38 protein-coding genes are annotated in these 46827 nt (G+C 60.3%); 25 read left to right on the top strand and 13 right to left on the bottom strand.

Annotation, left to right across the window (positions count from 1 at the left end):
• Positions 1-808 precede the first annotated feature (808 nt).
• The 6 genes from etfB to AC07SU_RS13600 form a co-directional block, all read right to left on the bottom strand.
• Positions 809-1579 (bottom strand): electron transfer flavoprotein subunit beta, encoded by a 771-nt coding sequence (gene etfB / locus AC07SU_RS13625; RefSeq protein WP_176996675.1) that lies wholly within the window; start codon positions 1577-1579, stop codon positions 809-811.
• Between the two features lie 10 nt (positions 1580-1589).
• Positions 1590-2810 carry an electron transfer flavoprotein subunit alpha gene (gene etfA, locus AC07SU_RS13620; RefSeq protein WP_494997303.1) on the bottom strand — a complete coding sequence of 407 codons (1221 nt, stop codon included), beginning with the start codon at positions 2808-2810 and terminating at the stop codon, positions 1590-1592.
• Positions 2810-4753 (bottom strand): dimethylglycine demethylation protein DgcB, encoded by a 1944-nt coding sequence (gene dgcB, locus AC07SU_RS13615; RefSeq protein ID WP_494997302.1) that lies wholly within the window; start codon positions 4751-4753, stop codon positions 2810-2812. The genes etfA and dgcB overlap by 1 nt, the downstream gene beginning before the upstream one ends.
• 163 nt (positions 4754-4916) lie before the next feature.
• Complete coding sequence (gene dgcA / locus AC07SU_RS13610) at positions 4917-6977, bottom strand: dimethylglycine demethylation protein DgcA (protein WP_494997301.1); 2061 nt, start codon at positions 6975-6977, stop codon at positions 4917-4919.
• A gap of 15 nt (positions 6978-6992) precedes the next feature.
• Positions 6993-7523, bottom strand: coding sequence for a DUF5943 domain-containing protein (locus tag AC07SU_RS13605; protein ID WP_016977793.1), 531 nt, complete (start codon positions 7521-7523; stop codon positions 6993-6995).
• 78 nt (positions 7524-7601) lie between these two features.
• Entirely contained in the window at positions 7602-8579 is a 978-nt protein-coding gene (locus AC07SU_RS13600; RefSeq protein ID WP_176996679.1) for a dipeptidase, read from the bottom strand.
• A 265-nt stretch (positions 8580-8844) separates the two neighbouring features.
• Here AC07SU_RS13600 and AC07SU_RS13595 point away from each other — a divergent pair, with 265 nt between their 5' ends.
• From AC07SU_RS13595 to AC07SU_RS13575, 5 genes are all read left to right on the top strand, one after another.
• On the top strand, positions 8845-10356 hold the full coding sequence (locus AC07SU_RS13595; RefSeq protein ID WP_494997300.1) for an AAA family ATPase: 1512 nt from the start codon (positions 8845-8847) through the stop codon (positions 10354-10356).
• Positions 10353-11327 carry a hypothetical protein gene (locus AC07SU_RS13590; protein ID WP_494997299.1) on the top strand — a complete coding sequence of 325 codons (975 nt, stop codon included), beginning with the start codon at positions 10353-10355 and terminating at the stop codon, positions 11325-11327. Before AC07SU_RS13595 ends, AC07SU_RS13590 begins: the two co-directional genes overlap by 4 nt.
• 142 nt (positions 11328-11469) lie before the next feature.
• The gene (locus AC07SU_RS13585; protein WP_176996680.1) at positions 11470-11871 is read left to right on the top strand and encodes a lysozyme inhibitor LprI family protein; all 402 of its coding nucleotides are present in this window, start codon (positions 11470-11472) and stop codon (positions 11869-11871) included.
• Between the two features lie 39 nt (positions 11872-11910).
• Positions 11911-12393: a hypothetical protein gene (locus AC07SU_RS13580; RefSeq protein WP_494997298.1), complete on the top strand. Its 483-nt coding sequence runs from the start codon at positions 11911-11913 to the stop codon at positions 12391-12393.
• A 26-nt stretch (positions 12394-12419) separates the two neighbouring features.
• Positions 12420-12836 carry a DUF3010 family protein gene (locus AC07SU_RS13575; protein ID WP_494997297.1) on the top strand — a complete coding sequence of 139 codons (417 nt, stop codon included), beginning with the start codon at positions 12420-12422 and terminating at the stop codon, positions 12834-12836.
• Positions 12837-12961: 125 nt separating this feature from the next.
• Here the strand turns inward: AC07SU_RS13575 and AC07SU_RS13570 are convergent, their stop codons facing one another.
• On the bottom strand, positions 12962-14140 hold the full coding sequence (locus AC07SU_RS13570) for an AAA family ATPase (RefSeq protein WP_494997296.1): 1179 nt from the start codon (positions 14138-14140) through the stop codon (positions 12962-12964).
• Positions 14141-14208: 68 nt separating this feature from the next.
• Entirely contained in the window at positions 14209-15153 is a 945-nt protein-coding gene (locus tag AC07SU_RS13565) for a GlxA family transcriptional regulator (protein WP_494997362.1), read from the bottom strand.
• 193 nt (positions 15154-15346) lie between these two features.
• Between AC07SU_RS13565 and AC07SU_RS13560 the strand changes: the two genes are divergently transcribed.
• The 6 genes from AC07SU_RS13560 to AC07SU_RS13535 all read left to right on the top strand — a co-directional run bounded on the left by AC07SU_RS13560 (position 15347) and on the right by AC07SU_RS13535 (position 20756).
• Entirely contained in the window at positions 15347-16291 is a 945-nt protein-coding gene (locus tag AC07SU_RS13560; RefSeq protein ID WP_176996684.1) for a choline ABC transporter substrate-binding protein, read from the top strand.
• 77 nt (positions 16292-16368) lie between these two features.
• A complete protein-coding gene (gene cdhC / locus AC07SU_RS13555) occupies positions 16369-17256 on the top strand; it encodes a 3-dehydrocarnitine:acetyl-CoA trimethylamine transferase CdhC (protein WP_176996685.1) in 888 nt (295 codons plus the stop codon).
• A gap of 129 nt (positions 17257-17385) precedes the next feature.
• Positions 17386-18351 (top strand): L-carnitine dehydrogenase, encoded by a 966-nt coding sequence (locus tag AC07SU_RS13550; RefSeq protein WP_017476440.1) that lies wholly within the window; start codon positions 17386-17388, stop codon positions 18349-18351.
• 111 nt (positions 18352-18462) lie between these two features.
• The gene (locus AC07SU_RS13545; protein WP_176996687.1) at positions 18463-18939 is read left to right on the top strand and encodes a thioesterase family protein; all 477 of its coding nucleotides are present in this window, start codon (positions 18463-18465) and stop codon (positions 18937-18939) included.
• A 15-nt stretch (positions 18940-18954) separates the two neighbouring features.
• Positions 18955-20115, top strand: a complete 1161-nt coding sequence (locus AC07SU_RS13540) for a gamma-butyrobetaine dioxygenase (protein WP_494997295.1) — start codon at positions 18955-18957, stop codon at positions 20113-20115.
• Between the two features lie 377 nt (positions 20116-20492).
• Positions 20493-20756: a hypothetical protein gene (locus tag AC07SU_RS13535; protein WP_176996689.1), complete on the top strand. Its 264-nt coding sequence runs from the start codon at positions 20493-20495 to the stop codon at positions 20754-20756.
• Positions 20757-20844: 88 nt separating this feature from the next.
• Here AC07SU_RS13535 and gbdR read toward each other — a convergent pair whose 3' ends face one another.
• Together gbdR and AC07SU_RS13525 are read right to left on the bottom strand one after the other, a co-directional pair.
• The gene (gene gbdR / locus AC07SU_RS13530) at positions 20845-21948 is read right to left on the bottom strand and encodes a choline metabolism transcriptional regulator GbdR (RefSeq protein WP_005792167.1); all 1104 of its coding nucleotides are present in this window, start codon (positions 21946-21948) and stop codon (positions 20845-20847) included.
• 502 nt (positions 21949-22450) lie between these two features.
• Positions 22451-23827 (bottom strand): L-serine ammonia-lyase, encoded by a 1377-nt coding sequence (locus AC07SU_RS13525; protein WP_176996690.1) that lies wholly within the window; start codon positions 23825-23827, stop codon positions 22451-22453.
• A gap of 415 nt (positions 23828-24242) precedes the next feature.
• On the opposite strand from AC07SU_RS13525, the gene AC07SU_RS13520 reads away from it, so the two are divergent.
• From AC07SU_RS13520 to choV, 3 genes are all read left to right on the top strand, one after another.
• The gene (locus tag AC07SU_RS13520) at positions 24243-25190 is read left to right on the top strand and encodes a choline ABC transporter substrate-binding protein (protein WP_176996691.1); all 948 of its coding nucleotides are present in this window, start codon (positions 24243-24245) and stop codon (positions 25188-25190) included.
• Positions 25191-25256: 66 nt separating this feature from the next.
• Positions 25257-26102 (top strand): choline ABC transporter permease subunit, encoded by an 846-nt coding sequence (gene choW / locus AC07SU_RS13515; protein ID WP_010565949.1) that lies wholly within the window; start codon positions 25257-25259, stop codon positions 26100-26102.
• Positions 26099-27277, top strand: a complete 1179-nt coding sequence (choV, locus tag AC07SU_RS13510) for a choline ABC transporter ATP-binding protein (protein WP_176996692.1) — start codon at positions 26099-26101, stop codon at positions 27275-27277. Before choW ends, choV begins: the two co-directional genes overlap by 4 nt.
• A gap of 169 nt (positions 27278-27446) precedes the next feature.
• Here the strand turns inward: choV and AC07SU_RS13505 are convergent, their stop codons facing one another.
• Positions 27447-29381, bottom strand: a complete 1935-nt coding sequence (locus AC07SU_RS13505) for a BCCT family transporter (RefSeq protein ID WP_494997361.1) — start codon at positions 29379-29381, stop codon at positions 27447-27449.
• Between the two features lie 391 nt (positions 29382-29772).
• Here AC07SU_RS13505 and betI point away from each other — a divergent pair, with 391 nt between their 5' ends.
• From betI to yccS, 10 genes are all read left to right on the top strand, one after another.
• On the top strand, positions 29773-30366 hold the full coding sequence (betI, locus tag AC07SU_RS13500; RefSeq protein ID WP_176996694.1) for a transcriptional regulator BetI: 594 nt from the start codon (positions 29773-29775) through the stop codon (positions 30364-30366).
• 110 nt (positions 30367-30476) lie between these two features.
• A complete protein-coding gene (betB, locus tag AC07SU_RS13495) occupies positions 30477-31949 on the top strand; it encodes a betaine-aldehyde dehydrogenase (RefSeq protein ID WP_494997294.1) in 1473 nt (490 codons plus the stop codon).
• Positions 31950-32086: 137 nt separating this feature from the next.
• Positions 32087-33781 carry a choline dehydrogenase gene (gene betA, locus AC07SU_RS13490; protein WP_176996696.1) on the top strand — a complete coding sequence of 565 codons (1695 nt, stop codon included), beginning with the start codon at positions 32087-32089 and terminating at the stop codon, positions 33779-33781.
• Positions 33782-33995: 214 nt separating this feature from the next.
• On the top strand, positions 33996-35438 hold the full coding sequence (locus AC07SU_RS13485; protein WP_494997293.1) for a TldD/PmbA family protein: 1443 nt from the start codon (positions 33996-33998) through the stop codon (positions 35436-35438).
• The gene (locus AC07SU_RS13480; protein WP_494997292.1) at positions 35438-36754 is read left to right on the top strand and encodes a TldD/PmbA family protein; all 1317 of its coding nucleotides are present in this window, start codon (positions 35438-35440) and stop codon (positions 36752-36754) included. Before AC07SU_RS13485 ends, AC07SU_RS13480 begins: the two co-directional genes overlap by 1 nt.
• A gap of 401 nt (positions 36755-37155) precedes the next feature.
• On the top strand, positions 37156-38046 hold the full coding sequence (locus tag AC07SU_RS13475) for an alpha/beta fold hydrolase (RefSeq protein WP_494997291.1): 891 nt from the start codon (positions 37156-37158) through the stop codon (positions 38044-38046).
• A 36-nt stretch (positions 38047-38082) separates the two neighbouring features.
• A complete protein-coding gene (gene mdtD, locus AC07SU_RS13470) occupies positions 38083-39510 on the top strand; it encodes a multidrug transporter subunit MdtD (RefSeq protein ID WP_176996700.1) in 1428 nt (475 codons plus the stop codon).
• 130 nt (positions 39511-39640) lie between these two features.
• Complete coding sequence (gene dbpA, locus AC07SU_RS13465; RefSeq protein ID WP_256349848.1) at positions 39641-40978, top strand: ATP-dependent RNA helicase DbpA; 1338 nt, start codon at positions 39641-39643, stop codon at positions 40976-40978.
• Positions 40979-41173: 195 nt separating this feature from the next.
• Positions 41174-42352, top strand: coding sequence for a BaiN/RdsA family NAD(P)/FAD-dependent oxidoreductase (locus AC07SU_RS13460; RefSeq protein WP_494997290.1), 1179 nt, complete (start codon positions 41174-41176; stop codon positions 42350-42352).
• Positions 42353-42563: 211 nt separating this feature from the next.
• Positions 42564-44747 (top strand): YccS family putative transporter, encoded by a 2184-nt coding sequence (gene yccS, locus AC07SU_RS13455; RefSeq protein WP_494997289.1) that lies wholly within the window; start codon positions 42564-42566, stop codon positions 44745-44747.
• Positions 44748-44841: 94 nt separating this feature from the next.
• Here the strand turns inward: yccS and AC07SU_RS13450 are convergent, their stop codons facing one another.
• Positions 44842-45579 (bottom strand): substrate-binding periplasmic protein, encoded by a 738-nt coding sequence (locus AC07SU_RS13450; RefSeq protein ID WP_176996704.1) that lies wholly within the window; start codon positions 45577-45579, stop codon positions 44842-44844.
• A gap of 220 nt (positions 45580-45799) precedes the next feature.
• On the opposite strand from AC07SU_RS13450, the gene AC07SU_RS13445 reads away from it, so the two are divergent.
• Positions 45800-46252, top strand: a complete 453-nt coding sequence (locus AC07SU_RS13445; protein WP_494997288.1) for a GNAT family N-acetyltransferase — start codon at positions 45800-45802, stop codon at positions 46250-46252.
• A 56-nt stretch (positions 46253-46308) separates the two neighbouring features.
• Here the strand turns inward: AC07SU_RS13445 and AC07SU_RS13440 are convergent.
• Positions 46309-46827: IS3 family transposase (locus AC07SU_RS13440; protein WP_494997287.1), on the bottom strand; the 519-nt coding region annotated here is incomplete at its 5' end.

Genomic DNA, 46827 nt, shown 5'->3' with positions numbered 1-46827 from the left:
TGGGGTGTGTCTGCCTTGAGCGGACGGAGTCGATTCCACTAAAGCCATCGCAGGCAAGCCAGCTCCCACATTTGCATCTGCACAGTGTTCAAAATTTGATCAAACCTCTTGAAACCCTTTAACGCCCTGCCCTCCAGCCGTTACCCAACAACTTATCCACAAAGCCACCCACAGCAATTGTGGGCAACTGCGCTATTCACCTGAATTTAATTGAAGAAAATCCGTGACTTATTCAAGTCGTGGGGTTTCGGCATGTATTGCTCACTTATTGATCAAACACCTACAAGCCCCGTAGATAGAGGCCTGTAGCGGTACGCAAACACCTTATCCACAGAGCCACCAACAGAGATTGGGTGTAACTTCAAAAACGTTGTGGAAAACCCTATCAAACCGTCATGAACCGGGGGTTTTCACGGTTTCACAGTAAAATTGGTCATCTTTTACCCAAGTCTGTGTAAGCCACGTTTTATAAGGCTCTCAGCCGATAGCGAACATCTTATCCACAGAAGCGCCAACAGACTTTGGGGGCAAGTCTGTGTGTAAGCGCGGTTTTGCACGGGGAAAAAATCCAGGAAAAACCGCCAGTTAGCCTGGTTGTTTTTCGTACAGCGAGCTGGAGGGCTTGATTTGCAAGGGGTGTGGACAGCCGCGAACAGGTTATCCACAGACGGGTCAACAGGGATTGTGGGTAAGCCCATTGTGGGAGCCGGCTTGCCGGCGATGACGGTATGTCAGTCGAGACATCAGTCGGCTGAACGACCGCTATCGCCGGCAAGCCGGCTCCTACAAGGTTTGGGGGGGTTTTGGGTTAGCGTACGACGCCTTCTTCAACCAGCAGCTTGAGGATGGCTTCGGCACCCGCCTCCGGGCTGAGGCCCTTAAGCACTTGCCCGCCGCCGCCACTGGCCTTGGCCGTTGCGGCTTTCATCCGATCGGCACCGCTCTTGGCCTTGATCACCTTGAGGCGCTTGGGCCGAGGCTTGGCCGGTTGCAGCACGGCGCCTGTGAATAACTCGTCCTCTTCCACCTCAACCTCATGGGCAGCCAACTCGCCGCGTTGCGCGGGGCCGTAGGCACTTTGCCGGGGCTTGGGCGCGGCGTTGTCCACCGTTGCCAGGAAGGGCAAGCGCACCTTCAAGCGGCGGCGCTGGCCACGGGGCAAGGCTTGCAGCACATGGGCCACGCCGCCGTCGATGGACTCCACTTGCGCCAGCCCGACGATCAACGGCCAGCCCAATTGTTCGGCGAGCAGGAACGGCAGCATGCCCGAGCCTTCGCCGGTTTCCGCCTGGCTGCCAGCGAGCACCACCTGGGCACCTGCCTCGCGCAGGTAGTCGCTGAGCACCGGCAAGGCATCGCTGCCTGCGGGCTGTTCCAGCACCTGCAGTTGCGGCAACCCCATGCCCAGGTAGCTGCGCAGGGTCGGCTCGTTGATGTTGCCGGCATGCAGCACCTGCAACTTATCCCCAGCCATTTGCAGGCCCAGTTCGACGGCGCGCGCGTCCTGCTCGGCACGGCGCGGGCGCCCTGAAGTGGGGTGGGCGCCGATGGACACCAGGCTGATTACATTCGTGGTCATGGCCAACTCCTTAAGCTGCATCGCGCTTGGCGCCGTTGCGGTAAGCCTCGACCGCCGCGATCAAGGCGTGCAGGATCGCGGCGCTTTCGCCAATCACCGACAGGTCGGCACGCTTGATCATGTCGCAGCCAGGGTCCAGGTTGATCGCCACCACCTTGTCGCAGGCACCGATGCCCTGCAGGTGCTGGATCGCGCCGGAAATGCCCACCGCCACATACACCCGTGCCGTGACCCAAGTGCCACTGGCGCCGACCTGGCGATCACGCGCCATGAAGCCGTCGTCCACCGCCACCCGCGAAGCGCCTTCGGTGGCGCCCAGCGCAGCGGCGGTCTGGTGGAACAGCGCCCAGTCCTTCACACCGTTGCCGCCAGAGAAAATGAATTCCGCCTCGGCCATGGGAATCGCCGCCGGGTCCACCGCCACTGCGCCGAGGTCTTCGATACGCGGCAGGCTGCGGGCCAGGGGTGTGGATAACTCCACGGGCAAGGCTTCGTGACGGGTTTCGCTGACCGGATCGGCGCATTCGGCCGCCACCAGGATCAGGCGCGGCAGAGGGCGGGCCAAGTCTTCCTGGCCAGCACCGGCACGGCCGATGCACTCGTTGCCCTTGATCTGCCAGACACGTGTGGCCGGGCGTTCCTTGAGGCTGGCGGCAAAACGTCGACCCAATTCGCCCCCGCCACTGCGGCTGTCGGGCAGCAGCCAGTGACGCGGGTTGAATTGGTTATCCACAGCCCGCAAGCCCTGGACACGTTGCTCCGGAGAATAACCGTCGAATGCGTGACCTTCCAACACCAGCAGGCGGTCGACGCCGGCTGTGGCAAACGCGCTTTCCTTGTGCTCGCCAAACACCACCGCCAGCACGGCGCCGTCGCTGCCGGCCAACTGCCGCGCCAGGCCGAGCAAGTCGCGGTCGTGGCTGCTCAGGCGGCCGCCGACCATGTCCGGCACCACGTTGATGTAGAACGCAGGCGCTGGCACCTGGTGCAACGGCAACTGCACTTCCACCGCCGCCGTGCGCTTGGCCGCGCCGCCCTGTTGGGCGCCGCTGCGGTCGATGCGCTTGATACCGTTGGGGCCGATAAAACCGACGCCATGCACATTCTTGCGGATGACGCCGTTGGGCCCCATCCAGCTGTGTTGCACCGGCTGCATCGCCGCATGGAGCGGGTGCAGGCGGTTACGGGCGATCCATTCGGCCCGGGGGTCGCGGCGGATAATGTCGCTCATCAGTGCACCTCCGCAGGTTCACGCTTTAAAGGAGCTTTTGCCGGTGCGGCGTCTTCGAGCAATGCATCAGCAACAAGCTCGGCAATATCTTTGATCAGTGGGCGCGGTTCGACCACACCCTCAAGCATCGCCGTGCACTGTGGACAACCCACGGCCACCAGCTCGGCACCGGTTTCGCGGATGTCTTCCATGCGCATGTCCGGGATACGTTGCTTGCCGGGAATATCAGTGATCGGCGCCCCGCCACCGCCGCCGCAGCAGCGTGAACGGAAGCCCGAGCGTTGCATTTCCTTGACCTCGATACCCAGCGCTCGCAGCACTTGGCGCGGCGCTTCGTATTCACCGTTGTAACGGCCCAGGTAGCACGGGTCGTGGTAGGTCACGCTGTTGCCTTTGTGCTGGCCCAGGTTCAACGCGCCCTCGCCGATCAGCTCGGCCATGAAGGTGCTGTGGTGCTGCACGAGGTAATTGCCGTTGAAGGCGCCGTATTCGTTTTTCAGCACGTGGAAACTGTGGGGGTCGCAGGTGACGATGCGTTTGAAGCTGTATTTGGCCAGGGTCTGGATGTTGCGCGAGGCCAGCAGCTGGAAGGTCGCTTCATCGCCCAGGCGGCGGGCCACGTCACCGCTGTCGCGCTCTTCCAGGCCGAGTACCGCGAAGTCCACATTGGCGGCCTTGAGCACTTTGACGAACGCACGCAAGGTGCGTTGGTTGCGCATGTCGAAGGCGCCGTCGCCGACCCAGAACAGCACGTCAGTGGTGCCTTTTTCGCTGAGCAGCGGCAGGTTCAAATCCGCCGCCCAGTTCAACCGGCCACCCGGTGCAAAACCGCCGGGGTTGTCGGTGGCGATCAGGTTTTCCAGGACTTCGGCGCCCTTGTTCGGGGTCGCACCCTTTTCCAGGGTGAGGTGGCGGCGCATGTCGACGATGGCGTCCACGTGCTCGATCATCATCGGGCACTCTTCCACGCACGCGCGGCAGGTGGTGCAGGACCACAGGGTCTCGGCGTCCACCAGGCCATTGACGATCGGCTGGTGCGGGTTGCCGCCATGTTCGCCAATGGCTTTGCCTGGATACGGGCTGCCGGCGAACTTGGCATCGGTGCCACCGGCCAGGCCGACCACCATGTCCTGGATGAGTTTTTTCGGGTTCAGCGGTTGGCCGGCAGCGAACGCCGGGCACGCGGCTTCGCATTTGCCGCACTGCACGCAGGCGTCAAAACCGAGCAGTTGGTTCCAGGTGAAATCCTTGGGCTTTTCCACGCCCAGGGGCGCGGTTTTATCGCTGAGGTCCAGCGGCTTCAAACCGGTGGACCGGCCACCGCCGAAGCGTTCGGCACGGCGGTGCCAGGCCAGGTGCAGCGCACCGGCGAAGGCGTGCTTCATCGGGCCGCCCCAGGTCATGCCGAAGAACATTTCGGACACACCCCACAGCACACCCACGCTCAGCAAGGCGGCGAGCAGCCAGCCGCCGAAGTCAGCCGGCAGAATCCCGGCCACCGGCAAGGTGACCAGGAAGAAGCTCACCGAGAACGCCATGAGGCTCTTCGGCAGGCGCATCCACGGGCCTTTGGACAGGCGTGACGGCGGGTTGCGACGACGCAGGTACACGAAGGTAGCGCCGACAAACATCAGCACCGAGGCCAACAGCAGGGCATAACCGAGGATGCGGTTATGCAGGCCGAAACCGTGCACCAGAATGGCGAGCAGCGCCGATAGCACAAACCCGAGCGCCGTGGCGACGTGGGTGTTGGCGATGTATTTGTCGCGGGCGACCACGTGGTGCAGGTCGACCATGTAGCGCTTGGGCATGGCCAGCAGGCCGCCCAGCAAGTCGACCTTGGACGCACGGCCACGGCGCCACATGTTCACCCGGCGCAGGGCGCCGAGGACGGCGAGGCCCAGGGCGGCGAACAGCAGGATGGGAAGAAGGGTGTTCAGCATGGTGAAGCTCCCAAAGACCTCGGGGTCTTGCAGGTCGAGATGCCTTGCTCAATTCCTGTGGGAGCGGGCTTGCCCGCGATTGCAGTGTGTCAGTCAACAAAGATGTCTACTGAACCACCGCTATCGCGGGCAAGCCCGCTCCCACAGGGTTCTCCACAAGCCGTCAGAAATCCTTGCACAGGCGCAGGGCGTCATAGATCGCAGCGTGGGTATTGCGCTGCGCCACACAGTCACCGATGCGGAACAGCAAGTACCCGTCACCCGCTTCGCTCAAGCACGGTTGCGGCTTGATCGCGAACAGGGCTTCGACGTCGATCTGGCCCTTGTTGCGCGAGCCTTCCTTGAGTGCGTAGTAGATGGCTTCGTCCGGGCGCACGCCGTTCTCGACGACCACCTGGTCCACCACCCGCTCCTCTTTGGCGCCGGTGTATTCGTTCTCCAGCACCGCCACCAGCTTGTCGCCTTCGCGGTAGACCTTTTCCAGCATCATGTCGCCGGTCATGATCACTTCTTTGGGGTACATGCTGCGGTAGTAGGTGGGGAACGACGTACCGCCGATGGCCACGCCCGGCTTGATGTCATCGGTGACGATCTCGACCTGGCTGCCTTTGTCGGCCAGGAAGTCGGCCACCGACATGCCGGTGAATTCGCAGATGGTGTCGTACACCAGTACGTTCTTGCCCGGCGCGACTTTGCTGTCGAGCACGTCCCAACTGCTGACGACCAAGCCTTCGGCCGCGCCCCAGTGTTCGTTCTGTTCGACGTTCGGGGTGCCGCCGACCGCCAGTACCACCACGTCCGGACGCAAGTCCAGGATGGTGTCGGCATCGGCCGCCACGCCCAGGCGCAGGTCAACTTTCAAGCGTGCCAGCTCCAGCTGGAACCAGCGGGTGATACCGGCGATCTGGTCACGCTGCGGCGCCTTGGACGCCGTGGTGATCTGCCCACCGATAAATTCTTTTTTCTCGAACAAGGTCACGTCGTGGCCACGCTCGGCAGCGACGCGCGCAGCTTCCATCCCGGCAGGGCCGGCACCGACCACCACGACTTTGCGTTTTGGCCCGGTGGATTTTTCGATGATGTGCGGCACGCCCATGTATTCGCGGGAGGTCGCGGCGTTCTGGATGCACAGCACATCCAGCCCTTGGTACTGGCGGTCGATGCAGTAGTTGGCGCCGACGCACTGCTTGATCTGGTCGATCTGGCCCATCTTGATCTTGGCGATCAGGTGCGGGTCGGCAATATGCGCACGGGTCATACCGACCATGTCCACATAACCGCCTTCCAGAATCCGCGTGGCCTGGTTCGGGTCCTTGATGTTCTGCGCATGCAGCACCGGCACCTTGACCACTTCCTTGATACCGGCCGCCAAATGCAAGAATGGCTCCGGTGGATAACTCATGTTCGGGATCACGTTGGCCAGGGTGTTGTGCGTGTCACACCCTGAGCCGACCACACCGATGAAATCGAGCATGCCGGTGTCGTCGTAGTACTTGGCGATCTGCTTCATGTCCTCGTGGGACAAGCCGTCCGGGTGGAATTCGTCTCCGCACAGGCGCATGCCCACGCAGAAGTCATCGCCCACTTCGGCGCGTACAGCCTTCAGCACTTCCAGGCCGAACTTCATGCGGCCTTCAAAGGTGCCGCCCCATTCGTCGGTACGCTTGTTGACCCGCGGGCTCCAGAACTGGTCGATCATGTGCTGGTGCACAGCGGACAGTTCCACGCCATCCAGGCCACCGGCCTTGGCACGGCGTGCAGCCTGGGCGTAGTTGCCGATCACGCGCCAGATTTCTTCCGGCTCGATGGTCTTGCACGTGGCACGGTGCACCGGCTCACGCACGCCGGACGGCGACATCAGGGTTGGCCAGTTAAAACCATCCCACCGCGAGCGACGACCCATGTGGGTAATCTGGATCATGATCTTGGCGCCATGCTTGTGCATGGCGTCGGCGAGGTTCTGGAAGTGCGGGATGATGCGGTCGGTGGACAGGTTGACCGAGCTCCACCATTCCTGCGGGCTGTCGATGGCCACCACCGAGGAGCCGCCACAGATCGCCAGGCCGATGCCGCCCTTGGCTTTCTCTTCGTAGTACTTCACATAGCGGTCAGTGGTCATGCCGCCGTCGGTGGCATACACCTCGGCGTGGGCAGTGCTGAGTACGCGGTTGCGAATGGTCAGTTTGCCGATCTGGATCGGCTGGAACATTGCTTCGAAAGCCATGGCACGGTCCTCGGCTTACAACGGCTTGACGGTGAACAGGCCGTCATCGTGGCCCTCTTCGGAGCCTCCGTAGACTTGCTCTGCGACAGTGCGGATCTGGCTCCCGCGCGCTTGAAGAATCTGGTCCATGGCGCCGGCAAACCAGCCGGTGAACATGTAGTCGACCTTGCGCCCGACCTTGCCGTACACATAGACGAACGCCGAGTGTTCCAGCTTGACGCTGGCGGTGCCTTTGTCCAGGTCGATGTCCTGGATCTTGAACAGGCCCCAGCCGCGTTGCGACAGGCGCTTCATGTAGTGCTCGAACACCGCAACGCCTTCCAGGCCGTGGCATTCAGCTTCTTTTTCGCACCAGTGCCAGGCGGACTTGTAGCCGGCTTTGTAGAGGATTTCGGCATAGGCATCGGCGCCCAGCACTTCTTCAATACCGATGTGGTTGTTGACGAAGAAATGGCGCGGCACGTACAGCATCGGCAGGGCGTCGGAAGTCCAGACACCGGTTTCGCTGTCGACTTCGATAGGCAATTGCGGGGCGATCTTGGCCATGGAAACTTAACTCCAGAAAATTCGTTTGGATGCCCGCTGCGCGAAGGGCAGCGGGTTAAGGATTAGGAGAGCGGTGGCTTATTCGCCCCAGACGTCTTTCAAGACGTTGACCCAGTTCTCGCCCATGATCTTGCGCACCACGCGCTCGCTGTGGCCGCGCTTGAGCAGGGTCTCGGTGAGGTTGGGGAACTCGCCCACGGTGCGGATGCCCAGCGGGTTAATGATCTTGCCGAAGCTGGTCAGGCGGCGGGCGTAGCCCTTGTCATGGGTCAGCATTTCGAAGAAATCCTGGCCATGGCCCTGGGTGAAGTCGGTGCCGATGCCGATGGCGTCTTCGCCGACAATGTTCATGGTGTATTCGATGGCTTCGGCGTAGTCGTCGATGGTCGAATCGATGCCCTTGGCCAGGAACGGCGCGAACATGGTCACGCCGACAAAACCGCCGTGGTCGGCGATGAACTTGAGCTCTTCATCGGACTTGTTGCGCGGGTGCTCTTTCAGCCCGGACGGCAGGCAGTGGGAGTAGCACACCGGTTTCTTGGATTCGAGGATGACTTCTTCCGAAGTTTTGGAGCCCACGTGGGACAGGTCGCACATGATGCCGACGCGGTTCATCTCGCCCACCACCTCACGGCCAAAGCCCGACAAACCGCCGTCACGCTCGTAGCAGCCGGTGCCGACCAGGTTCTGGGTGTTGTAGCACATCTGCACCACCCCCACGCCGAGCTGCTTGAAGATCTCGACATAACCCAGTTGGTCTTCAAAAGCATGGGCGTTCTGGAAGCCGAAGATGATGCCGGTCTTGCCCAGTTCCTTGGCGCGGCGGATGTCGGCGGTGGTTTTCACCGGGATCACCAGGTCGCTGTTCTCACGGATCAGGGTCTGGCTGGCCACGATGTTATTGATGGTGGCCTGGAACCCTTCCCACACCGACACGGTGCAGTTGGCGGCGGTGAGACCACCTTTGCGCATGTCCTCGAACAGGTCGCGGTTCCACTTGGCAATAATCAGCCCGTCGATAACGATGCTGTCGGCGTGCAATTCGGCTGGGCTCATCAGGCGTCCCCTTATTGGCGATTCACGCGCCGAATCGTCTGCCGGCGCTTTGGGGCCAGCATATGCCCAGGGGCCGACAGAGCCGGGTGCAAAAACGACAGGGGAATTGCCGAAAGCGTCAATCCACGACAATTGGCAAATATGGCATTAGGCCTCTACTCCTTGTAATTTGTCCGGCAGGACCAAAAGACCCGCGCCTTAAGGCGCGGTGAAGCAGCCCAAAGGCATGATCAAAAAGCTCAATTAGAAAAGGAGATTCGGGGAAATGCTCACTTCAATCGATCAAGACGGGGCGATTCTTCATTTACGTAACAGGGAGAGCCACAATCTATTCGATATCGACTCTGTTTCCTTACTCATTGGACCCAATGGCAGCGGGAAAAGCCGATTTCTTCAACAGACGGTGGAAAAATTCGCGCCTCGGGCTCGACCTAAATTTGATTCGGACTGCCGACTGTCATTTGATTACCGTGGAACATTCGATCAAAAAAACTTAAGCGAATGGGGTTTAGTCTACTACACGCCCGTGCGTAACCGATTGACCTTCAGAAAACAGACAAACTTTATCGATGCCTCGCGCGCCCGCGACCAAAACCTCTTTCAACTTTATGAACATAAAAACATCTTAGAAGAGTTCGGCCTGAGCCTGGAGCTTTTCGCGAGATTTAGGTTTGACGAAAGAAAAATCAAGGATTTTCTAGCGAGAGCGCTGATTGACGACGAGAAAAACGAATATTCGAAGGTTTTCGACCACCCCGGTGTACTGTCCATCAGGGATTTGGAAAAGCGTCTTAAAAAATTCTCGGACTTCAATGGAAATCAAGACGAGCTAACTCACATGGAGCTCGAGTTAAAAAGCAGGATTGATTCGCTCGGCGACGAAATACTATTGGACTTGAATACCTCCGCGCAACACAACGTCAATAATCCAGAAAATTACCTGCTCGCACTATTTGGCGTTTTCCAGGCCATGCAGAAAATGAATCACAGTTTCCGAGCCTATGTCTCGCTACTCACCGAAGACATCCCATCTTACTACTTCAAGACAATCACTCTCTTACCTTCAAGAGAAGACAAGGCGATCAGTTGTCACACACTGTTCAAACGAACACTTATGATCTTGCAAAGATTCGACTTCAAAAAAGTTTCACGCGGCACTCATCAGTATCAAATTCAAGTAGAACGCGACCGCAGGATCTTCGAGAATTCAAATTTAAGTATTTTCGACATTGTGCTGCCCGGCATGAGCTCAGGCCAATGGGCAATAATAAATCAAGTAATCTCCATCTATGAAGCAATCAAGCAATTAGCCACAAAGCCTGACAAGGCCGCGAAAATCCTAGTACTTATTGATGAAGGCGATGCTTTTTTGCATCTGGCTTGGCAGCGTAAGTACATCTGGCAGGTCAACAATTTTCTGGCTGCGTGTAAGACAGAGTTTTCAATCCCGTGCCTACAGCTAATCATAGCGTCTCACTCTCCCTTGTTGACGTCTGATGTACCCAAGGAATTCATATGCCAATTGCAGCTACCGGAAACCGGCCAGGCTCGAGTACCGCAAGAGGATCAGCCTTCATTTGCTGCACCGCTTAACGCAATATTGAACATTTGCTTTGATGCAAGCACCATTGGCGAATTTGCTACACGACGAATAAATTCAACGATTGAGAACATTAAGCATAAACAACTCTCACCTCGTGACAAGTATCTTATTTCGATCATCGATGACCCGATCATAAAACGAGAGCTTGTGAGAATGAGCGAGCGCCCATCGTGATTATCAATGCTGCCAACACTTGGAAAACGGCCGAAAATCAACACACTACATATTTGAATTCGGTAATTAGACGTTTCCTCGAAAGACCTGCCGACACACTTAAGTCGACGCTGTCCCAGCCGTTTGTTCGACTTATTAGAAATAGACTGACATCCCATCAGCGTGCGGACATGGACATTACTGTTCAATGGCTGCTGCAGATAAAAAATCATGTCAATGTGTTTGAATATAACCATCTGATTGATGATTTGAAGCACGCATTCAACTACACATACTTTAGCAACAAAGAGAAACCCGGCTGGAACGCCTATAGTCTTTGTCGAGAGTCCAAGCTTAAAATCTGCCCTTACTGCCACCACGCATACGCTTTTACTGTATTTAAGGGTGAGGATGGGGCACTCAGACCTACACTTGACCATTTTTATCCAAAATCGCTTTATCCACATTTGGCTTTAACCCTATGCAACCTCATTCCTAGCTGTTACTCGTGCAACTCTTCTCTTAAAGGTGATGACGACGTTTACGCCAACAAACATCTGCATCCATATTTTGATGAGGAAACTATAAACTTCAAGATCACCCACGCATCTAAAACCATCGTAGATATTATCGGCTCGTTTCAAAAAATAAAAAATGAGTTGACAATTGAACTACTTTGGCCCGCAGACTGTGTCGCGAGCAGCAATAGTATGTCTCTCTTCGCTCTTGCAGCTCGCTATGAACACATGTCTTGCGAAGGGGTCGACTTTATTGCCTCACAGGTGGAAATTGAGGCGCTGTTAGGAAACCAAAAGGTCATCAAAAACATGCCTGATGAAGATGCTGACAAAAGCGGCGGTCCACTAAAGATCGAGGACGCCTACCTGAAAGCACGGCTACTGCGGTTTGAACGCAACGAGTACAAGCAATATATCTTGGGAAAAATGTACGCAGACCTATACGACCAATTCCATCGAGGGCTTGATAGCTGACTCTGGAATCGTACGTACATCCTCTGGGAGTTGTCGAAAGCGTCAATCCGCGACAAAGGGCATCAAGACACGTCTGACTGGCAGCTGTTATTTGTCTTACGCTTGGGCCAGAATTCCGCATCACCTGATATGAGACGGCGCAATGAAATCGATTTTCCTGGCTTTGGCACTCATCGCAACCACCGCACACGCGGCTGAAGACACCGACAACACGCCGTGCGATGGCATCGAAAACGACAAGCAAACCCTGGAATGCGCCACCTACAACAAAACCACCGCCGAGCAATTGCTCAAGGACAACTACCAAGGCCTGCTCGAACGCATGGGTTCGACCTACGGCAGCAACAAGTCGCAGCTCGCCGACATTACCGCTCGTCTGAAGGATGCCCAGCAGAAGTGGGAAAAACTGCGTGATGCCGATTGCGCCGTGGACACCTTCCCGGCAGTGAACGGCACCAAGGAATACGCCATCCAGCAGAACGACTGCCTGGCGCGGATGAGTGATGAGCGGTCGGAGTTTTTGGAGTCGATCGGACAGGAATAACAGGCTTAACACCGCTTGGAACGTTGAAAAGGAATTCACATGTATTACGCCCGCGAAGCGGAACGGGATTACCTGTTCACGCGCGCTGTTCTGCTGTTTATATTCACATTGATACTGTCACTGATGCTGTCCCTGTCGGTCAGCCGGGGTGCACCACACGGACTGATCAAGGCAGCCCCCGTAGAAGCCGTTGGGGAAATCACTCAACTCGAAAGCGTCGGCCCGCGAAACACAAGCACCAACGTTTATTACTCGTTCAGCCATGAAGGCCAACGCGAAGACGGCATGGTGAATAACAGCAGCTTCGTTGAAGACCCTGGTTACGAAGTCGGCGACGAGGTCGCCGTGGTGTATTCAAAATGGTTTCCAACGGTGCATAACATCAAGGCCAACTTTCATTCGAGTTCGCCTAATTTCTACATCATGAGCGCCAGCAGCGGCTTGATGATTGTGTGCTGGATGCTGATCCTGTGGACCGTGCACCGGATCTATCAGCACAAAGCCGAAGATCGCTATTACTGACCCCCTCTCATTCCATAGGCTCGAAAATGACTCTCTGCGGCATCGAAATCAAAGGCAGCGAAGCCATCATCGCTGTCGCTTCCCTGGACAACGGAGCGCTGGCCCATGTCACCCTGGCCACCAAGAAAATCGCCCTGGAAGACGACGATGAAGCGGCCAACGTCAAAGCCTTCGCCGCCCAGGTGAAGGCGTTCGTACAGGACAACGCCATCGAGCGAATCGCCATCAAGAAGCGCAGCAAGAAAGGCGAGTTCGCCGGTGGCCCGACCACGTTCAAGATTGAAGGGGTGTTTCAGTTGCTGGACGGTGTGGAGGTGACGCTGCTGTCGCCGCAGACCATTAATGCGCAGAACAAGAAGCACAACTTCGAGTTGCCGGCGACGCTGAACAAGTACCAGCATGAAGCCTACAAAGCGGCGTGTTCGGCCCTGCTGAAAAAATAAGCCACACCACCTATCCACTGTGGGAGCTGGCTTGCCTGCGATAGCGGTACATCAGTTGACATCTATCGCGCTGACCCACCGCCATCGCAGGCAAGCCAGCTCCCACATTTGATTTGAGTTGTCCCTTAGTCAGGTGTACGGCGCTTGTGCTTCAGCCAATCTCCAAACGTCTTGTCCTCCAGGGCATACCCGCCCCGGCTCGACTTCCACACCAACTCCTTATCCCGCAGGGCATCAATGCAAGCCTGAATCGTCTGGGTGCCCGGCACTACATCGCTGCCCATCTCTTCCAACGCCTTGCTGACCGCCGCGAGGGTGCTGTCGGTAAACGGCGCAAACGGCTCGTTGTTTTGCGAACGCTCCACCATCACGTCCAGCACGGCACGCTGGGGAATAGTGAGGTTGTTCCAGGCGCTTTCAAACTCGGTCCACACACCTGCGCGCAGCAACTCGGCTCGGCTGTGCAGCAGTTGGCCCAGGTTGCTCGCCTCGCCCAGTTCCAACGCCACTTCACCAATAATGGTGCGCAGCATCTCGGGACGACGGCCCACCAACTCAAAGGCCTCATCGATGTCGGCAGCGTTGAACTGGTTAGTCTTGGCCAGATTCGCGTTGAGGTGCGCGGTGTAGGCCTGGGTGAACGCTTTGCCTAACAGCGGAAACGGCGTGATGCTGGAACCGAAGAACGGCTGGCTTTTGCCCAGCACCAAGTGGGCCAGCTTGTCGCGGTTGGAGCCGGTGAACACCAGGTGCAACCCACTGCCCTCCTCATCACGCCCTTGGTTGAGCTGATCCCGGGCGGCCTTCAACGCGAACATCGCGTTGATGCCTGAATCGCTGGTCAGCGCGTGCTGCGCTTCATCAATGACCAGCACAACGGGTTTTTCCGCCGCGTGATGCAGCAGCTCCAGCGCCTGGGTCAACGTCGCGCCAACAGGCAACTGAGGCTTGCTGAAATCCCAGGACAGCGTCCGCAGAAAGCTCAGCTTTTCGATGCCAATGTTCTTGGCCAGCTTGCGAATGCCCTTTTCGTAGGGCACCAGCGCGGCGGCAATTGCGCTGGCAATCAACTCTGCCGGATCTTTCTCTTTGTCCGCCCACAGGTCGACATACACGGCCAGCCAGCCTCGAAGCTGACACTCCGGGATGAGGTCTTCACGCAAAAAAGTACTTTTGCCTGTTCGGCGCGGCGCTGCGAGAAACAGGCCAGAGGTGAAATCCTGAATGCCAGCCCCCACCAGGCCGTCGGCAATGCTGCTAGCCAGGGCGGGGCGGCGGAATACAAAGCCGCTGTGCTTGGACATGGTTTTATACTCAATTATTCAAAGGACTATAAATTATAGTCATGAGTATAATTGACTATAATTGCCCGTCAAACTACCTCCCGTCGCCGATCCTCCCTCGGGCACTTGGCAAACCGCGCCCGATAACTGCGCGTGAAATACGACGGCGACTCAAACCCGCAGGCAATACTCACTTCCAGCACGCTCATGTCGCTTTGACGTAAGAGCTGCCGGGCTTTTTCCAGGCGCAGGCCGAGGTAGAAGTTGCTGGGTGTGTCGTTCAAATGCAGGCGGAACAGGCGCTCCAGCTGGCGGCGCGTCACTTTGATCGCTTCCGCCAGGGCCAGGGTGCTCAAGGGCGGCTCGGTGTGCTGCTCCATCTCACCAATCACCTGCACCAGCTTTTTGTTGTTGATGCCATAGCGTGTGGCAATCTGCATGCGCTGGTGGTCTTTGCGCGGGCGAATGCGGCCGAGCACGAACTGCTCGGACACCTGGATCGCCAGTTCCGGGCCATGGGCCTGGGCGATCAGGTCGAGCATCAGGTCGATGGAGGCCGTCCCGCCGGCGCAGGTGATGCGACGGCGGTCGATCTCGAACAGTTCCTGGGTCACGGTGAGCAGTGGATAAGATTCCTTGAAGGCGTCGATGGCTTCCCAATGCAGGGTCAAGCGATGGCCGTCGAGCAGGCCAGCTTCGGCAAGCACGCAGGCGCCGGTGTCGATGGCGCCCAGGGTCACGCCGTCGTGATCGAGGCGGCGCAGCCAGTGCTCCAGGGCGGGCGTGGCGAACTGCAGCGGTTCGAAACCCGCCACCACTAACAACGTCGCACCTTTTTTCAGTGGCTCCAGCGCAGCGTCGGCGTTGACCGACATGCCGTTGCTCGCCAGCACCGCGCCGCCGTCGGCACTCAACACATGCCAGCGGTACAGCTCGCCACGAAAGCGGTTGGCCACCCGCAGCGGTTCCAGCGCAGAGATAAAGCCAATGGCCGAGAAGCCCGGCATCAGCAAAAAGTAGAAATCCTGGGACATGGTGGCGCTCTCGTAGGACGGGCAGCGTGGCACTGTGATACTCCCGTTCTCGGGTGGATTCAAGGGGGCAGGTCGCTGCAGTGCAAGAGCTGGTCGCCGCCGTGCGTTTTGTCGCCTGCGAAGGTACGTAACTTGGCCTCACGGCGCACAAAGACGCCGGACCCCACAATAACGACCTGCCGAGGGATCCACCATGAACCGACTGATCAGCCGCTGCGTGCTTGCACTCAGCGCCAGCGCCATCTTGAGCACGAACGTACTGGCCGCCGACGCGGCGTCCTGCCAGAACGTGCGCATGGGCGTGGTGAACTGGACCGACGTAATCGCCACCAGCGCCATGACCCAAGTGTTGCTCGACGGCCTCGGCTACAAGACCAAACAGACCAGCGCCTCCCAGCAAATCATCTTCGCCGGCATCCGTGACCAACGCCTGGACCTGTTCCTGGGCTACTGGAACCCGCTGATGACCCAGACCATCACCCCGTTCGTCGACGCCAAGCAGGTCAAGGTCCTCGACAAGCCGAGCCTGGAAGATGCGCGCGCCACCCTGGCCGTGCCGACTTACCTGGCCGACAAGGGTTTGAAGACCTTTGCCGACATCGCCAAGTTCGAAAAAGAACTGGGCGGCAAGATCTACGGCATCGAACCCGGCTCGGGCGCCAACACCCAGATCAAGGCGATGATCGCCAAGAACCAATTCGGCCTGGGCAAGTTCCAGCTGGTGGAGTCCAGCGAAGCCGGCATGCTCGCCGCCGTCGACCGCGCCGTTCGCCGCAAGGAAGCCGTGGTGTTCTTCGGCTGGGCGCCGCACCCGATGAACGTCAACGTCGCCATGACTTACCTCACCGGCAGCGACGACGCCCTGGGCCCGAACGAAGGCATGGCCACCGTGTGGAGCGTCACGTCGCCGACCTACGCCGAACAGTGCCCGAACATCCACAAGTTGCTGACCAACCTCACCTTCACCGCCGCCGACGAGAGCCGGATGATGCAGCCGTTGCTGGACCACAAGGACGCCATCGAGTCCGCCAAGCAGTGGCTCAAGGATCACCCGCAAGACCAGGCCCGCTGGCTGGAAGGCGTGACCACCTTCGACGGCAAGCCGGCCGCCGCCAACCTGCAATTGACCAGCAAATAACCTGATTTGAATCACCGCTTCGCAGCCGCTCCTGGCTGCGAACGGCACCATTACGCCCGCCTGTAAGGAACCGCCTCATGAACCACGACGTCATCATCACCTGCGCACTCACCGGTGCTGGCGACACGACCAGCAAAAGCCCACACGTGCCGGTCACTCCCAAACAAATCGCTGCTGCGGCGGTAGAAGCCGCCAAGGCCGGCGCCACGGTTGTGCACTGCCATGTGCGTGACCCACAAACCGGCAAGTTCAGCCGCGACGTGGCCCTGTACCGCGAAGTGATGGAGCGCATCCGCGAGGCCGACATCGACATCATCGTCAACCTCACCGCCGGCATGGGCGGCGACCTGGAGATCGGTGGCGGCGAGAACCCGATGGAGTTCGGCCCCAACACCGACCTGGTCGGCCCGCTGACCCGCCTGGCCCATGTGGAAGAGCTGCTGCCAGAAATCTGCACCCTGGACTGCGGCACCCTGAACTTCGGCGATGGCGACACCATTTACGTCTCCACCCCTGCGCAACTGCGCGCCGGCGCCAAACGCATCCAGGAGCTGGGCGTGAAGGCCGAGCTGGAAATCTTCGACACCGGCCACCTGTGGTTCGCCAAGCAGATGATCAAGGAAGGCCTGCTGGACGACCCGCTGTTCCAACTGTGCCTGGGCATCCCATGGGGCGCACCAGCCGACACCACCACCATGAAAGCCATGGTCGATAACCTGCCGGCCAACGCCGTGTGGGCAGGCTTCGGCATCGGTCGCATGCAAATGCCGATGGCCGCGCAAGCGGTGCTGCTGGGCGGCAACGTGCGGGTCGGCCTGGAAGACAACCTGTGGCTGGACAAAGGCGTGCTCGCCACCAACGGCCAACTGGTGGAGCGCGCCAGTGAAATCCTCAGCCGCCTGGGCGCACGAGTCATGACCCCGGCCGAAGGCCGCGTGAAGATGGGCCTGACCAAGCGCGGCTGATCCTTTCAGAACACAACCAACCCTGTAGGAGCCGGCTTGCCGGCGATGAGGCCCTCATGCCTGTGGCGATGCCTCTGACGCCATCGCCGGCAAGCCGGCTCCTACACTGCCTCCATTCAGGAATATGCCATGAGCTTTATCACCGAAATCAAAACCTTCGCCGCCCTCGGCAGCGGTGTCATCGGCAGCGGCTGGGTGTCCCGCGCCCTGGCCCATGGCCTGGACGTCGTGGCCTGGGACCCGGCGCCCGGCGCCGAAGCTGCGCTGCGCAAACGCGTCGCCAATGCCTGGGGCGCCCTGGAGAAACAAGGCCTGGCGCCGGGTGCCTCCCAGGACCGCCTGCGCTTTGTCGCCACCATCGAGGAGTGCGTGAAAGACGCCGACTTCATCCAGGAAAGCGCTCCGGAACGTCTCGAGCTGAAGCTGGAATTGCACAGCAAGATCAGCGCCGCGGCCAAGCCCAACGCATTGATCGGCTCCAGCACGTCCGGCCTGTTGCCAAGCGAGTTCTACGAAGGATCGACCCACCCGGAACGCTGCGTGGTCGGCCACCCGTTCAACCCGGTTTACCTGCTGCCGCTGGTGGAAGTGGTGGGCGGAAAGAACACTGCACCGGAGGCCATTCAAGCCGCGATCAAGGTGTATGAATCCCTTGGCATGCGCCCGCTGCACGTGCGCAAGGAAGTCCCCGGCTTCATCGCCGACCGCCTGCTCGAAGCGCTCTGGCGCGAGGCGCTGCACCTGGTGAATGACGGCGTGGCCACCACCGGCGAAATCGACGACGCGATCCGCTTTGGCGCCGGCCTGCGCTGGTCGTTCATGGGCACCTTCCTGACCTACACCCTGGCTGGCGGCGATGCCGGTATGCGGCACTTCATGGCGCAATTCGGCCCGGCGCTGCAACTGCCATGGACCTACCTGCCGGCGCCGGAGCTGACCGACAAGTTGATCGATGACGTGGTGGACGGCACCAGCGATCAGTTGGGCAAGCACAGCATTTCGGCGCTGGAACGCTATCGTGATGATTGCCTGCTGGCGGTGCTGGAAGCGGTGAAGACCACCAAGGAAAAGCACGGTATGACATTCGCTGAATAACCGCTGTTGATCCCTGTAGGAGCCGGCTTGCCGGCGATAGCCCCCTCAAGGACGCCATCGCCGGCAAGCCGGCTCCTACAGTTGACCGAGTACCTACCCGGAATTTATGTCATGCCTGCACTGACGACCTACACCACCCACATCCAGCCCGACTGGGTGGACTACAACGGCCATCTGCGCGATGCGTTCTATCTGCTGATCTTCAGCTACGCCACCGACGCACTGATGGACACCCTGGGCCTGGACAGCGAAAACCGCGAAGCCAGCGGTCATTCGCTGTTCACCCTCGAGCTGCACCTGAACTACCTGCACGAAGTGAAACTTGGCGCCGAGGTGGAGGTGCACACCCAACTCATCGCCCATGACGCCAAGCGCCTGCACCTCTATCACAGCCTGCACCTCGTAGGCGACGAGAAGGAATTGGCGGGCAACGAACAGATGCTGCTGCACGTCGACCTCGCCGGCCCGCACTCCGCGCCGTTCACCGAGGCCACGCTGGAAAAACTCACGGCCATCAGCGCAGAACAGGCCGACCTGCCACGCCCCGCCCTGCTTGGCCGAGTGATTGGACTGCCACCCAAAAAATAAAAACAAGGAGCCACCATGCAAACCGCCGCCGCTGTTGCCGATTTCCGTACCTACCCGAAGATCTGTGACCTCGACGAGGTCCAGGTGCTCGACGATCAGATTCGTGTGCGCTGGGCCGATGGGCGGGTCAGCCCTTTCCATCATCAGTGGCTGCGGGACAACTGCCCGTGCGCGCACTGCGTGTACAGCGTGACCCGCGAGCAGGTGCTGGAGATCGTCGATGTAGACGAGCAGCTCACCGCAATCAGCGCGCACATCGTGCAAGGTGACCTGAGCGTGGAATGGAGTGGCGGCCACCACAGCCGGTACGACCCTGGCTGGTTGCGGGCTCACGCCTACGACGATGAGTCCCGTGCCGAACGGCGTGCGGCAAAACCCAAATCCCAGCTGTGGGACAGCCGTTTCGAGCTGCCGATTTTCGACTATGCAGCCGTCATGCAAGACTCCGACGCGTTGCTGCAGTGGCTGCTGGCCCTGCGCGACACCGGCCTGACGCAAATCCGTGGCGTGCCCACCGAGCCCGGCTCACTGGCGTTCATCGCCAAGCGCATTTCGTTCATCCGCGAGAGCAACTTCGGCGTGCTGTTCAACGTGCAATCCAAGGCCGATGCCGACAGCAATGCCTACACCGCGTTCAACCTGCCGCTGCACAGTGATTTGCCGACGCGGGAGCTGCAGCCGGGCCTGCAATTCCTGCATTGCCTGGTGAACGACGCCGACGGTGGCGAGAGCATTTTTGTCGACGGGTTTGCCATCGCTCAGGCCCTGCGCAACGAAGACCCCGAGGCGTTTCGCGCCCTCTGTGAGATCCCCGTGGAATTTCGCAACAAGGACCGCCACAGCGACTACCGCCGGCTCGCGACGATCATTGCGCTGGATGCCCTGGGCGAAGTGGCGGAGATCCGCATGGCTAACTTTCTACGCGGGCCGTTCGAGGCCAGCGTGGAGCAGATGCCTTTGCTGTACCGCGCGTATCGGCGGTTTATTGCGATGACGCGGGAGGAGCGTTTCCGCGTGGTACAGCGCCTGAATCCGGGTGAGTTGTGGTGCTTTGATAACCGCCGGACGTTGCATGCGCGTAATGCATTCGACCCGGCGTCCGGGGCGCGGCATTTTCAGGGGTGCTATATCGATCGGGATGAGTTGTTGTCGCGGATATTGGTATTGCAACGGTAGACCGAGGTGCAGCCATCGCAGGCAAGCCAGCTCCCACAGGGGAATGCATTCCAAAGGTGGAACTCGGTCAAATGTGGGAGCTGGCTTGCCTGCGATGAGGCTGGTACAAACACCCCAAAACCCAGGCAAAAAAAGCCCCAACCCAGCCGTGACTGGATCGGGGCAGAGCGCTTGGTGTGAGCGTGACATCCCGAGGGTGACCAAACCTTCAAGGTGCTTGCCTGGCATTCAGTGTGCCTATTACTGCTGTCGGTAAATGGCCCGAAAACGACATGCTCATAGCCATCTGAGGCATTCGTTGATTCTGCCCTTGCCGACCGCTCGGGGGGCTACCAGAATCGAGGTCAGACCCCGCTCCCTACACCAGGAAAAACGCCATGATGCACGCGGATTTGATTGACCAGGATGACCTGCTGGGCCACCTGCGCTCGCTGGGTTTTGAAGTGTCCAGCGGCGCCACCGCCGAGCAGGCTTGCGAGTGCGCGGTACGCGGCTTGAGTGCGGCTCGGGCCAAGGCACTCAAGGGCATGGTGGAACAGATGTACACCGGCAGTGCGACGATTTTGCCGGCGGTGCGCCAGGCGATCGACAAGCAGTTGTTGCCGGCGTTGGTGCAGTTCAAGCAGAACTCTGGCGCCTGATAGATTGCTATCGCTGGCAAGCCAGCTCCTACAGGGGAATGCGTTCCAACTGTGGGAGCTGGCTTGCCTGCGATGAAGGCGACTCGGTCTAAAGCCTTACGCTGGCAAACGTCGACTCATTACGCGCCTGGCTCAACGCCGACATCGGCCCCGACAACGGTGACAACACCAGCGCCTGCGGAATCGGCATCATCGCCACCTGTTGGGTGGTGTTGGAGCCTACGCGCTCATCCCGTGGCGGAATGCCGAAGTATTCGCGGTAGCACTTGGAGAAGTGCGGCGTGGAGACAAACCCGCACACCGACGCCACTTCGATGATCGACATCGGCGTTTGCTTGAGCAACTGCCGAGCACGGATCAGGCGCAGCTTGAGGTAGTAGCGCGACGGCGAGCAGTGCAGGTATTTCTGGAACAGGCGCTCCAGCTGACGACGGGACACGGCGACATACACCGCCAGTTCGTCCAGGTCGATCGGCTCTTCCAGGTTGGCTTCCATCAGCGCGACGATTTCCTGCAGCTTCGGCTGGTTGGTGCCGAGCATGTGCTTGAGCGGCACACGCTGGTGGTCCTGTTCGTTGCGGATGCGTTCGTACACGAACATCTCAGAGATGGCGGCCGACAGTTCACGGCCGTGGTCGCGGCTGATCAGGTGCAGCATCATGTCCAGCGGCGCGGTGCCGCCCGAACTGGTGAAGCGGTTACGGTCGAGGGTGAACAGGCGTGTGCTCATGGCCACGCGGGGGAAGGCTTCCTGCATCGACGCCAGGCATTCCCAGTGCACGCTGCAATCGAACCCATCCAGCAACCCGGCGCAGGCCAGGGCCCAGCTGCCGGTGCACACCGCGCCAAGGCGGCGGGACTGGCGCGCCTGGCTTTGCAGCCACGACACGTGCTCACGGGTCACGGTACGTTGGATACCCACGCCGCCGCACACAATCACGGTGTCCAGGGCTGGGGCTTTGTGCATGGAGGCATCGGGGGTGATCTGCAGACCGTCGCTGGCCCACACCTGGTTTCCGTCAACACTCAAGGTGGTCCAGCGATACAACTCGCGGCCGGAGAGTTGGTTGGCCATGCGCAGCGGTTCGACTGCGGAAGCCAGGGAAATCAGCGTGAAATTGTCCAGCAGCAAAAAGCCGATGGATTGAGGCGCACGGTTCTGGGGTTGGGCCCCGGAGTTGAACGACGTCATCGCGGTATCTCCTCACACAAAGCGGGTGATGGCCTCAGGCGAGGCTCTTGTTATTGCGCTCGTCTGCGACACAGAACGAGGCTTTGAATTGATAGAGCAAATGCCATGCCTAAAATTGAATGGCCGTCCAATAACTCCTAAAAACGACCTCATGACGCGTCTATATAAGCCCGCGCGGTATGTGCGGGATATGACCCGAAATGGGCGTAGGAGCAGGCCTACCTGAGGGGTGTGAGCAGATCGGTAGCACTTGTGGGAAGGCGCTTTGCGGGTGTGGGAGAAGTCTGTCACCGCAAGCGCGGATGACGAGGGGTCAGGCGGGAAATCGTTTGGGAGCTACTTATCTGTTTGCGACGCGCTAAAAGGTGGCGCTTTTGGATCCGGGTGTTCACTTTATGAGCAGTGTTGCCTGGGCTGACGCTATCGCCGGCAAGCCGGGCTCCTACAATGGAACGCGCACTCCTGTAGGAGCCGGCTTGCCGGCGATAGCCATTTCAAAGGCTCAACATTCCACGGCACTCACCGCCAACCCACCCCGCGATGTCTCTTTGTACTTGTCATGCATGTCCGCCCCGGTATCGCGCATGGTGCGGATCACCCGGTCCAGGGAGATGAAATGCTGGCCATCCCCGCGCAAGGCCATCTGCGCAGCGTTGATCGCCTTCACCGCCGCAATCGCATTACGCTCGATGCACGGCACCTGCACCAACCCGCCCACCGGGTCGCAGGTAAGGCCGAGGTTATGTTCCAAACCGATTTCAGCGGCGTTACACAATTGCTCCGGCGTGGCGCCGAGGATCTCCGCCAGCCCGGCCGCAGCCATGGCGCACGCCGAACCCACCTCGCCCTGGCAGCCCACTTCGGCGCCGGAGATCGAGGCGTTTTTCTTGCACAGGATGCCCACCGCCGCCGCGCCGAGCAGGTAGTCGACCACGTTGGCTTCGGTGACGTCCTCGCTGAACTTCATAAAGTAGTGCAGCACCGCCGGGATGATCCCCGCCGCGCCATTGGTCGGTGCGGTGACCATGCGCCCACCGGCCGCGTTTTCTTCGTTGACCGCCAGGGCGAACAGGTTGACCCATTCCATGGCGCTCAAGGTCGAACCGATCACATTGGGCTTGTTCAATTCCTGCAGGCTGCGATGCAACTTGGCCGCACGCCGGCGCACGTTCAGGCCACCGGGCAGGATGCCTTCGTGCTTGAGGCCTTGTTCCACGCAATCTTGCATGGCGCGCCAGAGCTTCATCAGGCCGCTGCGGATCTCTTCTTCAGAGCGCCACACCTTTTCGTTGGCCATCATCAACTCGGCCACGCGCAGGTTGTGGGTCTTGCACAGCTGCAGCAGCTCCACCGCGCTGGAAAAGTCGTAAGGCAACTCGGTGCGGTCCATGTCGGCCACGCCGCTTTGCGCCTGAGCTTCATCCACCACAAAACCGCCGCCGACTGAATAGTAGGTGTCGCGGTGCAGCTCGCCGTCATCGCCATACACCACCAGGGTCATGGCGTTGGGATGGAACGGCAGGTTTTCGTCGAGCAGGCGCATGTCCCGCGCCCACACGAACGGCACCGGCAAACGCCCGTCCAGCAGCAGCGTGTCGGTTTCGCGCAGAGTGTGAATACGCAGGCCGATCTGCGAGGGGTCGATTGCATCCGGCCATTCCCCCATCAAGCCCATGATGGTGGCGGTGTCGCTGCCATGGCCGATGCCCGTGGCGGACAGCGAGCCATAGAGCTGAACTTCGACGCGCCGCACTTGTTCCAACCATTCACGTTCACGCAGTGCCTGGACGAACAATGCCGCGGCGCGCATGGGGCCGACGGTGTGAGAACTCGAAGGCCCGATGCCGATCTTGAACAGGTCGAAAACACTGATAGCCATTGCCGTGCAACTCCTCGGGTGAACAGGCCAGGCACCAAGGAGCTGCTACGCTCAGATCGCCCAGATGGCGGCATCATCTAGCTTTTATCCGTCATCACGGCGTCTCACACCGACGTGACCATGCTCAGTAACGTCGCTCGCGTTCGATCACTTGTTTTGGCCGTTTTTAGCGGTGCAGATCGGTAAAAACCGCAGTTTTGCCGTGGAAAAAATCTGTAAGCGACGTCACCGACACTGGATACGACCATCCCTGTACTGGATACGACGCCCCCTGTAGGCGTCAGATTTTCACTGGTACATGATCAGTCTCGACTCGTTTGCAAGGCACCGTGCCAGAGCTGTTGTCGCACGCACCAACCGCAACACCTATAAAGCGCGGCGAACGCCGCCAGAAAAAACACAGGAGTCTAGCCCCATGAAAGGTTCACCCTCGTTGTTGTTGGCCGCCATGTTGAGTCTGCCAGTCCTGGCGCACGCTGCAGAACCGGCACAATGTCAGACCGTCAACTTCTCCGATGTCGGCTGGACCGACATTACCGTCACGACCGCGACCACCAGCGAAGTCCTCAAGGGCCTGGGCTACAAGCCCCGCACCACGATGATTTCGGTGCCAGTGACCTACAAGTCCCTGGCTGACGGCAAGAACATGGACATCTTCCTCGGCAACTGGATGCCGACCATGGAAAACGACATCAAGCAGTACCGTGATGCCGGCACCGTGGAAACCGTCCGCGCCAACCTCGAAAACGCCAAGTACACCCTGGCGGTGCCCGAGGCGCTGTACAACAAAGGCCTTAAAGATTTCGCCGATATCGCCAAATTCAAGGATGAGCTGGGCGGCAAGATCTACGGCATCGAGCCGGGTAACGACGGCAACCGCACCATCCAGACCCTCATCGACAAAGATGCCTTCGGCCTGAAAACCGCTGGCTTCAAAGTGGTCGAGTCCAGCGAAGCCGGGATGCTGTCGCAAGTGGAACGCGCCACCAAGCGCGACCAGGCAATCGTGTTCCTCGGCTGGGAACCGCACCCGATGAACACCCGCTTCAAGATGAAGTACCTGACCGGGGGTGACGATTCGTTCGGCCCCAACTACGGCCAGGCCACCATCTACACCAACACCCGCAAGGGTTACACCCAGGAATGCAGCAACGTTGGCCAGCTGCTGAAAAACCTGGTGTTCACCCTGAACATGGAAAGCACCCTGATGGGTAAAGTCCTGGACGACAAACAGAAACCCGACGTCGCCGCCAAGGCCTGGCTCAAGGCCAACCCGCAAGTGCTCGACACCTGGCTCGCCGGTGTCACCACCGTTGATGGCAAACCAGGTCTGGAGGCCGTTAAAGCTTATCTCGCCAAGTAATCGCTGACCCCGGGGCGGTGCGCTGCCCCGGGATGTTTTCCCTTTCGCATGTGGACATTCACTACCATGCTGACTGAACAGAAAATCCCACTAGGCCAGTACATCGCTGCCTTCGTCGAATGGTTGACCAAACATGGCGCCAACTACTTCGACGCAATCGCATCGACACTGGAAACGATGATCCACGGCGTGACGTTTGCGCTGACCTGGTTCAATCCACTGGCATTGATCGGTCTGATTGCACTGCTGGCTCACTTCATTCAACGCAAATGGGGCCTGACTGTTTTTGTCATCGCCTCCTTCCTGCTGATCCTGAACCTGGGGTACTGGCAGGAAACCATGGAAACCCTCGCGCAGGTGTTGTTCGCCACCCTGGTCTGCGTGGTCATCGGCGTGCCGCTGGGCATTGTTGCCGCGCACAAACCGATGTTCTACACCATGATGCGGCCGGTGCTCGATCTGATGCAGACCGTACCGACCTTCGTCTACCTCATCCCTACCCTGACCCTCTTCGGGCTGGGTGTGGTGCCTGGGTTGATTTCCACGGTGGTGTTCGCGATTGCCGCGCCTATCCGCCTGACCTACCTGGGTATCCGTGATGTACCGCAAGAGTTGATGGACGCCGGCAAGGCCTTTGGCTGCTCGCGCCGTCAGTTGCTCTCGCGCATTGAACTGCCCCACGCCATGCCGAGCATCGCTGCCGGCATTACCCAATGCATCATGCTGTCGTTGTCGATGGTGGTGATCGCGGCCCTGGTCGGCGCCGACGGCCTCGGCAAACCGGTGGTCAACGCACTGAACACCGCCGACATCGCCCTGGGCTTTGAAGCCGGCCTGGCAATCGTGTTGCTGGCCATCATGCTCGACCGCATCTGCAAACAACCCGACGCCAAAGTAGGGGGTGATGCATGAGCATTATCCGATTCGACAATGTCGATGTGATCTTCTCCAAGGACCCACGCGAAGCGCTCAAGCTGCTGGACCAGGGGATGCACCGCAACGAGATCCTGAAAAAGACTGGGCAGATCGTTGGCGTTGAAAAGGCCAGCCTGGACATCGAGAAAGGCGAGATCTGCGTGCTGATGGGCCTGTCGGGCTCGGGCAAGTCGAGCTTGCTGCGTTGCATCAACGGCCTCAACACCGTCAGCCGCGGCCAGTTGTTCGTGGAGCATGAAGGTCGCCAGATCGACATCGCCTCCTGCACCCCCGCCGAGCTGAAAATGATGCGCACCAAGCGCATTGCCATGGTGTTCCAGAAGTTCGCCCTGATGCCGTGGCTGACGGTGCGCGAGAACATCAGCTTCGGCCTTGAGATGCAGGGCCGTCCGGAGAAAGACCGGCGCAAGCTGGTGGATGAAAAACTCGAGCTGGTGGGCCTGACCCAGTGGCGCAACAAGAAGCCGGATGAGCTGTCCGGTGGCATGCAGCAGCGCGTGGGCCTGGCCCGTGCGTTGGCGATGGACGCCGATATCCTGCTGATGGACGAACCCTTCTCCGCCCTCGACCCGCTGATCCGCCAGGGCCTGCAGGACGAGCTGCTGGAACTGCAACGCAAGCTGAGCAAGACCATCGTGTTCGTGAGCCACGACCTCGACGAAGCACTCAAGCTTGGCAGCCGTATCGCGATCATGAAAGACGGCAAGATCATCCAGTACAGCGTGCCGGAAGAGATCGTGCTGAACCCGGCCGATGACTATGTGCGCACCTTCGTCGCCCATACCAACCCGCTGAACGTGCTGTGCGGCCGCAGCCTGATGCGCACCCTGGACAACTGCAAACGCGTCAACGGTTCGGTGTGCCTGGACCCGGGCGGCGACTCGTGGCTGGACCTGGCCGAAGGCAACACCATCAAGGGTGCCCGCCAGAATGGCGCGGTGATGAACCTGCAGAACTGGGCGCCGGGGCAAGCGGTGGAAGGTTTGGGCCGGATACCGACGCTGGTGGATTCGAACATCGGTATGCGCGATGCGCTGCAGATTCGTTATCACACCGGGAACAAGCTGGTGTTGCATGACAACAACCAGGTGGTGGGGATTCTGGGGGACAGCGAGCTGTACCATGCCTTGCTGGGCAAGAACCTGGGCTAGACCAGCCCCACAACCCTCAATGAAGAAACTGGGTCAATGTGGGAGCTGGCTTGCCTGCGATAGCAATCGTGAATCCAACATAGCTATCGCAGGCAAGCCAGCTCCCACAGTTGACCTCATTTCAATCATGAACCAGCGGCACCAGTGACGGCGCCGCACAGCTCAATCATCAGCTATAGACACGGCCAAGGAGCTGCCGATGGCTTTCAAACTGATCGAGCACGTCCCGGGTGATCTGTTCCTGGGTAAAGCCCATCAGGTCGTATTCCTGAGGTCCGTTGTGCAGGTAGACCTCGGCCCGGTAGTAACGGGTGCGCTCTTCCTCGGGCAGGTCGGTCGGTGCCGACGAGTAAGCATCCAGGCTCACTTCGTAGACAAACGGGTTACCCTCTTCCATCTCGATACGCACACCGATGCAGCGCTTGGACTTACCGAGCAAGGTCTGCACTTCGAGGCCCTGCTCACGCAGAGCGCTCGCGGCTTCTTCCAGCGCTGGCGTGACGTGCTTATCCATGAAACGCTGCACAGTGCCTTGGCTCGGTTGCAGGTCCAGCGCAGTCAAACGCTCGCTGAAACCACGACGGCCACGCTCTGCCAGTTGCGCCTGCTCTTGTTCGATGGCCACGTCCTGGCGCATCGCTTTGTGCAAGCCGAACATGAAGAAGATCAGCACCACCGAGAACGGCAGCCCTGCCAGTACCACCATGGTTTGCATGGCTTCGAAGTTACCGGCAAACAGCAGGCCGATGGTCACCAGGGTGATCACCGCCGACCAGAAGATCCGCAGCCAGTGCGGCGCATCTTCGTCCACGTTGCCGCCTTTGCACGAAAGGTTGGCCATCATCACCGCGCCGGAATCCGCCGGGGTCAGGAACAGCACGAAGCCTACGAAGATCGACACACCGATGACGATTTTCGACGCCGGGTAATGCTCAAGCAGTTGGTAGATGGCCATGGACGGTTGTTCCAGCGCCGTCTTGCCCAACTCCACTGCACCGTGATTCAGCACCAGGTCCAGGGCCGAGTTGCCGAAGATCGACAGCCACGCCAGGGTGAAGCCCAGTGGAATCAACAGCACGCCCGCCACCAGTTCACGCACCGTACGACCACGGGAAATACGCGCGATAAACATACCGACGAATGGGGCCCAGGAAATCCACCACGCCCAGTAGAAAAGGGTCCACAGGCCCATCCAGCGCTCGGTCTTGTCGGCGTCGCCTTCGTACACATAAAGGTCAAAGGTTTTCAGCACCAGGCCGTTCATGTAGTCGCCGATGTTCTGCACAAAGCCGTTGAGCAAGTGCAAGGTCGGACCGAACAGCAGCACAAAGATCAGCAAGCCGCTGAACAGCACGATGTTGAGGTTGGACAGGCGGCGAATGCCGTTCTCCACACCCGACACGGCGGCGATGGTCGCCACGGTGCTCATCACAATGATCACGATCAGCAGGTTGGTGTTGCTGTGCTGCATGCCGAACAGGTTTTCAAGCCCCGACGACACTTGCATCGAGCCAATGCCCAGGTTGGTCACCAGGCCCAGCAGGGTCACGAACATGCCGAAGCCGTCCACTGCATGGCCGGCCGCACCTTTCACCCAACGCTCGCCCACCAGTGGGTAGAGTGCCGAACGCAAGGCCAGCGGTTGGTTGTGGCGGTACGCAAAGTACGCCACGGCCAGGCCGACCAGGGCGTAGATCGCCCAGCCATGCAGGCCCCAGTGCAGGAAGGTCAGCTGCAGCGCCTGGCGCGCGGCGCCATTGCTGGCGGCGGCGCCTTCAGGCGGGTTGAAGTAGTGGTCCAAAGGCTCGGACGCACCGAAGTACAGCAGCGAGATGCCAATGCCGGACGAGAACAGCATGCCGGCCCAGGCGCCGTAGCTGAAGTCCGGGGTGTCGTCCTTGCTGCCCAGTTTCAACTTGCCGTAGGACGAAAACGCCAGGCCCACCACAAACACCAGGTAGGCAGCGATGACCACCATGTAGTACCAGCCGAAGCTTTTGGAAAGCCAGGCCTGTGCAACGCCGAGCATGCGCCCGGCCTCCTGCGGGGCGATGATCAGAATGGCGGTCAACAACAGAATCAGCGCGGTGGAGGCGTAGAACACCCAACCGTTGACCCGGACCTTTTCCGGCGGGGTCTTTATAAGAGAGGCAGAACTCATGGCGCAGATGCTCCGGGCAGTGCGAGAGAGAAACACAAGGCAACGGTTATCCCGGGACATCGATTTTTCGGCAGTCGACGGACGGGTGTTATAAAGACACCCCGAAAATTCCTGAACCCCGCCGAAGCGGTGGCCAGGCCCTGATACGGCCTGTTTCAAGGATTTTTGCAGGTGTCAGATGTCGCGGCCCATTTATAGGAAATACCTGTAGGCAGCGACCATTTGTCGCAGATCTTATTCTTTGTTGATTGAACGTTCAATCAAAACAAAATAGACTGGCCATCAAGCCGACGGACGTTTATCGCCCATCGGCAGGCCTAAGGAGAGGTGCTACATGCCCAAGGTCGGTATGCAACCCATACGCCGCCAGCAGTTGATCGAAGCCACGTTGACGGCCATCGATCAGGTCGGGATGGGGGATGCCAGCATTGCGCTGATCGCCCGCTTGGCCGGCGTCTCGAACGGCATCATCAGTCACTACTTTCAGGACAAGAACGGCCTGATCGCAGCGACGATGCGTTACTTGATGAACGCGCTGATCGACAACGTCCACGAACGCAGGCGTGCCCTGAAGGATGACAGCCCACGGGCGCACCTCCAGGTGATTATCGAAGGCAACTTCGACGCCAGCCAGGTCAACGGCCCGGCAATGAAAACCTGGTTGGCTTTTTGGGCCACCAGCATGCACCACCCGTCATTGCACAGGTTGCAGCGGATCAACGATCAACGTCTGTATTCCAACCTGTGCTGCCAGTTTCGCCGAGTGCTGCCGCTGCCCCGCGCACGCAAAGCAGCCCGAGGCCTGGCGGCCCTGATCGACGGTTTGTGGTTGCGCGGCGCCCTGTCGGGAGACGCTTTCGACACGGAGCAGGCGCAACGGATCGCTTACGAATACATGGATTTCCAATTGGCCATGCAGGTGAGTTAGAGCACACATAACCGCTCAACCCCTGAACTGCTGTCGCTCAGTGTTGCCACACCCTTATGGCCCACTGTTCGGCGGTTAACGCCAACCACTTATGCACTTGCGAGGACTTTATGGCCCGTTTCGAACTGCAAAAACTCTACATTGACGGCGGCTACAGCGACGCTGGCAGCGATGCCACCTTCGACGCCATCAACCCGGCTAACGGTGAAGTTCTCGCCCAAGTGCAACGCGCGACGAAAGAAGACGTTGAACGTGCCGTGGTCAGCGCTGAAAAAGGCCAGAAAATCTGGGCCGCGATGACCGCCATGGAGCGTTCGCGCATCCTGCGCCGTGCCGTCGACATCCTGCGCGAGCGCAACGACGAGCTGGCCGCCCTGGAAACCCTGGACACCGGTAAAGCCTTCTCCGAAACCAAGTACGTCGACATCGTCACCGGCGCCGACGTGCTGGAATACTACGCAGGCCTGGTGCCGGCCATCGAAGGCGAGCAGATTCCGCTGCGTGACACCTCCTTCGTCTACACCCGCCGCGAGCCGCTGGGCGTGGTCGCCGGTATCGGCGCATGGAACTACCCGATCCAGATCGCCCTGTGGAAATCCGCACCGGCCCTGGCCGCCGGCAACGCGATGATCTTCAAGCCAAGCGAAGTCACTTCGCTGACCACCCTGAAACTGGCCGAGATCTACACCGAAGCCGGCGTTCCGGCGGGCGTGTTCAACGTACTGACCGGCAGCGGCCGTGAAGTCGGCACCTGGCTGACCGAGCACCCGCGCATCGAGAAAGTTTCGTTCACCGGCGGCACTGACACCGGCAAGAAAGTCATGGCCAGCGCGTCGAGCTCCTCGCTCAAAGACGTGACCATGGAACTGGGCGGCAAGTCCCCGCTGATCATCTTCGACGACGCCGACCTCGACCGCGCCGCCGACACCGCGATGATGGCCAACTTCTACAGCTCCGGCCAGGTCTGCACCAACGGCACCCGTGTGTTCGTGCCCAAGCACCTGCAAGCAGCGTTCGAAGCCAAGATCGCCGAGCGCGTTGCACGCATCCGCGTCGGCAACCCGCAAGACGAAAACACCAACTTCGGCCCGCTGGTCAGCTTCCAACACATGGAAAGCGTGCTGGGCTACATCGCCAAGGGCAAAGAGCAAGGCGCCCGCCTGCTGTGCGGCGGCGATCGCCTGACCGACGGCGACTTCGCCAAAGGCGCCTTCGTGGCCCCGACCGTGTTCACCGACTGCACTGACGACATGACCATCGTGCGTGAAGAAATCTTCGGCCCAGTCATGGCGATCCTGACCTACGAAACCGAAGAAGAAGTGATCCGCCGCGCCAACGACACCGACTTCGGCCTGGCCGCTGGCCTGGTGACCAAGGACTTGAACCGCGCCCACCGCGTGATTCATCAGTTGGAAGCAGGTATCTGCTGGATCAACGCCTGGGGCGAGTCCGACGCGAAGATGCCGGTCGGTGGCTACAAGCAATCCGGTGTGGGCCGTGAGAACGGCATCAGCTCGCTGAACAACTTCACCCGCATCAAATCGGTACAGGTTGAGCTGGGCGATTACGCCTCGGTGTTCTGATACCCCGAGTTTTGTGTTGCCTGTGAGGCCCCTATCGCAGGCAAGCCAGCTCCCACATTTGGAATGCGTTCCCCTGTGGGAGCCGGGCTTGCCCGCGATGAGGCCCGACCTGACTATCTCAAAAGAGGGTGCATCCAATGTCCCAAGAATACGATTACATCATTGTGGGTGCCGGCTCCGCCGGTAACACCCTGGCGACCCGTCTCACCGAAGACGAAGGCGTCACCGTCCTGCTGCTGGAAGCCGGCGGCCCCGACTACCGTTTCGACTTCCGCACGCAAATGCCTGCGGCGCTGGCGTTCCCGCTGCAGGGCCGCCGCTACAACTGGGCCTACGAGACCGATCCAGAGCCACACATGGACGGCCGCCGTATGGAATGCGGTCGCGGCAAGGGCCTGGGTGGCTCTTCCCTGATCAACGGCATGTGCTACATCCGTGGCAACGCGATGGACTACGACGGCTGGGCGAAACTGCCAGGCCTGGAAAACTGGACCTACCTCGATTGCCTGCCGTATTTCCGTAAAGCCGAAACCCGCGACATCGGCCCGAACGATTGGCACGGCGGCGATGGCCCGGTCAGCGTGACCACGCCAAAAGCCGGCAACAACCCCCTGTTCCACGCCATGGTTGAAGCCGGCGTACAGGCGGGCTACCCGCGTACCGAAGACTTGAACGGCTACCAGCAAGAAGGCTTCGGCCCGATGGACCGTACCGTCACGCCGAAGGGCCGTCGCGCCAGCACCGCGCGCGGTTACCTGGACACCGCCAAGAAGCGCTCCACGCTGACCATCGTCACCCACGCCCTCAGCGACAAAGTACTGTTTGAAGGCAAGCGTGCCGTTGGCGTGCGTTACCTGATCGGCGCTGCCGAAGAGCGCGTTGAAGCCCGTGCACGCAAGGAAGTCATCGTGTGCAGCGGTGCAATCGGTTCGCCGCAACTGCTGCAACGCTCCGGTGTTGGCCCGTCCAAGCTGCTGGAAAGCCTCGACATCCCGGTGGTCCACGACCTGCCAGGCGTCGGCGAAAACCTGCAGGATCACCTTGAGCTGTACCTGCAATACGCCTGCACCCAACCGGTGTCGCTGTACCCGTCGCTGCTCTGGTACAACCAGCCGGCGATTGGTGCCGAGTGGCTGTTCAACGGCACCGGCATCGGCGCCAGCAATCAGTTCGAAGCGGGCGGTTTCATCCGTACCCGTGAAGAATTCGAATGGCCGAACATCCAGTACCACTTCCTGCCGGTGGCGATTAACTACAACGGCAGCAACGGTGTGCAAGAGCACGGCTTCCAGGCGCACATGGGTTCCATGCGTTCGCCAAGCCGTGGCCGCATCCAGCTGAAGTCGAAGAACCCACGGGACTACCCGAGCATCCTCTTCAACTACATGGCCACCGAGCAGGACTGGCAAGAATTCCGCGACGGCATCCGCCTGACCCGTGAAATCATGCAACAGCCGGCGCTGGACCAATACCGTGGCCGCGAAATCAGCCCGGGTATTGACGTGCAAACCGATGAGCAGTTGGACAAGTTCATCCGCGAACACGCCGAAACCGCGTTCCACCCGTCCTGCTCGTGCAAGATGGGCACCGACGACATGGCGGTGGTGGATGGCGAAGGCCGCGTGCATGGCATGCAGGGCCTGCGTGTTGTGGATGCGTCGATCATGCCGATCATCACCACCGGCAACCTGAACGCGCCAACGATCATGATCGCCGAGAAAATCGCCGACAAGATCCGTGGCCGCCAGCCGCTGCCGCGCAGCACCGCCGACTACTACGTGGCCGGCGATGCGCCGGTGCGTGGCAAGCCGCTGCGTGAAATCGCGCAGTAACTGATACACCGCGGCGCTCCCATCGCAGGCAAGCCAGCTCCCACACCGACCGAGTTCGTCTGAACAACTCGATCACCTGTGGGAGCCGGGCTTGCCCGCGATGAGGCCCGACCAGACGCCGAAAAACCACCCGCCTACACTTTCCTTGATCAGCTCCCAGCCCAGGCCTACTCTGTTTGCCTGCCCGCGCCGAGCCGCCCACAAGGAAGGCCCCATGTTCGATTACCACACCACACTCAAGCAGCACTTCAGTGCCCTGCGCACCTGCGCCGAATTTTTCTCGCTGCGTTACGTGCGCGAATCCGGCCAATACCTGTCGGTCCGCAAGAACGTCGCCGAGCCGCCCCACCTGAACCACGACGAAGGCGCGATGCTCACCGTGCGCCTCAACGGCGTCGAAGCCTACGCTGCCACTAACGATATTTCCCTCGCGGGTCTGCAAGCCGCCCTCGAACGCGCCGAACAGCAGGCCCGGCAGATCAAGCCCCACGCCCTGCTCGACCTGCGCGAACAACACGTCTCCAGCGACGTCGCCGACTACTTGTCGCCCGAGCTTCAACAGCCCTTCCCTTCCCTGAGCGACTGCTACGCATTGCTCGGCAGCGAATCGGCCGCCGTGCCCAAGGATGAGCGCCTGGTGAACTGGGAAGTCAGCCTCGGCCTGACCCACGTCGAACAGATCTACCTCAATAACGCCGGCGCCGAACTGCGCCAGGCCCAGCGCTTTGTGTTCCCTGGCGTCAACGTCACCGCCTACGACGGCAACGACAGCCAGACCCGCACCCTGGGCGGCAGCAACTTCGGCCAACAAGGCGGCTTTGATGTGATCAGCCGTTTCGGCCTGGTGGGTGCCGCGCCGCGCATCGCCGACGAAGCCCTGCAATTGCTGCTCGCGCCCAACACGCCCAACGGCCCGCGCGACCTGTTGCTGATGCCCGACCAAATGATCCTGCAGATCCACGAGTCCATTGGCCATCCTCTGGAACTGGACCGCATCTTGGGCGATGAGCGCAATTACGCTGGCACCAGTTTTGTAAAGGCCAGCGATTTCGGCCACCTGCAATACGGCTCCAAGTTGCTCAACGTGACCTTCGACCCGGACATCCCCGAACAACTCGCCAGCTACGGCCATGACGACGACGGCACCGCCGCCAGCAAGCAGTTCCTGATCCGCGAAGGGCTACTGCTCAAGCCGTTGGGCGGGGCGCTGTCGCAATTCCGTTCGGGCATGAGCGGCGTGGCCAACAGCCGCGCCAGCAGTTGGAACCGCGCGCCCATCGACCGCATGGCCAACCTGAATATCGAAGCCGGCGATCAGAGCCTTGCGCAACTGATTGACGGTGTGGAAAACGGCATCCTGATGTCGACCAACCGTTCGTGGTCCATCGACGATGCGCGCAACAAGTTCCAGTTCGGCTGCGAGTGGGGCCAGTTGATCGAGAACGGCGAGCTCAAAGGCGTGGTGAAGAACCCCAACTACCGCGCCATTTCCGCGCACTTCTGGCGCAACCTCAGCGCGGTCGGCGACGCCACCACCTTCAAGGTACTGGGCACGCCCAACTGCGGCAAAGGCGAACCCAACCAGGTGATCCGCGTCGGCCATGCCTCGCCCGCCTGCGTATTCAGTGATGTCGATGTATTTGGGGGAGACGCCTGATGAACAACTTCAAGGCATTGGTGGAATGGCTCAAGCACGCCATCACCGACAGCGAGCAATTCCACCTGGGTTATGCCGATGAGGCGTCCGAGTTTGTGCGCTTCAACCACGCCAAGGTGCGCCAGGCGGGCCAGGTGCAACAGGCCAGCCTCAACCTGAAACTGATCAATGACGGCCGCCACGCCGACCTGGGCATTACCCTGTCCGGCGAGCCGGAGCTGGACCGGCAGCGTCTCGCCGATGGCCTGCAGCAACTGCGCGAAACCCTGCCGCTGCTGCCAGAAGATCCGTACCTGCTGCTCAATCACAACGCTTGGCAAAGTAACAACGAACAAACGCGACCGCTGCCTGATCTGGCCCGGGTGTTGGAAGAAATCAGCCAGGCTGCTGAAGGTGTTGACCTGGTCGGGTTCTACGCCGCTGGCCCCATCAGCCGTGGCTTCGCCAGCTCCGACGGTGCGTTCGGCTGGCATCGCGCCAATAGCTTCAACTTTGATTTCAGCCTGTTCCACGCCAATGGCGAAGCGGTAAAAGCCAGCTACGCCGGGCACACCTGGGACAGCGCCGAGTTCGCCGAACGCTTCCAGCAGGCCCGCGAGCAACTTGAGTTCCTTGGCCGACCGCTGCACACCCTCGCACCCGGGCAATACCGCGCCTACCTGGCCCCGGCGGCGATTGAAGAAATCATCAGCATCATCACCTGGGGTGGTTTTTCTGCCCAGGCCATCGCCAGCAAAGGCAGTTCGTTGCAGAAGCTGTACGCCGGTGAGCAATCCCTGAGCCCGCTGGTGACGGTGGATGAACGGATCAGCGGTTCCCTGAGCCAGGGGTTTTCTACCGAAGGCTACCCGCGTGGTGATGTCACGCTGATCAATGCAGGCAAGGCCGAAGGCCAGTTGATCAACTCGCGCAGTGCCGCCGAATACGGCTTGAGCACCAACGGCGCCAGCAGCGATGAATCCCCCAGCGCCTTGCAGATGGCCGCGGGCAGCCTGGCCCAGGCCGACATCCTCAAGCAGTTGGGCACCGGGTTGTACATCAGCAACCTGTGGTACCTGAACTACTCCGACCTGCCCGCCGCCCGCCTGACCGGCATGACGCGCTTCGCCACGTTCTGGGTGGAAGACGGCGAGATCAAGGCGCCGGTCAGCACCATGCGTTTTGATGACAGCGTGTACAGCCTGCTCGGCTCGCAACTCGAAGCCCTGACCGCTGATCGGGAACTGCTGTTGTCGGCCAGCACCTACGGCCAGCGCAATACCGCATCCAATCTATTGCCCGGCGCCCTGGTCAAACGCCTGACCCTCACCCTGTAACCCACCCCGTGCCGGCGATGGCGCCCTCTCGAACACCGCAACATTCAAGGGCCCCATCGCCGGCAAGCCGGCTCCTACAGTGGGTGCGTCATGTAACACCCCGTTCCCGTGTAGGAGCTGGCTTGCCAGCGATTGGGCCCGTATGCCATGCACCACGCTTAACGACGCCATCGCCGGCAAGCCGGCTCCTACAGGGGAATTACCGTCACGGCGACGACGCTTCCCTTCTCCATACTTTGGCCGTTCGGCCTGTTGTTCCCCTCCAGATTCCCCGTTATAACGGTTAGTGGCACCTAGCCACGTCCGTGCGGTAACAATAATTCCAACCCCGCCGCCCTTAAACCACTTGAGACCAAGTGATGCACGACCTTGCCCGGGAAAGGGCAAGCTGGAGCGTTGACATGAACCATGGAAGTTTTGTCATTGAAAGGCTGTTCAAGCACTACAACGTTCACATAGAGCAACTGGGTAAAGACCCACACAAGAAAACCGTGCTGATGGTCAACGGCGCGCTGTCCACCACCCGCTCGTTTGCGCGCACCAGCAAATGCCTGGCGGAACACTTCAACGTGCTGCTGTTCGATCTGCCCTTTTCAGGCTATTCGCGCGAATACAACACCGACCTCGACCTGGTGACCAAGGACGACGAAGTGCAAATGCTGCGCGCCCTGGTGGAGCGCTTTGAGGTCAACCACCTGGTGTCGGCCTCCTGGGGCGGCATCTCCACATTGCTGACCCTGGCCCACAACCCGCCCTCCATCGAAAGCTCGGTGGTGATGGCCCTGGCGCCCAACCTCAACCAGGCCATGCTCGACTACGTGGAGCGCGTGCGCGTGCTGATCGAAGCCGATGACAAGTCGGCCGTTGGCCATTTGCTCAACGAGACTGTCGGCAAGTACCTGTCACCCAGACTCAAGCGCAACAACCATCGCCACCTGTCGACCATGGCCACCACGGAGTACCGTCAGGCGCGCTTTCATATCCACCAGGTGCTGGCGTTGGGTGATGGCAACTACCTGCCAGCCCTCAGGCAGATTGAAACACCGGTGCATTTCCTCAACGGCACGCTGGACGAATACACCCCGGCCGCCGAGGCGCAGTTGTTCAAGCAATACGTAGGGCGCAGCAGTTTTGCCGTGGCCGAGCACACCGGCCATTTGCTCGACCTGGAGTCCCGCGAGGCCGCCTTGGCGGTGCACCGTGCGCTGTTGGATTTTTTGGTGGGCAAGGACGCCGCGCTGTCAGATATAGACGAACCGCCAGTGGGAAAAGGAGCGACGGATGGCGCATAATCGCCGACACATAGCCTGCTAACAAAAGGGTTTTCCATGCCGAATCGCGTCCCGCTCGATGCCAAGACCGCCCGCTGGCTACCCTGGGTGGTCGCGATTGCCTTCTTCATGCAGTCGCTGGACGGGACGATCCTCAACACGGCACTGCCGGCCATGGCCCGGGACCTCGCGGAAAACCCGCTGCGCATGCAAGGGGTGGTGATCGCCTACATGCTCACCGTCGCCTTGCTGATCCCGGCCTCAGGCTGGGTCGCCGACCGTTTCGGCACCAAGAAGATCTTCTTTGGCGCCATCATGCTGTTCACCCTTGGCTCGCTGCTGTGCGCACTGTCCAGCAGCCTGACCATGCTGGTGGGTGCGCGGGTCATCCAGGGCTTGGGCGGTGCCTTGATGCTACCCGTCGGCAGGCTCGTGGTGCTGCGCGCTTACCCCCGCTCCGAGCTGGTGCGGATCATGGGCTTCATTACCATCCCCGGCCTGCTCGGCCCGTTGCTCGGCCCGACCATGGGCGGCTGGATGGTGCAATACCTGACCTGGCACTGGATCTTCCTGATCAACCTGCCGGTGGGCATGGTCGGTTGCTACGCCGTGTGGAAACTGATCCCCGACCTGCGCGGCAGCGAACGCACGCGTTTTGATAGCGTGGGGTTCCTGCTGTTCGGCGCGGCGATGGTGCTGATCACCATCGCCATGGAAGGCCTGGGCGAACTGCACTTGCCGCACCTGCGGGTAATGTTGCTGCTGTTCGGCGGGCTGGCGTGCCTGGCGGCCTATTGGTTGCGAGCCGGGCATATCGATAACCCGCTGTTCTCACCGGTGCTGTTCAAGACCCGCACCTTTGCCGTGGGCATCCTCGGCAACCTGTTCGCGCGGCTGGGCAGCGGCGCCCTGCCGTTCCTGGTGCCGTTGCTGCTGCAAGTGGCGCTGGGCTACTCGCCGTCGGAAGCTGGCATGAGCATGCTGCCCCTGGCGGCAGCGGCGATGTTCGCCAAGTCCATCGCTCGCACGCTGATCGAGCGGCTCGGCTACCGCGTGGTGCTGACCGGCAACACTTTGTTCCTCGGCATCATGCTGGCCAGCATGGGCCTGGTCAGCGAGCACACGCCCTACCCGCTGCTGCTGTGCATGCTGGCGATCCTGGGGGCGATCAACTCCCTGCAATTCACCGCGATGAACACCGTTACCCTGATCGACCTGGACGACGCCCAGGCCAGCAGCGGCAACAGTTTGCTGTCGGTGGTGGCGCAATTGTCCCTGAGCCTCGGGGTGGCCTGCGCCGGTGCGCTGCTCGGCGGGTTTACTGCCGAAGCCGGGAACGATGGCGTGGAAAGCGTGCTCGGCGCGTTCCAACTGACCTTCCTCACCGTCGGCATCATGGCGATGCTGGCGGCGGCGATCTTCCTGCAGTTGTCGCCCACCGACGGCAAACGGGTGGTCAGCCGCGAGCATGATATCGAGCACTAGCGGGCGTCTCGTCTAGAACTTGCAGGGAAAATCCTTCGAGACTGGTACACTGCGCAACATTTTGTTTTGCAGAGCCAGTCCCGTGACTACCATCGCCACCGCTTTTAATACTTTGCCCCTGTCCGCCGCCATGCTGGCTAACCTCGACTCGCTGGGTTATGTCGAGATGACGCAGATCCAGGCGCAAAGCTTGCCGGTGATCCTCAAGGGGCTGGACCTGATCGCCCAGGCCAAGACCGGCAGCGGCAAGACCGCCGCCTTCGGCATCGGCCTGTTGAACCCGATCAACCCGCGCTACTTCGGCTGCCAGGCCCTGGTGATGTGCCCGACCCGTGAGTTGGCCGACCAGGTCGCCAAGGAAATCCGTCGCCTGGCCCGTGCCGAAGACAACATCAAGGTACTGACCCTGTGCGGCGGCGTGTCCCTCGGCCCGCAAATCGCCTCCCTGGAGCACGGCGCCCACGTCATCGTCGGCACCCCGGGCCGCATCCAGCAGCACCTGCGCAAGGGCTCGCTGGTACTGGACGGATTGAACACGCTGATCCTCGACGAAGCCGACCGCATGCTCGACATGGGTTTCTACGACGCCATCGAAGACATCATCAGCAAGACCCCGCCGCGCCGCCAGACCCTGCTGTTCTCGGCCACCTACCCGGTGAGCATCAAGCAGTTGGCCTCCAAATTCATGCGCGCGCCGCAACAGGTGAAGGCCGAAGCGTTCCACTCCGACGACCAGATCGAGCAGCGTTTCTACGAGATCTCGCCGGAAGAGCGTATGGACGCAGTGACCAAGGTGCTGGCGCACTTCCGTCCGGCCTCCTGCGTGGCGTTCTGCTTTACCAAGCAGCAAGTGCAGGAAACCGTGGATCACCTGACGGCCAAGGGCATTTCCGCCGTTGGCCTGCACGGCGACCTGGAACAGCGCGACCGTGACCAGGTGCTGGCGATGTTCGCCAACCGCAGTACCTCGGTACTGGTGGCCACCGACGTTGCTGCACGCGGTTTGGACATCGACTCGCTGGACATGGTGATCAACGTCGAACTGGCCCGCGACTCGGAAATCCACATCCACCGCGTGGGCCGTACGGGCCGCGCCGGTGAGACCGGCATCGCCATCAGCCTGGTGGCGCCGTCCGAAGCGCACCGTGCCCAAGCCATCGAGCAGTTGCAGAAAACCCCGCTGAACTGGGACCAACTGGACAACCTCAAGCCGCAAAGCGGTGGCCCGTTGCTGCCACAGATGAGCACCCTGTGCATCGCGGCTGGCCGTAAAGATAAGGTGCGTCCGGGTGACATCCTCGGCGCGCTGACTGGTGAAGCCGGGATTCCGGGTGCCCAGGTGGGCAAGATCGCGATCTTTGATTTCCAGGCCTTCGTGGCGGTGGAACGCGGAATCGCCAAGCAAGCGTTGCAGCGCTTGAATGACGGCAAGATCAAGGGCCGTTCGTTGCGCGTTCGCATCCTGTAAGAACCCCACATATTTACTGTGGGAACCGAATCAATGTGGGAGCTGGCTTGTGTGGGAGCTGGCTTGCCTGCGATAGCATCACCTCGGTGTACCTGACATACCGAGGTGATCCTATCGCGGGCAAGCCCGGCTCCCACACAAGCCAGCTCCCACATTTGATTGCATTTCATATTAAGTTTTTGTGAGGACATTGCTTTGCGCTCGACCGAAGTTGTGATCATTGGCGCCGGCGCCGCAGGCTTGATGTGCGCGCTGACCGCTGCCGGGCGTGGGCGCAAGGTGATGTTGATCGACCATGCGAACAAGGCCGGCAAGAAGATCCTGATGTCCGGTGGTGGCCGCTGCAACTTCACCAATATGTACACCGAGCCGGCTAACTTCCTGTCCCAGAACGCGCACTTCTGCAAATCCGCCCTGGCCCGCTATACCCAGTGGGACTTCATCGGGTTGGTGGCCAAGCACGGCGTGCCGTACCACGAGAAGAAGCTCGGCCAGCTGTTCTGCGACAACAAGTCCAGTGACATCCTCGGCATGCTGCTGGACGAGTGCATCCAGGTCGGCGTGAACCTGAACCTGGACACCTCGATCCAGGAAATCGCCAAGGTCGACGGCGGCTATCAGTTGCAGACCACCTTGGGTGAACTGCGCTGCGAATCCCTGGTGATCGCCACCGGTGGCCTGTCGATTCCGACACTTGGCGCCACCGGCTTCGGCTACCAGGTGGCCAAGCAGTTCGGCCATGAACTGCTGCCGACCCGCGCCGGGTTGGTGCCGTTCACCATCACCGACCAGCTCAAGGAGTTGTGTGGCGAGCTGTCTGGCACTTCGGTGGATTGCCTGGTGAGCTGCAACGATCAGAGCTTTCGCGAGAACATCCTGTTTACTCACCGTGGCCTGAGTGGGCCGGCGATTTTGCAGATTTCTTCGTATTGGGAAAGCGGCGATACGGTCGAGATCAACCTGCTGCCCGACCACGACGCCCACACCTGGCTGCAACAGCAACAGGTCGAGCGCCCGAACAGCGAACTGAAAACCCTGCTGGGCGAGATCTTCACCAAGAAGATGGCTAACCTGCTGGCCGAAACCTGGTTTGCCTCCAAGCCGATGAAGCAGTACACCCACGCCGAGATCGCCGATATCGCGCAAAAACTCGGCAGCTGGCAGTTGGTGCCTGCGGGCACCGAGGGTTATCGCACCGCGGAAGTCACGCTAGGCGGCGTGGACACGCGGGAAGTGTCGTCCAAGACCATGGAGTCGCTGAAAAGCCCGGGCCTGTACTTTATTGGGGAAGTGCTGGATGTGACCGGTCACCTGGGTGGTTTCAACTTCCAGTGGGCCTGGGCTTCGGGCTATGCGGCGGCGCAGTACGCCTGACACGGCTTAACCTTGAAATGCTATCCCCTGTGGGAGCTGGCTTGCCTGCGATGGCTGTAGTGAATTCACCACTGCTATCGCAGGCAAGCCAGCTCCCACATTGGTTTTGTGGTGAACGAGAAAATTTTGCTGTTAGATGTGATCGCCACGCTTGCCGTGGCGTCATTACTGGCTCAATTTAGCGGCATCGTCCCGGAAGACTCCAGACTTCATGTCATCGACCTCGTTCAAGCAGTCCATGCGGCGCCTGTGGGCGCTGGATAAATTCAGTTACAGCGTTCGGGTATTCATCGCCCTCACCGGCAGCATGGCGCTGTGCTGGTATCAGGATGAAATGACACTGCTGATCCCGCTGTTCCTGGGGATTATCGCCAGCGCTCTGGCCGAGACCGATGACAGCTGGCAAGGCCGCCTCAACGCCCTGGCGGTGACGCTGGTGTGTTTCAGCATCGCCGCGCTGTCGGTGGAGCTGCTGTTCCCCTACCCCTGGATCTTCGCGATCGCCCTGGCCCTGGCCAGCTTCTGCCTGACCATGCTTGGCGCCTTGGGCGAACGCTATGGCGCGATTGCTTCGGCGACGCTGATCCTGTCGGTGTACACCATGATCGGCGTAGACCAGCGTGGCGGCGCGGTGACCGACTTCTGGCACGAGCCTTTGCTGCTGGTGGCCGGCGCCGCCTGGTACGGCGTGCTGTCGGTGTTGTGGCAGGCGCTGTTTTCCAACCAGCCGGTGCAACAGAGCCTGGCGCGGTTGTTCCGCGAGCTGGGGCGTTACCTCAAGCTCAAATCGTCATTGTTCGAACCGATCCGCCAGTTGGACGTGGAAGCACGCCGCCTGGAACTGGCCCAACAAAACGGCCGTGTGGTCGCAGCATTGAACGCGGCGAAGGAAATCATTCTGCACCGCGTGGGCAATGGTCGCCCGGGTTCGAAGGTCAGCCGCTACCTGAAGCTGTACTTCCTGGCCCAGGACATCCACGAGCGCGCCAGTTCCTCGCACTATCCCTACAACGCCCTGGCCGAAGCCTTCTTCCACAGCGATGTGCTGTTCCGCTGCCAGCGCCTGCTGCGCCAGCAAGGCAAGGCCTGCCAGACCCTGGCCGAGTCGATCCAACTGCGCCAGCCGTTCATCTATGACGACAGTTTTGCCGAAGCCCTGGGCGACCTGAACGCCTCCCTGGAGCACCTGCGCATCCAGAGCAACCCGGCCTGGCGCGGGCTGCTGCGCTCCTTGCGTGCCCTGGCCGCCAACCTGTCCACCCTCGACCGCCTGCTGGGCGATGCGAGCAACCCCGATTCCCTGGCCGATGCCACCGACAGCAGCCTGCTCGACCGTGCGCCGCGCAACCTCAAGGAAATGTGGACGCGCCTGCGCACCCAGCTCACGCCAACCTCGTTGCTGTTCCGTCACGCGTTGCGCCTGCCGCTGGCGCTGAGTGTCGGCTACGGCATGGTGCATTTGATCCACCCGTCCCAGGGCTACTGGATCATCCTCACCACCCTGTTCGTGTGCCAGCCCAACTACGGCGCCACCCGGCGCAAGCTTGGCCAGCGGATCGTCGGCACCGCCATCGGCCTGACCGTGGCCTGGGCGCTGTTCGACCTGTTCCCAAGCCCGCTGGTGCAATCGCTGTTCGCCATCGCCGCCGGCCTGGTGTTCTTTATCAACCGTACCACCCGCTACACCCTGGCCACGGCGGCGATCACCTTGATGGTGCTGTTCTGCTTCAACCAGGTGGGTGATGGCTACGGGCTGTTCCTGCCACGGCTGTTCGATACCTTGCTGGGCAGCCTGATTGCCGGCCTGGCGGTGTTCCTGTTCCTGCCGGACTGGCAGGGCCGCCGCCTGAACAAGGTGCTGGCCAATACCCTGACGTGCAACAGCATCTACCTGCGGCAAATCATGCAGCAATACGCCGCCGGCAAGAGCGACGACCTGGCCTATCGCCTGGCCCGGCGTAACGCGCACAACGCCGATGCCGCGCTGTCGACCACCCTGGCCAACATGCTGATGGAGCCGGGGCACTTCCGTAAGGAGGCCGATGTGGGCTTCCGCTTCCTGGTGTTGTCGCACACCTTGCTGAGTTATTTGTCTGGCTTGGGCGCACACCGGGAAACCCAATTGCCGGCCGAAGTGCGCGAGCATTTGATCGGCGGCGCCGGTAATTCGCTGGCGGCGAGTATTGATGAAATCGCCACCGGGCTTGCGAACAAGCAGCCGATTGCGATTCAGAGTGATGCGGAAGAGGCCCTGGCGGCGGACCTTGAGCAGATGCCGGATGAGATCGATGAAGGGCAGCGGTTGGTGCAGACGCAACTGGCGTTGATCTGTCGGCAGTTGGGGCCGTTGCGCACGCTGGCGGCGCATTTGATCAAGGATACCAGCGAGGCTTAGATCGCTATCGCAGGCAAGCCAGCTCCCACAGTTGAAGGTATTCGCAATTCAAAATGTGGGAGCTGGCTCGCCTGCGATGGGGCCCTAAAGCCGCCTACATACCGTGCTCTTTCATCAACCGCTCATAGCTGCCATCGACCTTCATCTTGGCAATTTCCCGGTCGAAGCTGGCCACGATCTGCTCATGCTGCGGGTTCTTCAGGCTCACCAGGATGTGCAGGCTGTTTTCGGTCAGGGGCTTGGGCAAGAACTCCACCGCATTGCGCACACGCGGTGACTCCCGCGCCAGGTAGTAACGGGCCACGTACTCATCTTCCACCGTCAGCCGCACACGCTGCGCCGCCAGCATGCGCACGGCCATGGCGAAGTTATGCACCGGTACTTTCTGCAATTGGGTGTCCTGGTCGAACGCTGGCGAGTAGGCATAGCCGCGCACCACGGCAATGGATTCGTCGTGCAGTTGCTCCAGGTTCTGGTAGTCGATGGGGTCGTCGCGGCGCTTGATGAAACGCACGCGATTGAGCAGGTATTCGCCGGAAAACTGCCCCAGTTGCGTGCGGGCATCGTCGTACCAGGCATTGACCAGCACGTCGTAACGCCCGTCTCCCACGCCCATCAGCGCGCGGGCCCAGGGTACCTGCTCGAAGTCGCTGGCATACCCCGCACGCGCCAGGGCCGTGGTGACGATGTCGGTGGCCAGGCCGCCATTGATCAAGGTGGCATCGGTAAAGGGAGGCCAGGCATCCGCTACCAGGCGCAGACGCTGTGCGAGCGCCGGTGTCGCCAGCAGCAACATTCCTATCAAAGCAACGGCACGAGAAAATCGCGGCATGCTCAAAGTCCTTGGCGGGCAGGCGTTGGCCTGAGCTCAGGCTCAACCTGAGGTTCTAACAGTAGCTCATCAATGAGACTGCATTGCAGATTACACAAAGAAGTCAGCGGCGAATGCACAGAATGATGGCAAATTGACGCCATTCACAAAAATGCCAGATTTAGACAGCGCCGCCCGCCGCGCTTACTATCGGCACAGACACTTGATAAGAGAACACACCATGACAGTCGAATGGGTCTGCAAACACCACGATGACCTGGGCAAGGACCAGCTGTACGCCATCCTGCGCCTGCGTAACGAGGTTTTCGTCGTGGAGCAGAAATGCGTATACCAGGACCTCGACGGGCAAGACCTCTCGGGCGACACCCATCACCTGATGGCGTGGCAGAACGACGAGCTGGTGGCCTACCTGCGCCTGCTGGACCCGGAGTCCCAGGGCGGTGACGTGGTGATTGGCCGGGTCATCGTGGCACCCGTGGCACGCGGTACGGGGCTGGGGCATCGGATGATGGAAGAGAGCCTCAAGCGCATTGAGGATATTTGGCCTGAGACGCCGATTTTCCTGTCAGCCCAGGCACATTTGCAGGGGTATTACGGGCGGTATGGGTTTGTGGTGGCGGGTGAGGAATACCTTGAGGATGATATTCCACATATTGGTATGCGGCGCGACTGAGGGCCTCATCGCAGGCAAGCTGAACTGGTCAAGTATTCTTGGACACCATTTAAGGTTCATGCCGCCAGTCTCTCCCTGACGACCGGCGACCGGTAATCGTTGTAACTGTGGGGCCTAGTGATGTTGTAGCGTGAGACATAACGCTGCACATCGGCTCGGGCCTCATGCTCTGATGCATAGCCCGTTTCGGGCACCCACTCTGATTTCAAACTTCCGAAGAAACGCTCCATCGGGGCGTTATCCCAGCATTCGCCTTTCCGGCTCATGCTTTGCCGCAGGCCATGCTCCAGCAGCTCATTCCTGAACTTATGACTGGTGTACTGACAACCTTGGTCTGAGTGAAACAGTACCTCTTTAGGGTGACCTCTAAGCTCAACAGCCATCCGTAAAGCTTCGCAGGTCAGCGTGGCATCGGAAATCATCGAAAACGACCAGCCCACGATCCGACGGGCGAACAAATCCAGAACCGCAGCGAAATACAACCATCGCTTGCCGACTTTGATGTACGTCACGTCGCCACACCACACTTGATTGACCGCCGTGACATCAAACTTACGCTTGAGCACATGTGGCGC

The sequence above is a fragment of the Pseudomonas sp. GW821-FHT05H12 genome, from assembly GCF_059419385.1.
Note: the sequence above shows the minus strand (reverse complement) of the source record. Positions and strands in the feature narration are given on the sequence as shown.

What these genes read in the sequence shown, in the direction of transcription:
- AC07SU_RS13475 (WP_494997291.1), top strand. Translation starts at nt 37,156, where the DNA reads ATGAACCATGGAAGTTTTGTCATTGAAAGGCTGTTCAAGCACTACAAC.
- AC07SU_RS13570 (WP_494997296.1), bottom strand. Translation starts at nt 14,140, where the DNA reads ATGTCCAAGCACAGCGGCTTTGTATTCCGCCGCCCCGCCCTGGCTAGC.
- AC07SU_RS13540 (WP_494997295.1), top strand. Translation starts at nt 18,955, where the DNA reads ATGCAAACCGCCGCCGCTGTTGCCGATTTCCGTACCTACCCGAAGATC.
- dgcB (WP_494997302.1), bottom strand. Translation starts at nt 4,753, where the DNA reads ATGCTGAACACCCTTCTTCCCATCCTGCTGTTCGCCGCCCTGGGCCTC.
- AC07SU_RS13585 (WP_176996680.1), top strand. Translation starts at nt 11,470, where the DNA reads ATGAAATCGATTTTCCTGGCTTTGGCACTCATCGCAACCACCGCACAC.
- AC07SU_RS13545 (WP_176996687.1), top strand. Translation starts at nt 18,463, where the DNA reads ATGCCTGCACTGACGACCTACACCACCCACATCCAGCCCGACTGGGTG.
- AC07SU_RS13480 (WP_494997292.1), top strand. Translation starts at nt 35,438, where the DNA reads ATGAACAACTTCAAGGCATTGGTGGAATGGCTCAAGCACGCCATCACC.
- AC07SU_RS13535 (WP_176996689.1), top strand. Translation starts at nt 20,493, where the DNA reads ATGATGCACGCGGATTTGATTGACCAGGATGACCTGCTGGGCCACCTG.
- choW (WP_010565949.1), top strand. Translation starts at nt 25,257, where the DNA reads ATGCTGACTGAACAGAAAATCCCACTAGGCCAGTACATCGCTGCCTTC.
- dgcA (WP_494997301.1), bottom strand. Translation starts at nt 6,977, where the DNA reads ATGGCTTTCGAAGCAATGTTCCAGCCGATCCAGATCGGCAAACTGACC.
- gbdR (WP_005792167.1), bottom strand. Translation starts at nt 21,948, where the DNA reads ATGACGTCGTTCAACTCCGGGGCCCAACCCCAGAACCGTGCGCCTCAA.
- betA (WP_176996696.1), top strand. Translation starts at nt 32,087, where the DNA reads ATGTCCCAAGAATACGATTACATCATTGTGGGTGCCGGCTCCGCCGGT.
- AC07SU_RS13600 (WP_176996679.1), bottom strand. Translation starts at nt 8,579, where the DNA reads ATGAGCCCAGCCGAATTGCACGCCGACAGCATCGTTATCGACGGGCTG.
- cdhC (WP_176996685.1), top strand. Translation starts at nt 16,369, where the DNA reads ATGAACCACGACGTCATCATCACCTGCGCACTCACCGGTGCTGGCGAC.
- AC07SU_RS13560 (WP_176996684.1), top strand. Translation starts at nt 15,347, where the DNA reads ATGAACCGACTGATCAGCCGCTGCGTGCTTGCACTCAGCGCCAGCGCC.
- mdtD (WP_176996700.1), top strand. Translation starts at nt 38,083, where the DNA reads ATGCCGAATCGCGTCCCGCTCGATGCCAAGACCGCCCGCTGGCTACCC.
- etfA (WP_494997303.1), bottom strand. Translation starts at nt 2,810, where the DNA reads ATGAGCGACATTATCCGCCGCGACCCCCGGGCCGAATGGATCGCCCGT.
- AC07SU_RS13565 (WP_494997362.1), bottom strand. Translation starts at nt 15,153, where the DNA reads ATGTCCCAGGATTTCTACTTTTTGCTGATGCCGGGCTTCTCGGCCATT.
- choV (WP_176996692.1), top strand. Translation starts at nt 26,099, where the DNA reads ATGAGCATTATCCGATTCGACAATGTCGATGTGATCTTCTCCAAGGAC.
- dbpA (WP_256349848.1), top strand. Translation starts at nt 39,641, where the DNA reads ATGCTGGCTAACCTCGACTCGCTGGGTTATGTCGAGATGACGCAGATC.
- AC07SU_RS13485 (WP_494997293.1), top strand. Translation starts at nt 33,996, where the DNA reads ATGTTCGATTACCACACCACACTCAAGCAGCACTTCAGTGCCCTGCGC.
- AC07SU_RS13575 (WP_494997297.1), top strand. Translation starts at nt 12,420, where the DNA reads ATGACTCTCTGCGGCATCGAAATCAAAGGCAGCGAAGCCATCATCGCT.
- etfB (WP_176996675.1), bottom strand. Translation starts at nt 1,579, where the DNA reads ATGACCACGAATGTAATCAGCCTGGTGTCCATCGGCGCCCACCCCACT.
- AC07SU_RS13450 (WP_176996704.1), bottom strand. Translation starts at nt 45,579, where the DNA reads ATGCCGCGATTTTCTCGTGCCGTTGCTTTGATAGGAATGTTGCTGCTG.
- AC07SU_RS13580 (WP_494997298.1), top strand. Translation starts at nt 11,911, where the DNA reads ATGTATTACGCCCGCGAAGCGGAACGGGATTACCTGTTCACGCGCGCT.
- betB (WP_494997294.1), top strand. Translation starts at nt 30,477, where the DNA reads ATGGCCCGTTTCGAACTGCAAAAACTCTACATTGACGGCGGCTACAGC.
- AC07SU_RS13525 (WP_176996690.1), bottom strand. Translation starts at nt 23,827, where the DNA reads ATGGCTATCAGTGTTTTCGACCTGTTCAAGATCGGCATCGGGCCTTCG.
- betI (WP_176996694.1), top strand. Translation starts at nt 29,773, where the DNA reads ATGCCCAAGGTCGGTATGCAACCCATACGCCGCCAGCAGTTGATCGAA.
- AC07SU_RS13445 (WP_494997288.1), top strand. Translation starts at nt 45,800, where the DNA reads ATGACAGTCGAATGGGTCTGCAAACACCACGATGACCTGGGCAAGGAC.
- AC07SU_RS13605 (WP_016977793.1), bottom strand. Translation starts at nt 7,523, where the DNA reads ATGGCCAAGATCGCCCCGCAATTGCCTATCGAAGTCGACAGCGAAACC.
- AC07SU_RS13550 (WP_017476440.1), top strand. Translation starts at nt 17,386, where the DNA reads ATGAGCTTTATCACCGAAATCAAAACCTTCGCCGCCCTCGGCAGCGGT.
- yccS (WP_494997289.1), top strand. Translation starts at nt 42,564, where the DNA reads ATGTCATCGACCTCGTTCAAGCAGTCCATGCGGCGCCTGTGGGCGCTG.
- AC07SU_RS13595 (WP_494997300.1), top strand. Translation starts at nt 8,845, where the DNA reads ATGCTCACTTCAATCGATCAAGACGGGGCGATTCTTCATTTACGTAAC.
- AC07SU_RS13520 (WP_176996691.1), top strand. Translation starts at nt 24,243, where the DNA reads ATGAAAGGTTCACCCTCGTTGTTGTTGGCCGCCATGTTGAGTCTGCCA.